Annotated in this window: 58 protein-coding genes and 2 pseudogenes (1 of these 60 running past the window's edge); 47 read left to right on the forward strand and 13 right to left on the reverse strand. The window is 72.2% G+C overall.

The features are described 5' to 3' along the window. Window positions 1-446: pseudogene (locus ACGWYJ_RS26795) on the forward strand (hypothetical protein); the annotation flags it as partial. On the opposite strand, the gene ACGWYJ_RS26800 reads toward ACGWYJ_RS26795, so the two are convergent. The 4 genes from ACGWYJ_RS26800 to ACGWYJ_RS26815 form a co-directional block, all read right to left on the reverse strand. Then, window positions 443-1,336: an A/G-specific adenine glycosylase gene (locus ACGWYJ_RS26800; protein ID WP_395109089.1), complete on the reverse strand. Its 894-nt coding sequence runs from the start codon at window positions 1,334-1,336 to the stop codon at window positions 443-445. The pseudogene ACGWYJ_RS26795 and the gene ACGWYJ_RS26800 overlap by 4 nt on opposite strands. Before the next feature lie 199 nt (window positions 1,337-1,535). Next, window positions 1,536-2,618 carry a DNA integrity scanning diadenylate cyclase DisA gene (gene disA / locus ACGWYJ_RS26805; RefSeq protein ID WP_395109090.1) on the reverse strand — a complete coding sequence of 361 codons (1,083 nt, stop codon included), beginning with the start codon at window positions 2,616-2,618 and terminating at the stop codon, window positions 1,536-1,538. A gap of 115 nt (window positions 2,619-2,733) precedes the next feature. Next, window positions 2,734-4,164, reverse strand: a complete 1,431-nt coding sequence (radA, locus tag ACGWYJ_RS26810) for a DNA repair protein RadA (RefSeq protein WP_395109091.1) — start codon at window positions 4,162-4,164, stop codon at window positions 2,734-2,736. 85 nt (window positions 4,165-4,249) lie between these two features. Beyond that, window positions 4,250-4,948: a class I SAM-dependent methyltransferase gene (locus ACGWYJ_RS26815; RefSeq protein ID WP_285697513.1), complete on the reverse strand. Its 699-nt coding sequence runs from the start codon at window positions 4,946-4,948 to the stop codon at window positions 4,250-4,252. A 189-nt stretch (window positions 4,949-5,137) separates the two neighbouring features. Here ACGWYJ_RS26815 and ACGWYJ_RS26820 point away from each other — a divergent pair, with 189 nt between their 5' ends. From ACGWYJ_RS26820 to ACGWYJ_RS26870, 11 genes are all read left to right on the forward strand, one after another. After that, complete coding sequence (locus tag ACGWYJ_RS26820; protein ID WP_395109151.1) at window positions 5,138-6,022, forward strand: sugar phosphate isomerase/epimerase family protein; 885 nt, start codon at window positions 5,138-5,140, stop codon at window positions 6,020-6,022. Between the two features lie 18 nt (window positions 6,023-6,040). After that, the gene (locus tag ACGWYJ_RS26825) at window positions 6,041-6,697 is read left to right on the forward strand and encodes a TetR family transcriptional regulator (protein ID WP_395109092.1); all 657 of its coding nucleotides are present in this window, start codon (window positions 6,041-6,043) and stop codon (window positions 6,695-6,697) included. A gap of 107 nt (window positions 6,698-6,804) precedes the next feature. Next, window positions 6,805-7,554 carry an ABC transporter ATP-binding protein gene (locus ACGWYJ_RS26830; protein ID WP_395109093.1) on the forward strand — a complete coding sequence of 250 codons (750 nt, stop codon included), beginning with the start codon at window positions 6,805-6,807 and terminating at the stop codon, window positions 7,552-7,554. Beyond that, complete coding sequence (locus tag ACGWYJ_RS26835; protein WP_395109094.1) at window positions 7,551-8,285, forward strand: ABC transporter permease; 735 nt, start codon at window positions 7,551-7,553, stop codon at window positions 8,283-8,285. The genes ACGWYJ_RS26830 and ACGWYJ_RS26835 overlap by 4 nt, the downstream gene beginning before the upstream one ends. An 87-nt stretch (window positions 8,286-8,372) precedes the next feature. Next, a complete protein-coding gene (locus ACGWYJ_RS26840; RefSeq protein WP_395109095.1) occupies window positions 8,373-9,572 on the forward strand; it encodes an LCP family protein in 1,200 nt (399 codons plus the stop codon). A gap of 87 nt (window positions 9,573-9,659) precedes the next feature. Continuing rightward, entirely contained in the window at window positions 9,660-10,580 is a 921-nt protein-coding gene (locus ACGWYJ_RS26845; protein ID WP_395109096.1) for a proline dehydrogenase family protein, read from the forward strand. A 109-nt stretch (window positions 10,581-10,689) separates the two neighbouring features. Next, window positions 10,690-11,484 carry a pyrroline-5-carboxylate reductase gene (gene proC / locus ACGWYJ_RS26850; protein WP_395109098.1) on the forward strand — a complete coding sequence of 265 codons (795 nt, stop codon included), beginning with the start codon at window positions 10,690-10,692 and terminating at the stop codon, window positions 11,482-11,484. A gap of 137 nt (window positions 11,485-11,621) precedes the next feature. Beyond that, window positions 11,622-12,053: a hypothetical protein gene (locus ACGWYJ_RS26855; protein ID WP_395109099.1), complete on the forward strand. Its 432-nt coding sequence runs from the start codon at window positions 11,622-11,624 to the stop codon at window positions 12,051-12,053. Between the two features lie 75 nt (window positions 12,054-12,128). Continuing rightward, window positions 12,129-13,499: an efflux RND transporter periplasmic adaptor subunit gene (locus ACGWYJ_RS26860; RefSeq protein ID WP_395109100.1), complete on the forward strand. Its 1,371-nt coding sequence runs from the start codon at window positions 12,129-12,131 to the stop codon at window positions 13,497-13,499. Continuing rightward, window positions 13,496-14,185, forward strand: a complete 690-nt coding sequence (locus ACGWYJ_RS26865) for an ABC transporter ATP-binding protein (protein ID WP_395109101.1) — start codon at window positions 13,496-13,498, stop codon at window positions 14,183-14,185. The genes ACGWYJ_RS26860 and ACGWYJ_RS26865 overlap by 4 nt, the downstream gene beginning before the upstream one ends. Further along, window positions 14,182-15,369, forward strand: coding sequence for an ABC transporter permease (locus ACGWYJ_RS26870; protein WP_395109102.1), 1,188 nt, complete (start codon window positions 14,182-14,184; stop codon window positions 15,367-15,369). Before ACGWYJ_RS26865 ends, ACGWYJ_RS26870 begins: the two co-directional genes overlap by 4 nt. Window positions 15,370-15,465: 96 nt before the next feature. Here ACGWYJ_RS26870 and ACGWYJ_RS26875 read toward each other — a convergent pair whose 3' ends face one another. Beyond that, window positions 15,466-16,467: an alpha/beta hydrolase gene (locus ACGWYJ_RS26875; RefSeq protein ID WP_395109103.1), complete on the reverse strand. Its 1,002-nt coding sequence runs from the start codon at window positions 16,465-16,467 to the stop codon at window positions 15,466-15,468. A gap of 152 nt (window positions 16,468-16,619) precedes the next feature. Here ACGWYJ_RS26875 and ACGWYJ_RS26880 point away from each other — a divergent pair, with 152 nt between their 5' ends. From ACGWYJ_RS26880 to ACGWYJ_RS26915, 8 genes and pseudogenes are all read left to right on the forward strand, one after another. Then, a complete protein-coding gene (locus ACGWYJ_RS26880) occupies window positions 16,620-17,837 on the forward strand; it encodes an acetoin utilization protein AcuC (protein ID WP_395109104.1) in 1,218 nt (405 codons plus the stop codon). Continuing rightward, entirely contained in the window at window positions 17,837-18,673 is an 837-nt protein-coding gene (locus tag ACGWYJ_RS26885; protein ID WP_395109105.1) for a phosphatase, read from the forward strand. Before ACGWYJ_RS26880 ends, ACGWYJ_RS26885 begins: the two co-directional genes overlap by 1 nt. Window positions 18,674-19,053: 380 nt before the next feature. Beyond that, a complete protein-coding gene (locus ACGWYJ_RS26890) occupies window positions 19,054-19,257 on the forward strand; it encodes a helix-turn-helix domain-containing protein (protein ID WP_197009276.1) in 204 nt (67 codons plus the stop codon). 381 nt (window positions 19,258-19,638) lie between these two features. Further along, entirely contained in the window at window positions 19,639-19,737 is a 99-nt protein-coding gene (locus tag ACGWYJ_RS26895; RefSeq protein WP_018654693.1) for a 30S ribosomal protein bS22, read from the forward strand. A 47-nt stretch (window positions 19,738-19,784) separates the two neighbouring features. After that, on the forward strand, window positions 19,785-20,801 hold the full coding sequence (locus tag ACGWYJ_RS26900) for an NAD-dependent epimerase/dehydratase family protein (protein ID WP_395109107.1): 1,017 nt from the start codon (window positions 19,785-19,787) through the stop codon (window positions 20,799-20,801). A 12-nt stretch (window positions 20,802-20,813) separates the two neighbouring features. Continuing rightward, on the forward strand, window positions 20,814-21,803 hold the full coding sequence (locus tag ACGWYJ_RS26905) for a lysophospholipid acyltransferase family protein (protein ID WP_395109108.1): 990 nt from the start codon (window positions 20,814-20,816) through the stop codon (window positions 21,801-21,803). Between the two features lie 101 nt (window positions 21,804-21,904). Then, a complete protein-coding gene (locus tag ACGWYJ_RS26910; protein ID WP_395109109.1) occupies window positions 21,905-22,093 on the forward strand; it encodes a hypothetical protein in 189 nt (62 codons plus the stop codon). Next, window positions 22,053-22,142 (forward strand): annotated as a pseudogene (locus ACGWYJ_RS26915) (SRPBCC domain-containing protein); the annotation flags it as partial. The gene ACGWYJ_RS26910 and the pseudogene ACGWYJ_RS26915, both read left to right, overlap by 41 nt. 192 nt (window positions 22,143-22,334) lie before the next feature. Here ACGWYJ_RS26915 and ACGWYJ_RS26920 read toward each other — a convergent pair. Continuing rightward, window positions 22,335-22,616 carry a DUF6295 family protein gene (locus ACGWYJ_RS26920; protein ID WP_395109110.1) on the reverse strand — a complete coding sequence of 94 codons (282 nt, stop codon included), beginning with the start codon at window positions 22,614-22,616 and terminating at the stop codon, window positions 22,335-22,337. Between the two features lie 10 nt (window positions 22,617-22,626). Beyond that, complete coding sequence (locus ACGWYJ_RS26925; RefSeq protein WP_395109111.1) at window positions 22,627-23,373, reverse strand: dienelactone hydrolase family protein; 747 nt, start codon at window positions 23,371-23,373, stop codon at window positions 22,627-22,629. 378 nt (window positions 23,374-23,751) lie between these two features. Between ACGWYJ_RS26925 and ACGWYJ_RS26930 the strand changes: the two genes are divergently transcribed. Beyond that, on the forward strand, window positions 23,752-25,065 hold the full coding sequence (locus ACGWYJ_RS26930) for an alpha/beta fold hydrolase (RefSeq protein WP_395109112.1): 1,314 nt from the start codon (window positions 23,752-23,754) through the stop codon (window positions 25,063-25,065). 49 nt (window positions 25,066-25,114) lie between these two features. On the opposite strand, the gene ACGWYJ_RS26935 is transcribed toward ACGWYJ_RS26930, so the two are convergent. From ACGWYJ_RS26935 to ACGWYJ_RS26945, 3 genes are all read right to left on the reverse strand, one after another. Then, the gene (locus tag ACGWYJ_RS26935; RefSeq protein WP_395109113.1) at window positions 25,115-25,987 is read right to left on the reverse strand and encodes an HAD family hydrolase; all 873 of its coding nucleotides are present in this window, start codon (window positions 25,985-25,987) and stop codon (window positions 25,115-25,117) included. A gap of 10 nt (window positions 25,988-25,997) precedes the next feature. Beyond that, complete coding sequence (locus tag ACGWYJ_RS26940) at window positions 25,998-26,201, reverse strand: hypothetical protein (protein WP_395109114.1); 204 nt, start codon at window positions 26,199-26,201, stop codon at window positions 25,998-26,000. Window positions 26,202-26,292: 91 nt separating this feature from the next. Then, window positions 26,293-26,967 carry a sigma-70 family RNA polymerase sigma factor gene (locus tag ACGWYJ_RS26945; protein ID WP_395109115.1) on the reverse strand — a complete coding sequence of 225 codons (675 nt, stop codon included), beginning with the start codon at window positions 26,965-26,967 and terminating at the stop codon, window positions 26,293-26,295. A 190-nt stretch (window positions 26,968-27,157) separates the two neighbouring features. Here ACGWYJ_RS26945 and ACGWYJ_RS26950 point away from each other — a divergent pair, with 190 nt between their 5' ends. The 8 genes from ACGWYJ_RS26950 (at window position 27,158) to ACGWYJ_RS26985 (ending at window position 35,577) form a co-directional block, all read left to right on the forward strand. Continuing rightward, the gene (locus ACGWYJ_RS26950) at window positions 27,158-28,465 is read left to right on the forward strand and encodes an antibiotic biosynthesis monooxygenase (protein ID WP_395109116.1); all 1,308 of its coding nucleotides are present in this window, start codon (window positions 27,158-27,160) and stop codon (window positions 28,463-28,465) included. Then, window positions 28,462-28,740, forward strand: coding sequence for a glutaredoxin family protein (locus tag ACGWYJ_RS26955; protein WP_395109117.1), 279 nt, complete (start codon window positions 28,462-28,464; stop codon window positions 28,738-28,740). Before ACGWYJ_RS26950 ends, ACGWYJ_RS26955 begins: the two co-directional genes overlap by 4 nt. A 298-nt stretch (window positions 28,741-29,038) precedes the next feature. Then, window positions 29,039-29,776, forward strand: coding sequence for a redox-sensing transcriptional repressor Rex (locus ACGWYJ_RS26960; protein WP_395109118.1), 738 nt, complete (start codon window positions 29,039-29,041; stop codon window positions 29,774-29,776). Between the two features lie 22 nt (window positions 29,777-29,798). Continuing rightward, a complete protein-coding gene (locus tag ACGWYJ_RS26965; protein WP_395109120.1) occupies window positions 29,799-31,166 on the forward strand; it encodes a glutamyl-tRNA reductase in 1,368 nt (455 codons plus the stop codon). Window positions 31,167-31,198: 32 nt separating this feature from the next. Beyond that, window positions 31,199-32,119: a hydroxymethylbilane synthase gene (gene hemC / locus ACGWYJ_RS26970; RefSeq protein ID WP_395109152.1), complete on the forward strand. Its 921-nt coding sequence runs from the start codon at window positions 31,199-31,201 to the stop codon at window positions 32,117-32,119. After that, the gene (locus tag ACGWYJ_RS26975; protein ID WP_395109121.1) at window positions 32,116-33,735 is read left to right on the forward strand and encodes a uroporphyrinogen-III synthase; all 1,620 of its coding nucleotides are present in this window, start codon (window positions 32,116-32,118) and stop codon (window positions 33,733-33,735) included. The genes hemC and ACGWYJ_RS26975 overlap by 4 nt, the downstream gene beginning before the upstream one ends. Window positions 33,736-33,783: 48 nt before the next feature. After that, a complete protein-coding gene (gene hemB, locus ACGWYJ_RS26980) occupies window positions 33,784-34,770 on the forward strand; it encodes a porphobilinogen synthase (RefSeq protein WP_395109122.1) in 987 nt (328 codons plus the stop codon). Window positions 34,771-34,917: 147 nt separating this feature from the next. Continuing rightward, entirely contained in the window at window positions 34,918-35,577 is a 660-nt protein-coding gene (locus tag ACGWYJ_RS26985; protein WP_395109123.1) for a bifunctional DNA primase/polymerase, read from the forward strand. A 15-nt stretch (window positions 35,578-35,592) separates the two neighbouring features. Here ACGWYJ_RS26985 and ACGWYJ_RS26990 read toward each other — a convergent pair whose 3' ends face one another. Then, window positions 35,593-37,449, reverse strand: a complete 1,857-nt coding sequence (locus ACGWYJ_RS26990; protein WP_395109124.1) for a serine/threonine-protein kinase — start codon at window positions 37,447-37,449, stop codon at window positions 35,593-35,595. 184 nt (window positions 37,450-37,633) lie between these two features. On the opposite strand from ACGWYJ_RS26990, the gene hemL reads away from it, so the two are divergent. The 7 genes from hemL to ccsB all read left to right on the forward strand — a co-directional run bounded on the left by hemL (window position 37,634) and on the right by ccsB (window position 44,894). Further along, a complete protein-coding gene (hemL, locus tag ACGWYJ_RS26995) occupies window positions 37,634-38,944 on the forward strand; it encodes a glutamate-1-semialdehyde 2,1-aminomutase (protein ID WP_395109125.1) in 1,311 nt (436 codons plus the stop codon). A gap of 65 nt (window positions 38,945-39,009) precedes the next feature. Beyond that, window positions 39,010-39,939 (forward strand): LysR substrate-binding domain-containing protein, encoded by a 930-nt coding sequence (locus tag ACGWYJ_RS27000; protein ID WP_395109126.1) that lies wholly within the window; start codon window positions 39,010-39,012, stop codon window positions 39,937-39,939. 60 nt (window positions 39,940-39,999) lie between these two features. Further along, window positions 40,000-40,638 carry a histidine phosphatase family protein gene (locus ACGWYJ_RS27005; RefSeq protein ID WP_395109127.1) on the forward strand — a complete coding sequence of 213 codons (639 nt, stop codon included), beginning with the start codon at window positions 40,000-40,002 and terminating at the stop codon, window positions 40,636-40,638. 46 nt (window positions 40,639-40,684) lie between these two features. Next, complete coding sequence (locus ACGWYJ_RS27010; protein ID WP_395109128.1) at window positions 40,685-41,287, forward strand: TlpA family protein disulfide reductase; 603 nt, start codon at window positions 40,685-40,687, stop codon at window positions 41,285-41,287. After that, complete coding sequence (locus ACGWYJ_RS27015; protein ID WP_395109129.1) at window positions 41,284-42,033, forward strand: cytochrome c biogenesis CcdA family protein; 750 nt, start codon at window positions 41,284-41,286, stop codon at window positions 42,031-42,033. The genes ACGWYJ_RS27010 and ACGWYJ_RS27015 overlap by 4 nt, the downstream gene beginning before the upstream one ends. After that, window positions 42,034-43,839 carry a cytochrome c biogenesis protein ResB gene (locus ACGWYJ_RS27020; RefSeq protein ID WP_395109130.1) on the forward strand — a complete coding sequence of 602 codons (1,806 nt, stop codon included), beginning with the start codon at window positions 42,034-42,036 and terminating at the stop codon, window positions 43,837-43,839. It begins immediately after the preceding gene. 5 nt (window positions 43,840-43,844) lie between these two features. Then, a complete protein-coding gene (gene ccsB, locus ACGWYJ_RS27025; RefSeq protein WP_395109131.1) occupies window positions 43,845-44,894 on the forward strand; it encodes a c-type cytochrome biogenesis protein CcsB in 1,050 nt (349 codons plus the stop codon). Between the two features lie 27 nt (window positions 44,895-44,921). Here ccsB and ACGWYJ_RS27030 read toward each other — a convergent pair whose 3' ends face one another. Beyond that, the gene (locus ACGWYJ_RS27030; RefSeq protein WP_395109132.1) at window positions 44,922-45,242 is read right to left on the reverse strand and encodes a PLDc N-terminal domain-containing protein; all 321 of its coding nucleotides are present in this window, start codon (window positions 45,240-45,242) and stop codon (window positions 44,922-44,924) included. 116 nt (window positions 45,243-45,358) lie between these two features. On the opposite strand from ACGWYJ_RS27030, the gene ACGWYJ_RS27035 reads away from it, so the two are divergent. Together ACGWYJ_RS27035 and ACGWYJ_RS27040 are read left to right on the forward strand one after the other, a co-directional pair. After that, a complete protein-coding gene (locus ACGWYJ_RS27035; protein ID WP_395109133.1) occupies window positions 45,359-46,327 on the forward strand; it encodes a hypothetical protein in 969 nt (322 codons plus the stop codon). Between the two features lie 59 nt (window positions 46,328-46,386). Further along, window positions 46,387-46,659: a hypothetical protein gene (locus ACGWYJ_RS27040; RefSeq protein ID WP_395109135.1), complete on the forward strand. Its 273-nt coding sequence runs from the start codon at window positions 46,387-46,389 to the stop codon at window positions 46,657-46,659. A gap of 108 nt (window positions 46,660-46,767) precedes the next feature. Here the strand turns inward: ACGWYJ_RS27040 and ACGWYJ_RS27045 are convergent, their stop codons facing one another. Then, entirely contained in the window at window positions 46,768-46,962 is a 195-nt protein-coding gene (locus tag ACGWYJ_RS27045; protein WP_285697579.1) for a BldC family transcriptional regulator, read from the reverse strand. A gap of 256 nt (window positions 46,963-47,218) precedes the next feature. Here ACGWYJ_RS27045 and ACGWYJ_RS27050 point away from each other — a divergent pair, with 256 nt between their 5' ends. From ACGWYJ_RS27050 to nuoE, 9 genes are all read left to right on the forward strand, one after another. After that, window positions 47,219-48,178 carry a threonine/serine dehydratase gene (locus ACGWYJ_RS27050; RefSeq protein ID WP_395109136.1) on the forward strand — a complete coding sequence of 320 codons (960 nt, stop codon included), beginning with the start codon at window positions 47,219-47,221 and terminating at the stop codon, window positions 48,176-48,178. 51 nt (window positions 48,179-48,229) lie between these two features. After that, window positions 48,230-48,478, forward strand: coding sequence for a DUF4229 domain-containing protein (locus tag ACGWYJ_RS27055; RefSeq protein WP_395109137.1), 249 nt, complete (start codon window positions 48,230-48,232; stop codon window positions 48,476-48,478). A gap of 9 nt (window positions 48,479-48,487) precedes the next feature. Then, window positions 48,488-49,207, forward strand: a complete 720-nt coding sequence (locus tag ACGWYJ_RS27060) for a demethylmenaquinone methyltransferase (protein ID WP_395109138.1) — start codon at window positions 48,488-48,490, stop codon at window positions 49,205-49,207. Window positions 49,208-49,336: 129 nt separating this feature from the next. After that, window positions 49,337-50,593, forward strand: a complete 1,257-nt coding sequence (locus ACGWYJ_RS27065; RefSeq protein WP_395109139.1) for a geranylgeranyl reductase family protein — start codon at window positions 49,337-49,339, stop codon at window positions 50,591-50,593. Between the two features lie 29 nt (window positions 50,594-50,622). After that, complete coding sequence (locus tag ACGWYJ_RS27070) at window positions 50,623-50,982, forward strand: NADH-quinone oxidoreductase subunit A (protein WP_395109140.1); 360 nt, start codon at window positions 50,623-50,625, stop codon at window positions 50,980-50,982. A gap of 99 nt (window positions 50,983-51,081) precedes the next feature. Then, window positions 51,082-51,636, forward strand: coding sequence for a NuoB/complex I 20 kDa subunit family protein (locus ACGWYJ_RS27075; protein WP_395109141.1), 555 nt, complete (start codon window positions 51,082-51,084; stop codon window positions 51,634-51,636). Then, entirely contained in the window at window positions 51,636-52,382 is a 747-nt protein-coding gene (locus tag ACGWYJ_RS27080) for an NADH-quinone oxidoreductase subunit C (protein WP_395109142.1), read from the forward strand. The genes ACGWYJ_RS27075 and ACGWYJ_RS27080 overlap by 1 nt, the downstream gene beginning before the upstream one ends. A 70-nt stretch (window positions 52,383-52,452) precedes the next feature. Next, a complete protein-coding gene (locus tag ACGWYJ_RS27085) occupies window positions 52,453-53,802 on the forward strand; it encodes an NADH-quinone oxidoreductase subunit D (RefSeq protein WP_395109144.1) in 1,350 nt (449 codons plus the stop codon). Further along, window positions 53,799-54,047: the 5' portion of an NADH-quinone oxidoreductase subunit NuoE gene (gene nuoE / locus ACGWYJ_RS27090; protein ID WP_395109145.1), read on the forward strand. It continues 552 nt past the right edge of the window; the window shows 249 of its 801 coding nt (coding positions 1-249); the start codon lies at window positions 53,799-53,801; the stop codon falls past the right edge of the window. The genes ACGWYJ_RS27085 and nuoE overlap by 4 nt, the downstream gene beginning before the upstream one ends.

Raw genomic sequence — 54,047 nt, forward strand, 5'->3', positions numbered from 1 at the left:
TGTGCCGAAGCCGTCCACGGTCCCCGACAGCCCGCCCCCGATCGAGGGCGCGGTCAACTTCAACAAGGACTGACCGGTTCGACAAGGACCGACCGGCTGAACAGGGCCCGTCCCCTCCGGGGGGCGGGCCCTTTCGCGTCCGGCCCACCGGCGGCTCCGGCACGGCGCTCACCCTGAACCACTCCGTCCCGCTGGAGTTCGCGGGCGGCACCGCCGGCGCGCTGTTCGCGGGGCTGGGCTGGGACGTGGCGTTCCTCGGCCTGGGGCTGTACCTGGCCGGAGAGGGCGTCGAGGACCCGGCGGCCTGGGAGGGCTCCCTGGACGTCCAGCGCTACTCCGCGAAGGTCATCGACGCCTGGGGCGAGGTGGTGTCGGGCTCGGCGGCCCCGGAGGAGATCGCGGCGGCGACGCAGGCCGCGCGGGCGCAGTTCACCCCGGATCTCTAGGCGGTGTGCCCCGGGAGGGCGTACCGGCCGTCGTCCAGGGGATCGACCAGACCGTCGGCGATCAGGGCGTCGAGGGCCCGTTCCCGCTGGACCGCCTCCGACCAGACGACATCGAGCGCGGCCTTCTCGACCGGGCCCTCCGCGTCCCGGAGGACGGCGAGGAGGCGGCCACGGCACTGGCGGTCCGTGCCCGCGTAGGTCTGGCCGCGGCGGGGCGGGCCGTCGTACGCGGGCCGTCCCGCCGCCTGCCATGCGCAGCGGGCGATGACCGGGCAGTCGACGCAGCGCGGGGAGCGGGCCGTGCAGACCAGGGCGCCCAGCTCCATGACGGCGACCGACCATCGGGCGGCGGTGGGCGGGTCCAGGGGCAGCAGCGACTCGGCCAGGCGGACCTCGTCCCTGCTCTGGGTCTTGGGCGGGTGCTCCGTACCCGAGCACAGGCGGGCCAGGACGCGCCGGACGTTGGTGTCCAGGACGGCGTGCCGCTGCCGGTAGGCGAAGCTGGCGACGGCGGCGGCGGTGTACGTCCCGATGCCCGGCAGGGCCAGCAGCTCGTCGTGGGAGGACGGGACCTCGCCCCCGTGCCGTTCGACGATCGCCGTGGCGGTCGCGTGGAGGCGCAGCGCGCGGCGGGGGTAGCCGAGCCGCCCCCACGCCCGTACCGCCTCACCGGACGGCTCGGCGGCGAGCGCCGCGGGCGTGGGCCAGCGCCGCATCCACTCGCCCCAGACCGGGAGGACGCGGGCGACGGGGGTCTGCTGGAGCATGATCTCGCTGACCAGGACGCCCCACGGGGTGGCCGACGCCGCCCGCCAGGGAAGGTCCCGGGCGTGCGTCTCGTACCAGTCGATGATCGGCTCTATGACCGGCTCGGTGTGCGAAGTGCTCATGATGCGCGGCCATTCTGGCACGGCCCGGAGGGCAGCCGCGCCACACCGGTCACACCCGTCGAAGGGTTTGTGTCAGGCGACACAGGTCACAACCTGACCGTTAGAGATGCGGGGCGGAGGGGTGCGGCGGTCCGTACCGGACCGTGATTTGGGCACGCGAGTAAAGGTCCGCCCGACGGGCGCTGGGGCGGGAACCCGCCTAGACGTAACGCTCCAAGATGGAGGACTCCGCGAGCCGGGACAGTCCCTCGCGGACGCTGCGGGCCCGCGCCTCGCCGACCCCGCCGACGGCCTGGAGGTCGTCGATGCTGGCGGCCAGCAGCTTCTGCAGCCCCCCGAAGTGCTCCACCAGCCGTTCCACCACCAGGCTCGGCAGCCGCGGGACCTTGGCCAGCAGCCGGTAGCCCTTGGGGCTGACCGGCAGGTCGAGCGCGTCCGGGCCGGTGAAGCCCATCACCTCGGCGACCGTGGACAGGTCCAGCAGCTCGTTGGCCGACAGCCCGTCCAGGTCCTCCAGGATGGCGTCGAAGCCGCGGTCACGGGCCTCCCGGGACGGGTAGTCGCGGACGATCAGCTCGCGGTCCACGTCCACGCCCGAGACCAGCTCGTCCAGTTGCAGGGACAGCAGCCGGCCGTCGGTGCCCAGCTCGACCACATAGCCCTCGATCTCGTCGGCGATCCGGCGCACCATCTCCAGGCGCTGCACGACGGCGCTGACGTCCCGGACGGTGACCAGGTCCTCGATCTCCAGGGCGGACAGCGTCCCGGACACCTCGTCGAGCCGCAGCTTGTAGCGTTCGAGCGTGGCCAGGGCCTGGTTGGCCTTGGACAGGATCGCCGCCGAGTCCTCCAGGACGTAGCGGATGCCGTCCAGGTAGAGCGCGATGATGTGCATCGACTGGCTGACCGAGATGACCGGGTAGCCGGTCTGCCTGGCCACCCGCTCGGCGGTGCGGTGCCGGGTGCCGGACTCCTCGGTGGGGATCGTCGAGTCGGGCACCAGGTGCACCGCGGCCCGCACGATCCGTGAGTGCGAGTCGTCGAGCACGATCGCGCCGTCCATCTTGGCCAGCTCGCGCAGCCGTGTCGCGGAGAACTCCACGTCGAGCTCGAAGCCGCCGGTGCACAGCTCCTCGACGAGCTTGTCGTACCCCAGCACGATCAGCCCGCCGGTGTGGCCCCGCAGGATTCGCTCCAGCCCGTCGCGGATGGGCGTGCCCGGCGCCACCGCGGCGAGTGTGGCGCGGCGTCGTTCGTCATGACCCTTGTCTGGTACTGGCACCTGGCCCCCGGGAGGTCGCTGGACGGCGTCAGTTTATCGAGGACACCTCGTCAGGGAGTCCTCACCTGGCCCTAAGCGTGAAGGGTGTGGCGCCTGTAGCCTGCCGTGACGCCTGTTAGGGCGCTGTAAAGGCGACCTGTAGCGCCTGCGTGAGGCTGTCCACTTCCATCACTTTCATCCCTTCATAGCTCATCAGTTGCGGGTCCGCGCGCTTGAGGGGGGACCCGTCCCCCAGTTCGAGCGATCCGCGCGGGACGACCGCGTGCTTGAACCCCAGCCGCGCCGCCTCGCCCAGCCGCCGCTGCACGCCGGGGACGACCCGGACCTCCCCGGCAAGGCCGACCTCGCCCACCGCGATCAGGCTGCCCGACAGCGACTGCTCCACCGTCGATCCGGCGACCGCCAGCGCCAGCGCCAGGTCGACGGAGGTCTCCGAGAGCCGCACGCCGCCGACCGTCGAGACGTACACGTCCTTCTCGTGCATGGAGATCTTGCACCGCTGCGCCAGCACGGCCAGCACCATCGCCACGCGCGAGGTGTCGAGGCCGGACGACGCGCGGCGCGGGGCGGGCAGGTGCGACTTGGCGACGAGGGCCTGCACCTCGGCGACCAGCGGGCGCCGCCCCTCCAGGGTCACGGTCACGCACGTCCCCGGCACGGGCTCCTCACGGCGGGTCAGGAACAGCCCGCTGGGGTCCGGGAGGCCGACGATGCCCACCTCCGACAGGTCGAAGCAGCCCAGTTCGTCGGTGGGGCCGTACCGGTTCTTCACCGCGCGGATCATCCGCAGCCTGCTGTGCCGGTCGCCCTCGAAGTACAGGACGACGTCCACCAGATGCTCCAGCAGGCGCGGCCCGGCGATCGCGCCCTCCTTGGTCACATGGCCGACCAGCACCACCGTGACGCCGCGCTCCTTGGCCACCCGGATGAGGTTGGCGGCGACCTCGCGGATCTGCGTCACCCCGCCAGGCGCGCCGTCCACCTCGGACGTGCCGATCGTCTGGATCGAGTCCACGACCACCAGCGAGGGCTCCACCGCGTCGATGTGCCCGAGGACCGCCGACAGCTCGGTCTCCGCGGCCAGGTACAGGTCGTCGGTGATCGCCCCGACCCGGTCGGCCCGCAGGCGGACCTGTTCCGCCGACTCCTCGCCCGTCACGTACAGGACGGGCGAACGCTCGGCGGCGTCCTGCCCGCCGGGGGCGGACGCCAGCGCCGCCACCTCAAGGAGCAGGGTGGACTTCCCGATGCCCGGCTCCCCGGCCAGCAGCAGCACGGCACCGGGCACCATGCCGCCGCCGAGGACCCGGTCCAGCTCGTCCAGGCCGGTGGCCCGCATGGTCGCCGACCGCACGTCCACCTGGCCGATCGGCCGCGCCGGAGCGCTGACCGGACCCGCCGTGACGACCCGCGCGGGCGTCGCCGTCCCGGCCTCGGCGACCGTCCCCCATGTCTGGCACTCCCCGCAACGCCCGACCCACTTGGACGTCTGCCATCCGCACTCCGTACAGCGGTAGGACGCCTTCGCGGTCTTCGCCCGGCTCATTTGGCTCGCTCCGTCCCCATGCGCGGAAGCGTAGAGCGCGGCTCCGTCATTTCGGGGGGCGTCGTTTCGAGGTCGTCTTTCAGGCTCAGGTGTAGCGCCACCAGAGGTTGACCGCGTAGTCCACCTCGTGGCCATCGTGCTCGCGCAGGGCGGCCTCGGCGACCTCCGGCGGGAAGTCGATGCGCAGGACGGCCTCCAGGTCGGCGCGGCTCTCGAAAGCCCAGCGGAAGGTCAGGGGCGAGCGCTGGTAGCCGCGCCGCGTCCAGAAGCGCTCCACGGCACGGGGGTCGTAGGACGGCAGCCAGCGCAGGAACCAGCGGCCGTAGGTCGAGCGGGTGGCGTCGGTGTCGATGATGAAGATCGCGCCGCCGCGCCGTGTCACCCGGTCGAGCTCGGCCAGGCCGGGCTCGCAGCCGGGACCGAAGAAGTACGCCCAGCGGGCGTGGACGACGTCCACGGAGGCGTCCGGGAGCGGCAGCGCCTGAGCGGCCCCCACCCGGACGGTGACGTTCGGCACATCGCGCACCCGGCGGCGGGCCGCGGCCGCCAGCCCGCCGTGCGGCTCCACCCCGATCACCTTGGCCGCCTCGCGGGCGAAGACGGGCAGGTGGAAGCCGGTTCCGCAGCCGACGTCCAGCACCGTGGCGCCGGTCCACGGACGGATCGCCCGCATCGCCGAGTCGAGCGTCCCGTCGGGGTCCACGGCGCGGTTGCCGATTTCGTACACTCGGGGCGAGTTCCAGATGTTCGGGCTCGGCACGGCCCCCGGTGCGATCTCGGCCATGGAAACCACCGTAGTCACTCCGGACGTTAAGAAATCAGGATCACCGCCCGCCGGGTGCCCGAAGGGCCACGCGGGCGCATAGGCTTTCGGTGCGTGCGCACCGCCGGGAGGCAGGGGGCCGACGGGCCCGACGGGCCCGGCGGGCACAGCATCAGGGAACTGCTCAGCGACCAGCCAGGCGAGGGAGCCTTGACCCCGCAGCACAATGGAGCCGCCACGCCGGCGATCCGGGTACCGGACGCGCCGATCACGCTCTCGACCGCGTCGGTCTATCCGGAGAAGGTGCCGAGCGCCTTCGAGATCGCCGCGCTGCTGGGCTATGACGGCGTCGAGGTCATGGTCTCGACGGATGCCTCCTCACAGGACCTCAACGTGCTGCGCCGGCTGTCGGACTACCACCAGGTGCCGATCAAGTCGATCCACTCGCCCTGCCTGCTGCTGACCCAGCGGGTGTGGGGACGGGAGCCCTGGGGGAAGTTAGTGCGATCCAAGGAGGTCGCGGAGGCGCTGGGGGCCGAGGTCGTCGTGGTGCATCCGCCGTTCCGCTGGCAGCGCGAGTACGCCCGCGAGTTCGTCGACGGGCTCGCCCGCATGCAGGAGGAGACCGACGTCCTGTTCGCCGTGGAGAACATGTTCCCGCTGAAGGCGCGCGGCGCCGAGGCGGGCATGTACCTGCCCGACTGGAACCCGGTCGATCAGGACTACCCCTACGTCACGCTGGACCTGTCGCACACCGCGGTGTCGGGGTCCGACGCGCTCGCCATGGCGGACGGGCTGGGGCGGCGCCTGCGTCACGTCCACCTGGCCGATGGCGTCGGCATCACCAACAAGGACGAGCACCTGGTGCCGGGACGGGGCAGCCAGCCGTGCGGCCCGATGCTGGAGCGGCTGGCCGAGGACGGCTACCGGGGCCACATCTGCCTGGAGGTCAACACGCGCCGCGCCGCGAGCCGCGCCCAGCGCATGGAGGACCTGGCCGAGGCGCTGGCGTTCGCCCGGCTCCACCTGGCCGCCGCCCACCGCACCTGGGAGGTCACGCCCGCCGGTGAGATCACCCAGCGGAGCCTGCGGTGACCACCGGGGGCAGCCGCGGTGCCTGAGCCGGCACGGCCGCCCCGGCGGCGCGAGCGACCGCAGAAGCCGGAACGGCAGGGGCCTGAACCGGGGCGCCGCTCGGGGCGCGGCCCGGGACGGCGCCCGGGGCCGACGGAGACCCGCGACGCGATCATCGCGGCCGCCCGCGACCTGTTCGCCGAGAAGGGGTACGACGGCGCGTCGCTGCGCGCCATCGCCCGTGCCGCCGGTGTGGATCCGGCCCTGGTGCACCACTTCTACGGCAACAAGGAGGGCGTGTTCGTCGAGGCCATGCGGTTCCCGATCGACCCGTCCCAGCTGGTGCCGAGGATTTTGGCGACGTCCAGGGACAAGCTTGGCGAGGCCATGGTCCGGGTGTTCCTGGAGGTGTGGCGCGACGAGGAGAAGCGCGCCCCGCTCGTCGCGATGCTGCGTTCGGCGATGACCAACGATCAGATCGCGGTGATGATGCGCCAGTTCGTCAGCTCTGCGCTGTTCGCCAAGGCGGCGGAGATCCACGGCATCCCGCTGCTGCGCCTCAACGCGGCGGTGGGTCAGATGATCGGCGTGGCGCTGCTGCGGTACGTGATCAAGGTGGAGCCGATCGCCTCGGCCACCGAGGACGAACTGATCGAGCTGCTGGCCCCGGCGCTCCAGCTCCACCTGGCTCCCTGACGTCTTCTTCCCTTGAGCGGCAGGTCAACGGGCCTGCCGCCGTTCGCCTGCCTTGTCATGTTCTGTGGCCCCTTGACCGGGCCCTGGTGCGGGCATAAATTCAACACATGATGAGTTCTAGTCCGAAGGCCGCCTCCGGGCCCGCGGTGATCGTGCGCGATCTGCGGGTGATCCGGGGCGGCAAGGAAGTCCTGCACGGGCTCACGTTCGACGTGCCGCGCGGCTCGGTCGTGGGGCTGCTCGGCCCGAGCGGCTGCGGCAAGACCACGCTGATGCGGGCGCTCGTGGGCGTGCAGATCGTCAAGGGCGGCGAGGTGACCGTGCTCGGCGAGCCCGCCGGGTCCAAGGGCCTGCGCCGCCGCGTCGGGTACTCGACCCAGACCCCCGCCGTCTACCTGGACCTGTCCGTACGCGAGAACCTGCGCTACTTCGCCGCCGTCCTGGGCGCCCCCCGCTCCGACGTCGACCGGGTCATCGACGAGGTCGGGCTCGGCGGCCAGCGCGACCAGGTCGCGGGGACGCTGTCGGGCGGCCAGCTCAGCCGCGCCAACCTGGCGGTCGCCCTGCTCGGCAGCCCCGAGCTGCTCGTCCTCGACGAGCCGACAGTGGGCCTCGACCCGGTGCTGCGCCAGGAGCTGTGGACGCTGTTCCGCGGCCTGGCCGACCGCGGCGTGACGCTGGTCGTCTCCAGCCACGTCATGGACGAGGCGGGGCGCACCGACCGGCTGCTGCTCATGCGCGAGGGGCACATCCTCGCCGACGGCACCCCCGACGGGCTGCGCACCCGCACCTCCACCGCCGACCTGGAGGCCGCGTTCCTGCACCTGATCGCCGAGCACGCGGGGAGCCACCGATGAGCATCACGATCACCCTGGCCACGATGCGCCGGATCCTGGGCCAGCTCCGCCATGACCACCGGACGATCGGCCTCATGGTCGGCGTCCCGTCGCTGCTGATGATCCTGCTGCGCTATGTCTTCGACACTCCCGGAGCCTTTGACCGGATCGGGCCAATGCTGCTGGGGCTGTTCCCGTTCGTGGTCATGTTCATCGTGACCAGCGTGGGAACGCTGCGCGAACGCACCGGCGGCACGCTGGAACGGCTGATGACGATGCCGACCGGCAGGCTCGACCTGCTGCTCGGCTACGCCCTGGCGTTCGGCCTGATCACGCTCGTGCAGGTCGGGGTGGTGCTGGGCATCTCGCTGACCTGGCTGGGCCTCGACCTGGCCGGCGCGGTGTGGTCGCTGGTGCTGGTGGCGGTGCTGAGCGCCCTGCTGGGGATGGCGCTGGGCCTGTTCGCCAGCGCGTTCGCCCGTACCGAATTCCAGGCGGTGCAGTTCATGCCCGCGTTCGTGCTGCCACAGACGCTGCTGTGCGGGTTGCTCGTCCCGCGCGAACGGATGGCGGGCTGGCTTGAGGCGATCTCGAACGTGCTGCCCCTGTCGTACGCGGTGGACGCGATGCAGCGGGTGACGCGGGAGCCCCACTTCTCGTCCGAACTGACCCGCGATGTGGTGGTCATCACCGTCTGCATGCTCCTGGCCCTGCTTTTGGGCGCCGCGACGCTGCGAAGGAGGACGGATTGACCGCGGTTTCCCCGAAGCGGAGCGGAGTTTTCCACAGCCTCCCCAAGATCTAAATGACCCTGGGAACTGCTGCTAATCTCGCGCTTCATGAATCCCGTTGAGCACCCGGGTTCCCGGCCGCGTTCGACCGGGGGCCCCGCCGTTCCCGGCTCCGGTGGCCCTGCCCCCTCGGGGCTCGGTTCCCTCCTGCCCGACGGCCCCGGCGGGCCGGGCGGGCCAGGTGGTTCCGGCGGTCCCGGCGGCCCCGGGCAGGACGGCCTGCCAGGGACGCCGCGCAAGCGCCGCTGGCCGCGGGTACTGGCCGCGGTCGGGGTGTTCATCCTGCTGATCGCTCTCGGCACCGGCGGCCTCATCTGGCAGCGCCAGTCGTCCTACAACGGCAACATCGACCGGCTCCCCGGCGTGATGCCGACCGGGAAGAAGCGTCCGGGCCCGAACGTCACCGGCACCGAGAACTGGCTGCTGGTCGGCTCCGACACCCGCGCCGAGGTGGGCACCACCGGCGAGGGCGGCGGCCGGCTCTGGAAGCCGGGCGCGCAGCGGTCGGACACGCTGATGCTGCTGCACCTGCCGGCCGACCGCAAGAAGGCGTACGTGATCTCGTTCCCGCGTGACTCCTGGGTGCAGATCCCCGGGTACGGCCCGCAGAAGATCAACGCGGCGTTCTCGTTCGGCGGTCCGCCGTTACTGATCGAGACGGTGGAGAACCTGACCGGGATCCGCATCGACCACTTCGGCGCGATCGACTTCAGCGGGTTCAAGGCGATGACCGACGCGCTCGGCGGCGTCGAGGTGACCATCGACCGCGGCAGCTACGACTCGGCCAACAAGGTGCGCTGGGAGGCGGGCAGGCAGCGGCTGGACGGGGAGCAGGCGCTGCTGTTCGTCCGGCAGCGGTACGGCCTGCCCAACGGCGACTTCGACCGGATCAAGCGGCAACAGGCGTTCCTGCGGGCGCTGGCGTCCAAGGCCGCGGAGGGCGGCACGATCACCAACCCGCTGAAGCTGGACCGGTTCCTGTCGGCGATGACCAAGTCGATCAGCGTGGACGACTCGGTGTCGGCGGGCAAGCTGCGCTCCCTGGCGCTCAGCCTGCGCGGCGTGGGTCCGGGCGACGTCACGTTCCTCACCGCGCCCTACACCGGCACCGGCCAGCGCGGCAGCCAGAGCGTGGTGCTGCTGGACAAGGCGAAGTCGCAGCTGCTGTTCCAGGCGGTGCGCCAGGCGGAGGTCGACAAGTACGTCCAGCAGTACGGTGGCGCGAACCGCGTCGGCACCGTCTCGTGAGGTCCGCCGCGATTCAGGCTCCTTCTCCAGGCTATTAACCTGAGGATGGCGGGACGGCCGCCGATCCGTCCGGAGAAGGGATGGACAGTGCTTCGTCAGGTCCTGCTGGCCGCGTCGCGCAGCGACCGCGTGCGCACGCTCGTGGAGACCTCGCCGATGACCCGTGACATGGTGCGCCGTTTCATCCCGGGCGAGACCATGGACCAGGCCTTGGACGTCGCCGGAGACCTGACCCGCGAGGGCCTGCTGGTCACGCTGGACGTGCTGGGCGAGTTCGCTTGCGACGCCGGGCAGGCCCGCGCGATGGTCGACCACTACGTGGAGCTGCTGGAACGGCTGGCCTCGACGGGCCTGGCCCAGCAGGCCGAGGTGTCGCTCAAGCTGACCGCGATCGGGCAGGCGTTCGACGAGGACGTCGCGCTGGAGAACGCCCGCCGCGTCTGCACCGCCGCCCGGTCCGCGGGGACCACGGTCACGCTCGACATGGAGGATTACGAGCACGTCGACTCGACCCTGCGGATCCTGATGGAGCTGCGGCGCGACTTCCCGGACACGGGCGGGGTCGTCCAGGCGTACCTGCGGCGCGCGGAGGAGCACTGCGCCGAGCTGGCCTACGAGGGCTCGCGGGTGCGGCTGTGCAAGGGGGCCTACGGGGCGCCTGACGATGTCGCGTTCACCGACAAGGCCGAGGTCGACAAGTCGTACGTGCGGTGCATGAAGGTGCTGATGGGCGGCAAGGGCTACCCGATGCTGGCCACGCACGACCCGAGGCTGGTGGACATCGCGGGCGCGCTGGCCGTCCTGTTCGACCGTGACCCGAGTTCCTTCGAGTACCAGATGCTCTACGGGATCCGCCCGCAGGAGCAGCGGCGGCTGGCGTCCCAGGGCGCGCAGGTGCGGGTGTACGTCGCGTACGGGGACCAGTGGTACGGCTACTTCATGCGCCGCCTGGCCGAGCGCCCGGCGAATTTGCGCTTCTTTCTCCGCTCCCTGATGTCGCGGTCCTGATGGCACGGTCCTGACGGGCCGGGCACCGCGGGCGTCCGCGGGCCGGTGGTGCTCCGTAGGGTCGCTAGGCTGGGAACGGTCAATGGAATTCCCGTGTCAAGGTGCGTCGATGATCGCGATTCTGGGTGCCGGCAAGATGGGCGAGGCGCTGCTGTCCGGGGTGCTCCGGGCGGGCCGCCGGCCGTCGGAGCTGATGGCCACGGTCCGCAGGGAGGAGCGCGGCGCGCTGCTGCGCGAGCGGTACGGCATCGAGATCGTCCGCAACGCGGAGGCCGCGTCCGCCGCCGACGTGCTGGTCCTGGCGGTCAAGCCGCAGGACATGGGGGTGCTCCTGGACGAGGTGGGCCCCATCGTGGAGCCGGGCCGGCTGGTGATCTCGATGGCGGCGGGCATCACGACCGGGTTCATCGAGGAGCGGCTGCCGGAGGGCGTACCGGTGGTGCGGGTGATGTCCAACACGCCGGTGCACGTGGACGAGGCGATGAGCGTGATCTCGGCCGGCTCGCACGCGGGCGAGGAGCACCTCAAGCTGGCCGAGGAGCTGCTGTCGCCGGTCGGCAAGGTGATGCGGCTGCCGGAAAGCCTCCAGGACGGCGCGACCGCCCTGTCGGGCAGCGGGCCCGCGTACTTCTACTACCTGGTCGAGGCGATGGTGGACGCGGGCATCCTGCTGGGGATGCCGCGGGCGGCGGCGCTGGAGATGGTGATCCAGTCGGCGGTGGGCGCGGCGGTGATGCTGCGCGACTCCGGCGAGCACCCGGTGATGCTGCGGGAGGCGGTGACCTCGCCGGGCGGCACGACGATCTCGGCGATCCGCGAGCTGGAACGGCACGGTGTCCGCGCGGCCGTCCTGGAGGCGATCGAGGCCGCGCGCAACCGCGGCCGGGAGCTGGCCGGCGGCTGACCGCACGCTGACCACGGCCGCCACGGCTGACCACGGCCGGCCGCGGCTGGCCGGGGGACCGGCTGCTGGTCCTTTTCGCGGGATATGTCACACATTGTTGTTTGACCCACCACGAAAGTGCTGTACGTGTAAGGGGCATGGGAATACTGCTGCGACTGCTGGTGGCCGCCGGTCTGGCCGTTGATGCCTATGTTCATTGGGATTTCGCCCCGGACATGGGCTTCGTCGAGGGCGGGAGCATCGGCGGCGACACTCTCTTCCGCGTGCAGGCGGTGGTGGCGGCGCTGGCGGCGCTGCTGATCCTGGCGCTGGCCCGGCGGTGGACCTACGCGGTGGCGTTCCTGGTCGCGGTGAGCGTGCTCGGCGCGATGTTCCTGTACTACTTCCTGGACGTGGGTTCGGTCGGCCCGTTCCCGGACATGTACGACCCGTCCTGGTACCAGGAGAAGACGATCGCGCTGATCGGGGAGGGCGTGGCGGCCGCCGCCGCGCTGATCGGCTTCCTGACCGGGGGGCGGCGTTCGCCCGGCCGCGCGCCGGGCGAGCCGAGCGAGACCGCGACCGTCTGAGCGACCCCCCCGGGACGGTCAGCCGATGCCGGATAAATACTGACGCGACAGTAAGGTCGCTCTTACGATGCCCTCGTGGCTTCCCGGCGGTCCCTTCCTCCCGCGTCTCTCCTCGTCCTCGCCCTCCTGCTGGCCGGGCAGCTCAGCGCCTGCTCGGGCGGGGACTCCGGCGAGGACCGCGTCCAGATCGGGCGGGCGTCGCGCGCCGACGTGACCGAGCTGGTCGAGGCGCCCGCGAAGGTGGCCGCCCGCGCGACCGCGACGCTGCGGGCACCGGCCGAGGGCACGATCAAACGGCTGTACGTGGCGGACGGCGACGAGGTCGAGAAGGGCGAGGTTCTCGCGACGATCGACTCGCCGTCCGCGCGGGAGCAGCTCGCGCGGGCCCGCGAGGCGGACGGCTCGGTCGCCGGAAGCGGTGCGGCCGTCCCGGCGGGCCTCGACCTGACCGCGTTCCAGCGCGGGACCGACCGTACGGCGCGGGACGGGTTCGCGGAGGCCAGGAAGGTGGCCGCGCAGATCCCCGACCCGGGGCGGCGGGCGAGCGTCCTCGCCGGGATCACCAAGGCGGAGGGCGAGTACCGGGCGGCGTCGCGGGCCGCCCGTGAGGCGGTGGCGCGGCTCAACGCCGGGCTCGGCAGCGTGGGGCAGGCGGTCTCGTCCATCACGGCGGCGCAGCGGGTGCAGACCCGCGCGGCGGTGCGGTCCGCCGAGCGGACCGTGCGGGCGCTGACGATCAAGGCGCCGTTCGACGGCGTGGTGGGCCTGGGCGGGCCCGCGTCGGGCGCGGGCGGGCTCGGCGGCATGCTGGACCAGCTCCCGCAGGGCCTTCCCGGCGGTGCCGCATCCCTCCCCGGAGGCGCGGCGCTCGGCGGCGGGGCTGCCAAGGACGCCGCCTCGATCGCAACGGGCGCGCCCATCTCGGCAGGGGACGCGGTGGTCACGGTCACCGACGTGTCGAGGCTGTCTCTCACGGCGGACGTGGACGAGACCGACGTGCTGCGGGTCACCGAGGGCGTGCGCGCGGACGTGGAGTTCGACGCGGTCCAGGGCGGCACGTACACGGCGGAGGTGACCGGGGTAGGGGCCACGCCCTCGGAGGCCACGGGCGGCGGCGTCAGCTACAAGGTCACGCTGTCCCTCGGCAACGGGACCCTGTCCGGCGGAGGGGCCGCGCCGCGTCCCAAGCCGGGCATGAGCGCGGTGGTGAACCTGCGCGTCCACGAGCGGCGCGGCGTGCTGTCCGTGCCGTCGTCGGCGATCGTCAGCAGCGGCCGGGAGTCGATCGTGTGGGTCGTCGCCGGGGGACGGGCACAGCGCCGCGTGGTCGGCCTGGGCGCGCAGGGGGACACCACGGTCGAGGTCGTCCGGGGCCTGCGCGAGGGGGAGCGGATCGTCGTGCGCGGCGCGGACTCCGTCCGGCAGGGCCAGGAACTGGCGCCGTGACCGAACCGGCCCTGGAGGCGGTGGACGTCACCCGCGCGTACACCATGGAGGGCGTCGAGGTGCAGGCGCTGCGCGGCGTGAGCCTGCGGATCGACGAGGGCGAGTTCGTGGCGATCGTGGGGCCGTCCGGGTCGGGCAAGTCCACGCTCATGCACCTGCTGGGCTGCCTGGACCGGCCCACCTCCGGCACGCTGCGGATCGGCGGCCGGGACGTGGCGCGGCTGTCGGGCAACGAGCTGGCGGAGCTGCGCAACTCCCTGATCGGGTTCGTGTTCCAGTCGTTCCACCTGCTGCCCAGGACGACCGCGCGGGAGAACGTGGCGCTGCCCCTGGTCTACCGGGGCGTGCCCCGGGCCGAGCGCAGGCGCCGGGCCGTCGACGCCCTCACCTCGGTCGGGCTGGGGCACCGCGTCGGGCACCGTCCCGGCCAGATGTCGGGCGGCGAGCAGCAGCGGGTGGCGATCGCGCGGGCGCTGGTCGGCGCCCCGCGGGTGGTGCTGGCGGACGAGCCCACGGGCAACCTCGACACCCGCACCGGGCACGAGGTCATGGACCTGCTCGAACGGCTCAACCGGGAGCGGGGCGTGGCCGTCGTCCTGGTCACGCACGAGCCGGACGTCGCGGAGCGGGCCCGCCGCCGCGTCCACATCCGCGACGGCCTCATCGAACGCGACGAGTCCGCATGAGGGTCGGCGAGTCGCTGCGGGTGGCGCTGGAGGCGCTGCGGGTCAACCGGCTGCGCAGCGCGCTGACCATGTTCGGCGTGGTGATCGGGGTCGCGGCCGTGGTGGTGCTGGTCGCGATCGGGTCCGGGGCGCGCGACCTGGTCGAGAGCGAGATCGAGGGGCTCGGCTCCAACATCATCTTCGTGGCGCCGGGGCAGATCGGTGTCGGCTCGCCGCCGTCCATCAGCCGGATGCGGCTGGACGACGTCGCCTACCTCGGCCGGGTCGTGGGGGACGAGAGCCGCGTGGCCGCGGCCGTCAGCTCCGGGGAGACGGTGCGGGCGGGCCGGGAGGAGACGTACGCCGGCATCATGGGCGCCAACCAGAACCTGCGGAACGTGTTCGACCGCCCGTTGCGCCGCGGACGGTACCTCAGCGAGACCGACGTCGACACGCGGCGCCGGGTGGTGGTGCTCGGATCCACGGTCGCGCGGCGGCTGTTCGGGGACGTGGACCCGATCGGGCGGCAGGTCACCATCGCGGGCGGCGCCCGGTTCCGGGTGGTCGGGGTGCTGGAGGAGGTCGGGCAGACCTTCGGGCAGGCCAGGGACGCGGAGGTGCACATCCCGGTGACCACGGCCCAGCGGCTGTTCGGCGTCACCAGGATCGACGTGCTGGCCGTCCGCGCCCCGTCCAGCGAGGCGATCCCGCGGTTGCAGCGCGAGATCGTGGACGCGCTCCAGACCCGCTACCAGGGCGAGCGCTTCACGGCGATCACCCAGACCCAGTTGCTCGGCACCATCGGCACCGTGCTGAGCGCGCTCACCGGGGTGCTGGCCGCCATCGCCGCGATCTCGCTGCTGGTGGGCGGGGTCGGGGTGTCCAACATCATGCTGGTGGGGGTGCGCGAGCGGACCCGCGAGATCGGGCTGCGCAAGGCCCTGGGCGCCCGCCAGCGGGACATCCTCGCCCAGTTCCTGGCGGAGGCGGTGATGCTGACGACGCTGGGCGGCCTGGCCGGGATCGCGCTCGGCGCGGGCGCGTCGGCGCTGATCTCGGCGCTGTCGCCGGTGCCGGCCACGATCACCTGGTGGTCTCCGGTGCTGGCGTTCGTGGTCTCCGCGGCGGTCGGGGTGTTCTTCGGCGTCATGCCGGCCCGCCGGGCGGGACGCCTGGACCCGGTGATCGCGCTCCGTGCCGAGTGACCGTCCCGTACCCGATGATCGTCCCTCGGCGCCTGGCGAGGGGCTTCCGCGGGGCCGCGGCCGTCCGCCCGGCGACCCCGCGGAAGCGCCTCAGGCTCAGGCCGCCTCGCTCTCCGCGTCCCGCGCGCCCCGGACGAGGGAGCGGACGAAGGCGGACGTCTCGTCCATCGCCGCGCTCGCCTCGGGCAGGACGCGGTGGAACATCTGGAAGACGTGCATCTGGCCCTTCCACACCTGGAGCCGGCAGTCGCAGCCCGCCGCGTCCAGCGCCTCGGCGAGGGCCTCCGCCTCGGACTTGAGCACCTCCGCCCCGCCCACCTGGATCAGGAACGGGGGCGTGTCCGTCCAGGAGCAGTTCAGCAGCGCCAGGCGGGGGTCGTCCGCGTCCGCCTGGCCGACGACGAGCCGGGCCACGCGCCGCGCCGAGTGGGGGCTGATGTACGGGTCCCGCGCGAGCCGCTGCGCTCGGCTGGCCAGTTCGCAGGTCAGATCGACCCAGGGGGAGTACAGGACCGTCCCGGCGGGGCGTGGCAGGCCCGTCCGGCAGATCTCGCCGGTCAGCGACGCGGCCAGGTGCCCGCCCGCGGAGTCGCCCGCGATGACGATGCCGTCCGCGGGGATGCCCTGGTCCATCAGCCAGTGGTACGCGGCCAGGGCGTCCTCCAGCGCGGCCGGGAAGGGGTGCTCGGGCGCCAGCCGGTAGCGCGGCGCGAAGACCGGGAGGCCGGTGCCCTGCGCCAGCCTGCACGTGATCGGCCGGTGCGTGCGGGGCGAGCAGACCACGTAGCCGCCGCCGTGCAGGTAGAGGACGGCTCCGGCGGGCGGCCTCCCGTTCTTCCCGGCGTGCCGGGCGATGATCCATTCGCCGTGGATCGCGGGCCGTCCGCCGGCCTCGGGCTCGTCCACCGAGCGGACCCGGACCCCCAGGGTCGGCGGCATCAGCCGGGCCGCCAGGTCCATGGTGGAACGGGCGGTGCGGATGCCGATCGCGTATCCGGGCACGTGGTGGACGAAGGGCCGCGCTCCGAACCGGATCGCCCCCGTCACCGCCAGGCTGCGGAGGCTCGGGGCGCGTTCGCAGGCGCTCTCCGGTTCCATATCGCCCCCATCCCCCCGTTTCCGGCGTGTTACCTCTATGCCCGTTTTTCGCTGATAGTTCACTCGGCAACGGCTTTGTGCGCCTGGGCGGTCGCATCACTGTGACCCAGGCCACGCGGCAGGTTTCGGGCAGGTGACGGTAGCGTGTGCCCATGAGCGGCACCCCGTCCCAGGAAACCCCGGCCGGTTGCGGGCTGGAGGTCCTGTGGGACGACCGGCTCATCACCTACGACTTCGGCTCCGGCCACCCCCTCAACCCCGTCCGGGTCGAGCTGACCATGGCGCTGGCCCGCGAGTTCGGCCTGCTCGACCGGCCGAACGTCCGGGTCGTCCCGTTCGAGACGGCCGACGACAAGCTGCTCGGGCTCGTCCACGACGAGGGCTACATCGCGGCCGTCAAGCGCTGCGGCGAGACCGGCCTGCCCGATCCGCGGCATGGCATCGGCAGCACCGACAACCCGGTGTTCCTGGGCATGCACGACGCGTCCGCGCTGGTCGCCGGGGCATCGGTCGCGGCCGCCCGCGCCGTGTGGACCGGCGGGTCCGAGCACGCCGCGAACATCGCCGGCGGCCTGCACCACGCCCTCGCCGACGCGGCCAGCGGGTTCTGCGTCTACAACGACCCGGCGATCGCGATCGCCTGGCTGCTGGACAACGGGGCCGAGCGGGTCGCGTACGTGGACGTCGACGTCCACCACGGCGACGGCGTCCAGGCGGCGTTCTACGACGATCCGCGGGTGCTGACGATCAGCCTGCACGAGTCGCCGCGGACGCTGTTCCCCGGCACGGGGTTCCCCGGCGAGGCCGGCGGGCCGGGAGCCGAGGGCACCGCGGTGAACGTCGCGCTCCCGCCCGGCACCGGCGACGGCCAGTGGCTGCGCGCGTTCGACGCGATCGTGCCGCCGCTGCTGGAGGCGTTCCGGCCGGAGATCCTGGTCACCCAGCACGGCTGCGACAGCCACTCCCTGGACCCGCTCGCCCACCTGACCCTCAGCGTGGACGGCCAGCGCACGGCGTACGCGAGGCTGCACCGGCTGGCGCACCGGCTGGCCGGCGGGCGGTGGCTGGTGACGGGCGGCGGCGGATACGAGCTGGTCCAGGTGGTGCCGAGGGCCTGGACGCACCTGCTCGCCGAGGCCGCGGGCGGTCCCATCGACCCGGAGACCGCCACGCCCGATCCCTGGCGCGAGTTCGTACGCGAACGCACCGAGGAGATCGCGCCGCGCCGGATGACCGACGGCACGGCCGAGGTGCCGGTGGCGGCCTGGGCGGACGGCATCGACCCCGCGAGCCCGCTCGACCAGGCGGTGCTGGCGACCCGGCGCGCGGTGTTCCCCGAGCACGGCCTCGACCCCATGACGGACGGCTGATGGCGTCCACCACACCGTCCAGCGCGCCGTCCAGCGCGCCGAGCCGGGCCGAGCTGCGCCGGCACCTGGTCCGCACGATGATCGCCGGTGACGTGGCGACGCCGCGCCAGAACAACCTGCTGCACTACCGGCGGATGGCGGCGCGCAACCCCTACTACATGTTCGGGCTCGACCTCAAGCCCACCTGGACGGAACGGGACGTCCTGGAGGTCATGGTGGAGCGCTGCGGCGTCAACCCCGACCCCAGGCACGTCTACGGCGACGACACCATCGACCCCGACCTGACCATCGACGCCCTGGAGGCCATGGGCGAGCGGATCGGGGAGGCCGCGCGGCGGTGCGAGACCGTGGTCCTGGCGACCGGGCACCCGGCCACCCTGAGCCCGGTCTACGAGGCGGTCGCCCATGCCCTGCGGGAGGCGGGCTGCCGCATCCCCACGCCCGCCGCCGGCTGGTCGTACGAGGCCGAGACCGCCTACGGGATCGCCAAGACCCGGCGGATCGTCTACTCGCCCGGCGGCGTGGCGATGCTGGAGGGACGGTCGGGGCGCACCCATCACACCCACGACCCGTTCCCGATGGAGGCGATGCTGGCCGAGCTCGCAGCCGAATCAGGCGATTGGCCGGATCTGGCCATCGCGGACCATGGCTGGGCCGGCGCCGCCGGGGAGGCGGGCATCGACACCGTGGGGTTCGCTGACTGTAACGATCCCGCGCTGTTCGTCGGCGCCGCCGAAGGCAAGATCGATGTGGTGGTCCCGTTGGACGACGGCGTGGCGCCGCCCCACTACGCGCCTCTGACCGCCTACATCCTGGACCGCGCCGGTCTGGCCTGACCGTCCCGGGCCGCTCCGCCCGCCGCCCGTGACCCCGCCGTGGCGTTCCGCCACCCCTGGCCCGGCGCCGTCCGGTCACTCAATGTGACGCAAGAGTCATCGCGGGACTGCGGGGTGCGCCGGAACGCCCATCAACGCTTGAGTCGCAGGTCATCGGGTGGTTTCGGGTGATGGTCAGGCACCACGCCACGCTGTGTGCCACCGCGCCCACGTTGCGTTCGCAATAACACTGTGGCGGCAGGGAAAGGGTGAGGGTACGTAAATGGGTGGAACCCCCCTCTTGCGACTACCGATACACGATTTACGCTGGGGGAAGAACACGTGCGTGATCAAAGTCACCCAAAGGGCCGGTGCGCGGCACGTGTGGAAGAGGGCGTCCGATGAGCTCAGGCGAGCGACCTCTGAGCGAGGTCAGGTTCCTGACCGTGGCCGAAGTGGCCTCGGTGATGCGGGTGTCCAAGATGACCGTCTACCGTCTCGTCCACTCGGGCGAGCTTCCCGCCATCCGCGTGGGGCGCTCGTTCCGGGTTCCCGAGCAGGCCGTCCACGACTATCTGCGCGAAGCCTTCATCGAAGCCGGATAGCGGGGTAAGGCGAGGCCATGACCCATGACCTCGCCGGCAGCCAGGAACCGAGGGACGACGACCGGTCGGCGGCCATCAGGCAGCCGGGTCCGGTGTCCGGGGAGCCGGGGCATCGCCGATGCCGTAGGCGACCTGGGCACCGGAAAGGGGGCCTGCGCGCCGCAGGCCGGACCCGGACGGTCCAGGTGCGGACGGACCTGTGCCGGTGCTTCAGCCCGAGCGGACCTCGGGCGTCGTCGCGATCGCGCTCCCCGATAGGTGAGGAGCGCTGCTCGCGCGTGCAAACTTGGGCGGTACGCTTGGGCCTCGGCCCGTGCGTAGTGGTGCGTGACCCCTCGCCGGGCGAATCCCGTCGTCACCCGATTCACCTAGCGAGGTCTAGTGGGCTCTGTCATCAAGAAGCGCCGCAAGCGGATGGCCAAGAAGAAGCACCGCAAGCTTCTGAAGAAGACGCGCATCCAGCGCCGCAACAAGAAGTAAACGTCCTGGCCACTCACCCGTAAGGGGTGGAGCGCACAGTGTCGTCCATGCCCTCGACCGCGGCCCGTGTCGTGCTCGTCACGGGCGTGTCCCGGCTCATCGGGGCCCGGGTCGCGACCGCCCTCCAGGCGGACCCGGGCATCGAGCGCGTCATCGGCGTGGACACCGTCCCGCCCACGGCGCCGCTCGGACGCACCGAGTTCGTGCGCGTGGACATCCGCAGGCCGAGCATCGCCAAGGTGATCGCTTCGGCCCGGGTGGACACCGTGATCCACCTGAACCTGGTGACCTCGCCCTCCGCGCCGCGGTCCAAGGTGAAGGAAGTCAACGTCATCGGGACCATGCAGCTACTGGCGGCCTGCCAGCGCTCCCCGGACGTGCGCAAGCTCGTCGTGCGGTCCTCGGCCGCCGTGTACGGGTCGTCCCCCATGGACCCGGCGGTGTTCACGGAGGAGGACGAGCCGGTGGAGCCGCCCACGTCCGGGTACGCCAAGGACGCGGTCGAGGTCGAGGGGTACGTGCGCGGGTTGCAGCGGCGTCGTTCCGACCTGGTGGTCTCGGTGCTGCGCTTCGCGAACCTGCTCGGCCCCGGTGTGGACTCGCCGCTGACGCGCTACCTGCGCATGCCCGTCGTCCCGACCGTGCTGGGCTTCGATCCCCGGCTGCAGTTCCTGCACGAGGACGACGGGACCGAGGTGCTGCGCAGGATGACGGTGGAGGACCACCCCGGCTGCTACAACGTCGCCGGCGACGGCGTGATGCTGCTGTCGCAGGTGCTGCGGCGGGCCGGGCGGTCGCAGCTGCCGCTGCCGTCCCGGTCCATGTCGGTGGTCGGGGACCTGGGGCGCCGCTTCGCCGGGATGTCGGGCTTCTCTCCCGAGCTGCTGCGCTGGCTGACCTACGGCCGGGTGGTGGACACCGGGCGGCTGGTGTCGGAACTGTCCTGGCGTCCCAAGTACGGAACCGAGGCGGCCCTGGCCGACTTCGTCTCGTCCCAGGGACTCGGCCCCGGGAGGCCGCTCCAGCTCATCGACCGGCTCACCGACGCACTGCACCGCGGCTGACGGAGGCACCTGATGAACGCCCACAACGAAGATCGCTTCGACGCGGGCGCCAAGGTGATCCCGCTCAAGCGAGAGCGCGACGAGAAGGCGCGCGATGAGAAGACGTGCCACGAGAAGGCGCGCGACGAGCGGGAGCGCGACCAACGGGAGCCGGGGCGCTCGCCGCTGGAACCCCTGGAACGCGGGCTCGCCTCGGGCCTGGCCTTTCTGCGCCGCCGGCTGGCGGGCGAGTACGAGGTGGACGAGTTCGGCTTCGACCCCGAGTTCAACCGCACGTTCCTGCTCCCGGCGGCCCGCGCGCTGTACGAGCGCTGGTTCCGCGTGGAGCTGTCCGGCCTGGAGAACCTGCCCGCGGAGGGCGGGGCGCTGATCGTCGCCAACCACTCCGGGACGGTCCCCATGGACGGGATCATGCTGTCGGTCGCCGTCCACGACCATCTGCACCGCGACCTGCGGCTGCTCGGCGCCGACCTGATCTACCAGGTGCCGCTGCTCGGCCACCTGTCCCGCAAGGCCGGGCACACCCTGGCCTGCCAGGCGGACGCGAGGCGCCTGCTGAGCAAGGGCGAGCTGGTGGGGGTCTTCCCGGAGGGCTTCAAGGGCGTGGGGAAGCCGTTCAGCGAGCGCTACCGCCTTCAGCGCTTCGGCCGTGGCGGCTTCGTCGGGACGGCGCTGCGCGCGGACGTCCCCATCATCCCGTGCGCGATCGTCGGAGCCGAGGAGATCTATCCCAAGATCGCCGACCTGCGCCCGCTGGCCCGGCTGCTCGGCCTGCCCTACTTCCCGATCACGCCGACGTTCCCGCTGCTCGGCCCGGCCGGGCTGATCCCGCTGCCGTCGAAGTGGATGATCCGGTTCGGTGAGCCGATGCCGCTGGAGGACCACGACGCGAGCGCCGCCGACGACCCGATGACGGTCTTCGAGATCACCGACCATGTGCGCGAGGTCGTCCAGCAGATGCTCTACGACACGCTGCTGCGCCGGGGCCCCGCCTTCTTCTGACCCTCTGTACGGCTCGGGCACTCGCCGGGCGCGGTCCCTCGGACGGTTGACAGGGGCGTCGTCGCGATCTCGCGGCGCCGACGACGCTCACGCTGCCCGCCGTGCTCAAGCACGTCCGCGTGCTCGAAGAGACGGGCCTGGTGACGACCGTCAAACGCGGCCGGGTGCGCGAGTGCCGGCTGCGGGACGACGCCCTCGTCGCCGACCGCCACTTCGCTCCTGTCGTTCGACCTCGACCGCACCTAGCCCGTGCCGCCCGAGCGCGTCTGGTCCGCCTGGACATACGCTGATCTGCTGCGGCGCTGGGCCTGCCCCGACACCGACTGGCTCGTGGGGGCCTGTGAGGTCGGCGCCCGCGAGGGCGGCGGCTACCGGCTGCGGTTCGGCCCGCCCGGCCGGCGACGCCTACAGCGAGACGGCCACCTTCACGGTCTTCGAGCCTGTGGAACGGCTCGTGCTCGACGTGCTGACCGAGGGGGAGGGCATGTCCGAGCGCGCCGTAGCGGGCGGCCTCGGCACGCGGCGCACCGGTCAGGCGGACGTCCCGGTGGCGGAGGCGAGGCCGGGGGGCGCCGCCGCGAGGGCCTGCTGGATCGCCTCTATCAGGGCCAGCGCGGATTCCTCGGTGAGCTCGACCGCGGTCCGTGCCGACGGGCCCTCGGACGGGTTGGTGAAGTCGATGTTCACCGTGTGCTCGTGGCAGGCGTGGAAGGGATGGTCGACATAGACCGCCCCGGCCGTCACCGTGAACCAGCCCGCCGCCCCCTTGGCGGCGCCGTCGAGCTCCACTCGCTGGGTCTGGTAAGTGCACATGGCGCCCTCCTCAGGCGGCGGTCAGGTGCCGGCCGAAGAAGTCGAAGATCTTCTTCCAGCCGTCCACGGCGGCCTTGGGCCGGTACGACGGCCGGTCGGTGGCGAAGAACGCGTGCCCGGCGTCCGGGTAGCTGTGGAACTCGTGCTCCTTGCCCAGCCGGTTCAGCTCGGCGTCCAGTGCCGCGACCTCGTCCGGCGACGGGAACCGGTCCTCGTCCCCGAACAGGCCGAGCACCGGGCACGACAGGTCCGGCATCTTCGGCACCAGCGAGAGCCCCTTGACCGGCGAGTCCGGCGGTGACTCGTTGTAGACGAAGGCGCCGTAGCAGTCCACGGCGGCGTCGATCCGCAGCGAGCACGCGATCAGGAAGCTCTGCCGCCCGCCCGAGCAGTACCCGATCGTGCCGATCCTCCCGTTGGCGTGGTCGAGCGAGTTGAGGTACTCGGCGGCGCCGGCCACGTCCGCGACCACCTGCTCGTCCGGGACCCCGCCCCTCGCGCGGACCGCGGCGGCCTGGTCGTCCGGGCTCACGTCGGCGCCCTCGCGCGAGTACAGGTTCGGGCAGACCGCCGCGTACCCGTGCGCGGCGAACCTGCGGGTGATCTCCTTGGTCGCGGCGTCGTACCCGGGCAGGTGGTGGATCACCACGACCCCGCCGCGCGGAGCGTCGCCGAGGGGCCGCGCCAGGTACGCCTCCAGCTCGGCGCCGCCGCCCCCGGTGATGCCGACCGTCCCGGCCCACATCGCATCGTTCATCTGCGCACCTCCGTCTCGGTGTGCCGATCATGCCAGCCCACCGAAGCCTCGTGGAGGCCCCGCCCTGACCACGGCGACCGTTATGTCGCCGTGAAGCGGCTGGTCCTGGGGCTGCTAACCTCCATGGCCGGGACAGCCTTGCTGGTGATGGTGCCCACTCCCCGCCGCCGTGATGGCCGGTCGTGCCCGGCATTGGGCCGGCCTCACCGTGAACACCGGCATGGTCCTGATGCTCGACCGTGTCCCACGGGGGAGTCCGGGACGGTCGGCGCGCCATGGAACCTGGCCCATGCCCTCACCGCGGCCTCGGTCCCGCGCGCCCTGACCTTCTCGCCGCCGTTCGGTCTCCGGCGGGACACGCAGGAAAGGGAAGGACACATGAGGAAGATCATCGTCTCGGAGTTCATGACCCTGGACGGCGTCATGGAGGGGCCCGGCGATTGGGGCTGGGCGTTCCGGTTCGACCGCGGCGACGAGGGCCACGCGGTCAAGTCCGAGGAGGTCACGTCGGCGGGCGCGCTGCTGCTGGGCCGCACGACCTACGAGGGCTTCGCCGACGCCTGGCCGTCGCGGACCGGGGAGTTCGCCGACGCGATGAACGCGATGCCCAAGTACGTCGTGTCCGGCACGCTGAAGGACCCGAAGTGGAACAACACGACCGTGATCTCGCTGGACGACGTGGCCGAGCTGAAGCGGCGGCCCGGCGGGGACATCCTGGTCAACGGCAGCGCCAGGCTGGTGCGGGCGCTGGCCCGGCGTGGCCTGGTGGACGAGTACCGGCTGATGGTCTACCCGATCCTGCTCGGGAGGGGGCGGCGGCTGTTCGAGGAGGGCGCCCCGGAGACGGCGCTGCGGCTGGTGGAGGCCCGGCCGGTCGGTGACGACGGGGTCATGGTGCTCACCTACCGCCCCCGTTACCACACGGTGACGTCGGCGGACGGCACGTCCATCGCCTACGAGCGCATCGGCGCGGGACCCGCGGTCATCGTCGTCCAGGGCGCGTTCTCCACCCGCCAGGACCCCATCATGACCGGCATCGTCGAAGCGCTCGCCACCGACCACACCGTCTACAACTACGACCGGCGCGGCCGTGGCGACAGCGGCGACACCGCGCCCTACGCCGTCCAGCGGGAGATCGAGGACCTGGCGGCCCTGGTGGAGGCCGCCGGCGGCGAGGCGATGGTGTTCGGCGGCTCCTCCGGCGGCGCGCTGGCGCTGGAGGCGGCGGCCGCGGGCGTCCCGATCACCAAGCTGGCCGTGTTCGAGCCCCCGTACGTCACCGACCCCGGCCGCTCGCTCCCTTCCGCCGAGGAACTGGGCGCGCTGGTCGAGCAGGGACGGCGCGGCGACGCGGTGGAGCTGTTCCTCACCAAGGGCGCCGAGATGCCGCCGGAGGCGGTGGCGGGCATGAAGGGCCAGCCGTTCTGGCCACAGATGGAGGCCGTCGCGCACACCCTCGCCTATGAGGCCGCCGTGGTAGGCGGCGGCCCGGTTCCGGAGCGGCTGTCCACGGTGGCCGTCCCGACGCTGGTGCTGGCGGGCTCGGCCAGCACCGAGCGGATGCGCACCGCCGCCCAGGCGGTCGCCGACCGGCTTCCCGACGCCCGCCTCCAATGGTTGGAAGGCCAGGCGCACGGCCAGGCCGACCCGGCCTCCATGGGGAAGGCGGCGAGCGAGTACTTCTCCGGGTGAGGAGTGAACGTGTGGCGCACCTCCTGTCGGGGGGTGCGCCGCTGTCGTCCTAGGTGCGGTAGTGCTTGCGGAGCGCCACGCCCGCGGCGACGCCGCCCGCCAGGGCGCCGGCGCCGGCGGCGACGGGAAGCGCCACCATGGTGACCTTGCGCCCGGTGCGGAAGTCGTGGATGGGCCAGCCGTGCTCCTTGGCGTGGTCGCGCAGGGCCGAGTCCGGATTGACGGCGTGGGGGTGGCCGACGGCGGTCAGCATCGGCAGGTCGTTGGCCGAGTCGCTGTACGCCGAGCAGCGGCTCAGATCCAGGCCCTCGCGCTGTGCCAGCGCCCGTACCGCCTCGGCCTTGGCGGGGCCGTGCAGCAGGTTGCCGACCAGGCGTCCGGTGTAGACGCCGTCGCGGGCCTCGGCGACCGTGCCGAGGGCGCCGGTGAGGCCGAGACGGCGGGCGATGGTGCGGGCGACCTCCACCGGGGTGGCGGTGACCAGCCACACCTGCTGGCCCGCCTCCAGGTGCTGGAGCGCGAGCGACCGGGTGCCGTGCCAGATCCGGTCGGCCATCACGTCGTCGTAGATCTCCTCGCTCAGCCGGACGAGGTCGTCCACCCGCTGCCCGGCGACGAACGCGAGCGCGGCCTCGCGGGCGCTGTGGATGTGCTCGGCGTTCTCTTCGCCGCGCACCCGGAACGCGGCCTGGCCCCAGGCGAACATGGCCAGGTCGCGCATGGTGAACAGCTTGCGGGCGGCGAGGCCGCGGGCGAAGTAGTAGATCGAGGCGCCGCGCATCATCGTGTTGTCCACGTCGAAGAACGCGGCGGCCGTGGGGTCGGGCTCCGGCATCGGGACGGGTTCCGCCGCCGCCGCGGCGGCGGCCTCACCCGCGCTCTTGTGATCCTCGTCCTTGTCCCGCTGCCAGAAACGCCGCATGCCCCGCAGCCTAGTCGGCGGGTGACCAGTCGACCGGGTCGGCGGTTCCCCGCGCCCGTCCCGGCTCGTGCGCCCCCACCCGGTTCGCCACGGCCGCCGCCAGCAGCCGTTCGCGCAGATCGGCGCGGAAGCCGGGATCGGGCCCGGCGCCGCGCACCCGGAGCCGCTCCAGCGTGCTCACGCCCCCGGCGACCTTGCTCCGCTTCATCCTCATGGCAGCCCCCCACTAGGAATGCGGTTGCCCCCCAAAACGACGGTGGGCACGCGGGGTTACGGCCGAAGCCGTGTCGGATTTCTTGAGATTCTCACACACTCATGAGGTCGGGTGGCAACATCCGGCCAAGCGAGCGCACCGCCCGGTACTGCAGCGCCTTGATGGCACCCGCCTTCTTGCCCATGATCAGCGCGGTCTCGGCGACCGACAGGCCGTGCAGGAACCGCAGGACCACGCACTCCTGCTGCTCGGACCCCAGGCGCCGGACGGCCTCCAGCAGGGCGCGGTGGGTCATCGCGTCGAGCACCACCCGCTCGGGCCCCTCCTCCGCCCGGCCGCCCTCCAGCAGCTCGTCCGTGCAGATCTCCAGCCGGTACCGGCCGGACTTGAAGTGGTCGGCGACCAGGTTGCGGGCGATCGTCACCAGCCACGCGCCGAAGTCCTTGCCCTGCCAGCTGAACGAGGGCATGCGGCGCAGCGCGCGCAGGAACGTCTCACTGGTCAGGTCCTCGGTGAGCGGATGGGAGCCGACGCGGTAGTAGACGTACCGGTAGACGAGGTCCACGTAGTGGTCGTAGAGGCCGCCGAACGCCTCGGCGTCGCCGTCACGGGCGCGCAGCACCAGTTCCCTCAGCGCGTCCTCGTGCGCGTCGGCGCGGCGGCGCCCGAGGCCCAGGCCCAGGTTCCTGGGGAGCGCGCGTTGCAAGGGCTGCGGAAGCGCCGGGGAGGGCACCGCCACTTGGGCGTCGAGGGCCAGGCTGCTCATGCAGTCCTCCTCGGAACGGCGCGACCTCCGGCGTGCGTTGCCACTGTAAATACTCGCGGGTACGCCGGGCAATGGTCGCTTTCCCAGCGCGGGGCCGCGGGCGATCGGGAAGCCCCCGGCGAACGCGGCTCGCGCACGCGTGAACACGGTTACCGGGATGGGCGGTGGATCGGGCACCATGGGGGGCGCCATGGTCTCAGCTCTTCTCGCGCTGATCGCGACCCTCGGCTGCGTGGCGGCCACCGGGTTGCTGCTGAAGCGCGCTTCCAAGGAGCGGCTGCTCTACCTGATCGCGTGGTCGGTGACCCAGGTGGGCCTGTCGCTGGCGCTGATCTCGATGGCGCTGGGCTTCCTTCTCGGCTTCAATGGCCTGTTCTTCCGGGTCATGGAGATGGGCGCGGCGCTGCTCGGGCCGATGTGGCTGGCGCTCGGCATGATCGAGCTGATCGCCCGCCCCGTCCAGGTGCGGTTCGGCGCCTGGCTCTACGCCGTCTCCTACAGTGTGGTGGCGGTGGTGATCCTCCTGGTGGACCCGACCAGGGGCACGTTCACCAAGTCGCTGCCCAAGCCGGGCAAGACCTATGACGCGCTGCCGCTGCTGCTGATCGACGGCGCCCATGTGGTCGCCGTGATCGCGCTGGTGGCCTGCCTGGCGGTGACCGCGCTGCTGGCGGGACGGCGCGACCGGGAGGCCGGCGAGCTGCTGATCCCGATCGCGCTGGTGGCGCTGGCCGGGGTGCTGGTGGTGAGCGGCACCCGCGGGTTCCTGCCGGGCCCGCTCGCGGTGATCGCGCTGGGCGGCGCCGCCGGGCTGGTCTGGTACGGGGCGATGCGCACGATCCCGGTGTACGACGAGGACGCCGGTTACGACGAGGATCGCTACGACGACGGCCGCTATGGCGACGCGCCCGCGACGGGGTACGAGGAGCAGCCCTACGCCGACCAGGGCCGGCAGTCCTACGCGGCGCCACCGCCGGCCCAGGGGAGGAGAAGGAGCAGGCGAGGGGAGCTGCGTTTCCCCGATCCGGACGAGGAGCCGCTGCCGCCCCTCGCCGAGCCCGCGGCGGCGACCGTCAACGACGACCTCAGGGCCATGATCCCCGAGCCTTCGCCGCCGGGCGCCGTGCCCGGCGTGCCGGGCGTTCCGGGAGGGGCCGACCTGTCCTCCGCGTGCGGCCAGATCACCGTCTACACCCTGCTGGACGGGCGCGAGGAGGCGTTCGACCGGCAGGCCGAGGAGCTGGTGCAGGCCGCCCGCACCAGCGAGCCGGACACGCTGATCTTCACCTGCCACGAGGTGGTGAACGCGCCCACCCAGCGGATCTTCTACCAGCTGTTCCGCGACCAGGCCGCGTTCGCCGCGCACCAGCGCCAGCCGTACCTGCGCCGGTTCCTGGCCGAGTCGCGGACGCACGTGCTGGCCACCAACGTCATCGAGCTCAAGCTGGGATCGGCCAAGCTGCCCCCGGCGGTCAACCCCGTGAGCCCGGGACGATGAGCCGGACGCTGAGCCCGGACGAGGTGCTGATCACCCTGTACGGCAAGCCGGGCTGCCACCTGTGCGAGGACGCCCGCGCGGTGATCGAGCGGGTCACGGCGGACCTGGGTGTGCGCTGGGAGGAGCGGGACATCACCCGGTCCGAGGAGGACACCCGGCGCTACTGGGAGCAGATCCCCGTCACGCTGATCAACGGGGTGCAGCACGACTTCTGGCGGGTGGACGAGTCCAGGCTGCGGGCGGCGATCGGGGAATTGCTCGGCCGCGTCCGGTAATTCCGCGGGTATTCGCCATGTCTTGTCCGTCACATCGGCGCGCCCGCCGAGCCGCTCTCCATGCCTTGTCAAACGCCACGAAGCCCCAGGTCAGCGGGGTTTCGTCCGATCGGGCCCGAGCGGCGCCCAATCCGTTCATGGGGGGCCGACTTTGTGCGTCTATTCACAAAGGCTAATCTGAGAGGCAGCCCTGGAGGCCACGACCGAGGCCGGACGACCCCGATCGCGCGCGACCGGGGCGAGGGGTTCCCGGGCCCCGCCCCGAAGTGCCCAGCGTCGAGCCCCCGAAGAGCAGGCCGTGACACCTCGACAGAACCGCAACCGCGATCGCGCCGACCGTGGCATCCCCGAGGCCACCGTCGCGCGGCTGCCGGTCTACCTGCGCGCCCTGCACAGCCTGCAGGAGCGTGGGGTGGCCACCGTCTCCTCCGAGGAACTGGCGTCGGCCGCCGGGGTCAACTCCGCCAAGCTCCGCAAGGACCTGTCCCATCTCGGCTCGTACGGCACCCGCGGGGTCGGCTACGAGGTCGAGTACCTCGTGTACCAGATATCCCGTGAGCTGGGACTCACCCAAGATTGGGTAGTCGCCATCATCGGGGTAGGTAACCTGGGCCGGGCACTGGCAGGCTATGGGGGGTTCGCCTCCCGCGGCTTCCGCGTGGCGGGCCTGCTGGACGCCGACGACGCGATCGTCGGCCAGGAGATCTCCGGGATGACGGTGGAGCACATCGACCGGCTGGAGGACCTGATCGCCGAGCGGGGCGTGTCGATCGCCGTGATCGCCACGCCCGCCGCGGCGGCGCAGGGGGTCTGTGACCGGGTGGTCGCGGCGGGGGTCACCAGCGTGCTCAACTTCGCGCCGGTGGTCCTGTCGGTGCCCGACGGCGTGGACGTGCGCAAGGTCGATCTGTCCATCGAGCTGCAGATCCTGGCGTTCCACGAGCAGCGCAAGGCCGGTGGACCCGGCGACTACGACCCGCGGTCCGGGGAAGGCCCGCCGGGGACGACGCAGTACGTGGAGGCTGTGCAGAGGTGAGTGGCGGCGGCGGGAGCGGATCATGAGCGTGTTGGTCGTGGGACTGAGCCATCGCAGCGCCCCGGTGGCGATGCTGGAGCGCGCGGCGGTCACCGGGGACGACCTGGTCAAGCTGCTGCACGAGGTGCACGACGGGGTCCATGTGGGCGAGGCCGCGATCGTCTCGACCTGCAACCGGGTCGAGGTGTACGCGGTCGTCGACAAGTTCCACGGCGGTGTGTCGGCCATCTCCGACCTGCTGTCGCGGCATTCGGGCATCCCGCTCGACGACCTCGCCCGCCATCTCTACGTCCACTACGAGGACCGCGCCGTCCAGCACGCGTTCTCGGTGGCGTGCGGGCTGGAGTCGATGGTCGTCGGGGAGGGGCAGATCCTCGGGCAGCTCCGGCAGGCGTTCCGGCTGGCGCAGGAGCGCGGCACGCTCGGCCGCGAGCTGCACGACGTCCTGCAGCACGCCCTGCGGGTCGGCAAGCGCGCCCACCACGAGACCGGCATCGACAAGGCGGGGGCCTCGCTGGTCTCCGTCGGCCTGGACGTGGCCGCCGCGCATCTGGGGCCGCTCGACCGGGTCCGCGCGCTGGTCGTCGGGGCCGGGTCGATGAGCGGGCTGGCCGTGGCGACGTTGTCCCGGGCCGGTGCCCGCGAGATCGTCGTGGCCAACCGCACCTATGACCGCGCCGTCCGGCTGGCCGAGTCGGCGTCCGTGCCCGCCCGCGCCGTGGAGCTGTGGACGGTGGACGCCGAGCTGGCCGACGCCGACCTGATCGTCTCCTGCACCGGGGCGAGCGGGCTCGTGCTGACCGCCGAGCAGCTCGCGGCCCGGGGCGTGGGCGAGGACGGGCGGCGCCGCTTCTTCCTCGACCTCGCGCTGCCGCACGACATCGACCCGACCGTCCGCACCCTTCCCGGTGTCGAGCTGGCGGGCCTGGACGACCTGCGCACCGCGCAGGAGGCGGCGGACGCGATCGGGCCGGAGGCGGTCGAGGCCGTCCGCCGGATCGTCATGGACGAGGTGGCGGCGTTCCTGGACGCGGCCCGCGCCGCGTCGGTCGCCCCGACCGTGGTGGCGCTGCGCAGCAAGGCCGCCGAGGTCGTGGACGCCGAGCTGGCCCGGTTGAGCGGGCGGCTGCCGGAGCTGGACGAGCGGGCGCGCAAGGAGATCGCCCAGACCGTGCGGCGCGTCGTCGACAAGCTGCTGCACGCGCCGACCGTCCGGGTCAAGGAGCTGGCCTCCGCCCCGGGCGGCGACACCTACGCCGAGGCCCTCCGCGAGCTCTTCGACCTCGACCCGAAGGCCCCCGAGGCCGTCCAGCGCGCCGACATCCACAGCGAAGCCGCCGGGCCGTCGTCCCGGAAGGGGACGGCCGACGTGAACAGGGAGGCGCGGTGACCGCGCTCAAGCTGGGGACGCGCAAGAGCCTCATGGCGACCACGCAGTCGCAGGGCGTCGCCGACGCCCTGACCCGCCTCACCGGACGGGCCGTCGAGCTGGTCGGGATCACGACCGAGGGCGACGTCTCCAAGGCGCACCTCGCCCAGATGGGCGGCACCGGCGTGTTCGTCAGCGCGCTGCGCGACCGTCTGCTCTCCGGCGACATCGACTTCGCGGTCCATTCGCTCAAGGACCTCCCCACCGGACCGGCCGAGGGCATCACGCTGGTCGCGACGCCGCGCCGCGACGACCCGCGCGACGCGCTGTGCTCCGCGCCCTTGCCGTCGCCCCACAACCCCCCGGGCGGTCTCCCGAAGCTGGCCGACCTGCCGCGCGCCGCCCGGGTCGGCACCGGCTCGCCGCGCCGCGTGGCGCAGCTGAAGGCGTTGCGCTCCGATTTGGAGGTGGTGCCGATCCGCGGCAACGCCGACACCCGGCTGCGCAAGGTCAGCAGTGGTGAGCTCGACGCGGTGGTGCTCGCGTACGCGGGCCTGTGCCGGATCGGCCGGATGGACGACGTCGCCGAGATCTTCGAGCCCGACCAGATGCTGCCCGCGCCCGGCCAGGGATCGCTGGCCCTGGAGTGCCGCAGCGACCGGGCCGACCTCCGCGAGCTGCTGGCCACGGTGGACGACCCCGCCACCAGGGCGGCCGTCACCGCGGAGCGCACCGTACTCGCCGTGCTGGAGGCGGGCTGCTCGGCGCCCGTGGGCGCCTACGCCGCCGTCCAGGACCACGGCCGGGAAGAACAGCAGCTGCACCTGACGGCCGCCGTCGTCGCTCACGACGGCGCCCGGCAGATCAGGCTGTCCGCAAGCGGCCACCCCGGCGACGCGGAGCGGATCGGGCGGGGGCTCGCCGCCGACCTGCTCGCCCTGGGTGCCGATCAGTTGATGGGGGAGCGAGATTGAGCCCCGCTAAGCAGAGCTCCGCTAAGCACGCCGCGCCCAAGCCGCTGCCGGCCAAGCCGGTGTCACGGGAGTTCCCGGGCGTCGCGCTGGTCGGCATGGGCCCGGGGGACCCCGGGCTGCTGACGTTGCGCGCCGCCGAGGCGCTGCGGAAGGCCGACCTGGTCATCGTCGAGCGGGCCGGGTGCCCGCAGGAGATCCTGGCGCACTGCCGCGAGGACGCGGAGATCGTCGACACCGCCGAGGGCGGGCACCTCGAACGCGCCGTGCGGGCGGCGAAGGCCGGCCGGTACGTCGTCCGGCTGTTCCGCGGCGACCCCGGGCTGGCCTGCGACCTCGCGGGCGAGGGCGGTGAGCTGGAGAAGGCCGGCGTCCCGTTCCAGGTGATCCCGGGCGTGTCCGCGGTGACCGGGGTGCCCGGGTACGCGGGCATCCCGCTGACCGACGCCGACCACCGCGAGGTCCGGATCGTGGACGCCGGGGAGGGCGGCGTCGACTGGGACCGGTTCTCCTCGCCGGACGCCACCCTGGTCGTCCTGGGCGCGGAGAACAGCGTCGCCGAGGTCGCCAAGGGCCTGATCGCGGCGGGCCGTCCCGACACCACGCCCGCCGCGATGACCACCCTGGGCACCACCACCGAGCAGGAGACGGTGGTCTCCACGCTGCATCGGCTCGCCGCGGACACCAAGGGCATGGAGGCCCCGGCGCTGATCATCGTCGGGGACGTGGTGACCTGGCGGGACCGGCTGGCCTGGTTCGAGACCAAGCCGCTGTTCGGCTGGCGGGTGCTGGTGCCGCGCACCAAGGAGCAGGCCGCGTCGCTGTCGGAGCAGCTGCGCGAGTACGGCGCCGTGCCCGAGGAGGTCCCTACCATCTCGGTGGAGCCGCCGCGCACCCCGCAGCAGATGGAACGTGCCGTGAAGGGCCTGGTCACCGGACGGTACGAGTGGGTGGTCTTCACCTCCACCAACGCCGTGCGGGCGGTCCGGGAGAAGTTCTCCGACTACGGCCTGGACGCCCGCGCGTTCGCCGGGCTCAAGGTCGCGGCCGTGGGCGAGCAGACGTCCCGGGCGCTGGTGGAGTTCGGCGTGCAGCCCGACCTGGTGCCGACCGGGCAGCAGTCCAGTGAGGGCCTGCTGGAGGTCTGGCCGCCCTACGACGAGGACCTGGACCCGATCAACCGGATCCTGCTGCCGCGCGCCGACATCGCCACCGACACCCTCATCGCCGGGCTGACCGACCTCGGCTGGGAGTGCGAGGACGTGACCGCGTACCGGACGGTGCGGGCCGCGCCGCCGCCCGCGCCGATCCGCGAGGCGATCAAGGGCGGCGGGTTCGACGCGGTGCTGTTCACCTCGTCCTCCACGGTCAAGAACCTGATCGGGATCGCCGGCAAGCCGCACAACGTCACGGTGATCGCCTGCATCGGCCCGCAGACCGCGAAGACGGCCGAGGAATACGGGCTGCGGGTCGATGTGCTGTCGGAGAAACCGTCGGTGTCGGCGCTCGCCGAGGCGCTGGCGGAGTACGGTGCCAGGCGGAGGGCCACGCAGATCGAGAACGGCGACCCGCTGCGCAAGCCGAGCCAGATGCGCCGGGGCGCCCGCCGCCGCAGGTGATCCGCCCTGGCGGGTGAGCCACGGCGGCCCAGCAACGAGAGAGGACGCATGACTGCCCGGTTTCCCGTGGCGCGGCCCCGCCGGCTGCGCCGCACACCCGCGCTGCGGCGCCTGGTCGCCGAGACCCGGCTCGCTCCCGCCGACCTGATCCTCCCGATGTTCGTCAAGGAGGGCGTCGCCGAGCCCCAGCCGATCGCGTCCATGCCCGGCGTGTACCAGCACACCCGGGAGAGCCTGCGCAAGGCGGCGCACGACGCGGCCGAGGCGGGCGTCGGTGGGATCATCCTGTTCGGCATCCCCGCGGCCAAGGACGGCGTCGGCTCGGCGGCCGACGACCCGGCCGGGATCGTCCAGGCGGCGGTCCGCGACCTGGTGTCCGACCTGGGCGACAGCACCGTGATCATGACGGATCTGTGCCTGGACGAGTTCACCGACCACGGGCACTGCGGGATCCTCACCCCGTCCGGCGAGATCGACAACGACGCGACGCTGGAGCGGTACGCCTCGATCGCGGTCGCGCAGGCCGAGGCGGGCGTGGCCGTGGTCGCGCCGAGCGGGATGATGGACGGCCAGGTCGGCGCGATCCGCACCGCGCTGGACGAGGCCGGCCACCCGGACGTGGCGATCATGGCGTACTCCGCCAAGTACGCCTCCGCCTTCTACGGCCCGTTCCGGGACGCGGCCGAGTGCGCGCCCCGGTTCGGCGACCGCTCGTCCCACCAGCAGGACCCGGCCAACGCGGACGAGGCGCTGCGCGAGGTGCTGCTCGACCTCGACGAGGGCGCGGACGTGGTCATGGTCAAGCCCGCCGGGCCCTACCTGGACGTCGTGCGGAGGGTCCGTGACACCGTCCAGGTGCCGGTGGCGGCGTACCAGGTCAGCGGCGAGTACTCGATGATCGAAGCGGCGGCGGCCAACGGCTGGCTGGACCGGGAGCGGACGGTCATGGAGTCGCTGACCGCGATCCGGCGGGCGGGCGCCGACATCATCTTGACGTACTACGCGGCCGAGGTGGCGCGCGTCCTGCGGGGCTGAGGCCCGGACGGCCCGCGGTCCGGTGTGATCGGTTGCCGGTGATCACCCCGGTCTAGTCACTTAGGACCGTTTCCTCGGGGTCGCCGTGTCCCACCTCGCGGCCCAGCGGCATCATCGATACCAAGGAACCACGCATGAGGGGGCGCGATGCTGGTGGTCTCGGGGGGTAGACGGCAGCGGACGGGACGTGGCCGGATGGCGGCCGCGGCGCGCGCGTACGCCGAGCTGGGCTGGCCCGTGATCCCCGGAGCGCATCCGCCCGCGGCGGGCGACCGCACGTGTTCCTGTGACCGGCTCGGCTGTCCCGACCCGGCCGCGCACCCGCTGTCGGGCGCGTGGGCGCTGGAGGCCACCGTCGACACGGCCACGCTGGACCGCTGGTGGAGCAAACGTCCCGACGCCAACATCGTCCTGCCGACCGGCCGGGTCTTCGACGTGTTCGACGTCCCCGCGCCGGCCGGGGAGCTCGCGCTGGAGCGGATCGGCCGTGAGGGCCTGCCGGTCGGGCCGGTCGCGTCCGTGGCCGGTGAGCGCTCCCTGTTCTTCGTCGCGACCAGGGGCGCGCCCGTGGACGAGGACGAATGGTGGTCGTGCCATCTGGACTGCTCGCCGGAGACGATCGCCGACACCCCGGGCATGCGGTGGCACTGCCGCGACAGCTACGTGCTCGCCCCGCCGTCCGCCCTTCCCTATGGCCGCCAGGTCACCTGGCTGCGCGAGCCCGGGGGCGGGCCGCTGCCCGACCCGCTGCGGCTCCTCGAAGTGCTGTCCGACAGCTGCGAGGCCGCCGAGCACACCGCCCACTGAGGTCCCCGCACGGCGTCACTGACCGGCGATACGGGGAGCGGCGATGACCTTCGCACGGCCCCACTTCGCGTAGTTGGCCGAGATCGTCTGCGTCCGGGTCTTCTCCGTACCGGCGGCCCTGAACCACAGCTGCGCCGGGCGTCCGGCGCGGTCCAGCCTGAGGGCGAACGAGACCTGCTGCGCCCCTGAGACGCTGACCAGTTGCGTGTAGAGCGGGCCGATCTCGGGGAGCCGGGTGAGCCGGTCCATCGGGGCCGTGCCCTTGTAGATCTGCCCTTCCCGCTTGAACGTCGTGCTGGAGTTCAGCAGGGCGACGATGTTGCTCACCGCGCTGGCCGACCGGGCCTGCGCGGCCAGGGCCGGGTAACCCGAGGACTGGCCGCCGGCCGGGATCGTACGCCAGGTCCTGCCGACCATGATGTACGAGACGTCGCCCACCAGGACGGCGCGGGTGGCGCGCCGCGTCTCACCCGTTCCCGCGACGTTCATGCTGTAGGACGGGGACGAGCCGTTCACCAGGTTGAACGTCCCCTTGGCCGCGGCCTTGCCGCCGCAGCACCCGGCGCGCTTGTAGGTGAACGAGGCGCCGGACGCCTGCGAGGTCGCCTGCTGGACGCGGGTCGCCAGCGCCGCCGCGGCCGGGTCGGCGGGGCCGGGCGGCGCCGCGGGCCGCGTGCTCTCGCTGGTCGCCGGGCCGGTCGGGCCGACGGAATCGTTGTCGTCGCCGCCCAGGAACAGCGCCGCGCCGACCGTGCTGCCGGCGATCACCACGACCGCGAGCGCGGCGGCGATGACCCAGGGACGGCCGCGCTGTCCCCCGCCCTCGGGGGCGCTGGGAGGCGGGAACGTGGAGAGGTCCGGGCGCGCCGACGTCGTCTTCGGGGCGGTGGCGGTCGTCCCCGGAGGGTCGGGCCATGCCGATGGGACGGCCGCGGGCTGTGCCATGCGGGCGGCGGGCGCCTTGGGCGCCTTCGCGGGCTTCGGCTTGGGCGCCTTCGGTGCCTTCCCCGGCGCGGGCTCGGGCTGCCTGGCGGCCTGCTCGGCCAGCTCGGTGAGGCGGCTGCGTCCCTGGGCGAGCCACGCGGGCCCGTAGGCGTCGACCGCCGCGTCCTCCACCGCGCCCAGGAAATCGGCGGCCGACTCGGGACGCGAGTTCGGGTCCTTGGCCAGGCCCAGGGCGATCAGCTCGCGCAGCGGCCCGGGGACCATCTCCACCGGGATCGCGGCCTCGCGGTGCTGCTTGGCGATCGCCGCCTGGGTGCGCCCGCCGTAGGGCGGATGCCCGGTCAGGCACTCGAAGAAGACGGCGCTGACCGCGTACAGGTCGGACGCGACCGAGGCGGGCCCGCCGTCCCACAGCTCGGGCGCGGCGTACGCGGGGATGGTCTGCGCCTCGGTGCCGGAGCGGGCCAGGGCGAAGTCGGTCAGCCGGCAGTTGCCCTCGCCGTCGATCAGGATTTCCGCCGGGCGCAGCGTGCCGTGCGCGATCGCCTTGGCGTGCGCGGCGGCCAGCCCGAGCAGCGAGCCGCTGACCATGGCCAGCGCCGCCAGCGGCCCGGTGGGGCCCTGGGAGGCCAGCAGCCGGCGCAGCCCCAGGCCCTCCACCCGTTCCATCACGATCGCGGTTCCCTCGGGGGATTCCACGAATTCATAGAAGTCCACGACGTTCGGGTCCTCAAGCTGCGACAGGCGGCGCGCCACCGCGCGAAAGCGCGAGAGGAACGCCTCGTCACCGTCCAGCCGCCGGTCGAGATACTTGATCGCGACCTTGGTCTGGGTGACCTCGTCGAGGGCGAGCATGACCCGGCCGGTGACACCCGCGCCCAGCTCCTGGACGTGGGAGAAGCCAGGGACCATCCAGCCGTCAGCCACGTGCGAGCCATCCCTTTCGAATACGGCCGGTTCCGGGTGCGCTAGAGGCTCCCGTTATGCCTTGTGACCGGTTGCCTTGAGACTGAGCTGTGGGCGCAATGGTATCTGTGTATCCGGTGGAATATCGGCCGCTTAGCGTACAGGTCACGAGCAGATGCCGAACTGCAACTGAGAGACTGGGCCGGTGACCGAATTCGAAGTCTCCCAGCAAGTCTCCCAGCGGCTGTTCGACAGGGCGACCCGGGTGGTGCCCGGCGGGGTCAACTCCCCGGTGCGGGCCTTCCGCGCGGTGGGCGGCACGCCGCCGTTCATGACGGGCGGGCGAGGGCCCTACCTCACCGACGCCGACGGCAACGAGTACGTCGACCTCGTCTGCTCGTGGGGGCCGCTGATCCTCGGGCACGCCCACCCGGCCGTGGTCGAGGCGGTGCGGGCGGCGGCCGGGCGCGGCACGTCCTACGGGGCGCCCACGCCGGGCGAGGTGGAGCTGGCCGAGGAGATCACCTCCCGCGCGCCGGTGGACATGGTGCGGCTGGTCAACTCCGGCACCGAGGCGACCATGTCGGCGATCCGGCTGGCGCGCGGCTTCACCGGCCGGACGAAGGTCGTGAAGTTCGCGGGGTGCTACCACGGCCATGTGGACGCGCTGCTCGCCGCCGCCGGGTCGGGCGTGGCCACGCTGGCGCTCCCGGACACCCCCGGCGTCACCGGCGCCACCACCGCCGACACCCTCGTCCTGCCGTACAACGACGTGGCCGCGATCGAGACGGCCTTCGACGAGCACGGCACCGACATCGCCTGCGTGATCACCGAGGCGGTGCCGTGCAACATGGGCGTGGTGCCGCCGCTGCCCGACTTCAACCGGCTGCTGAAGGCGTTGTGCGAGCGGTACGGCGCGCTGCTGGTGGTGGACGAGGTGCTCACCGGGTTCCGGGCGTCGCCGTCCGGCTGGTACGGGATCGAGGGCGTGGCCGGTGACCTGATGACCTTCGGCAAGGTGATGGGCGGCGGGCTGCCCGCGGCGGCCTTCGGCGGCCGTGCGGAGATCATGGAGCGGCTCGCGCCGGCCGGTCCCGTCTACCAGGCGGGCACGCTGTCGGGGAACCCGCTGGCCACCGCCGCCGGGCTGGCGACGCTGCGCAACGCCACGCCCGAGGTGTACGAGGCGATCGACCGTTCGGCCGCGCTCGTGGCGAACGCCGCGTCGGAGGCCCTGGAGAAGGAGGGCGTCCCGCACCGGGTGCAGGCGGCGGGCAACCTGTTCTCGGTGTTCTTCACGGGGGAGGCGGTCGGGGACTTCGCCGCCGCGCAGCGCCAGGACGGCGCGGCCTACGCCGCCTTCTTCCACGCCGCCCTCGAACGCGGCGTGTACCTGCCGCCTTCGGCGTACGAGGTGTGGTTCCTGTCGGCGGCGCACGACGAGACGGCCTTGGAGCGGGTCGTCGACGCGCTCCCGCACGCCGCTCGCGCCGCCGCGGCGGTCCGGTCCGGCTGAGGCACGCCCGGCGATCATTTAGGGCGATCTGGCATCAGTCCTGATCTCCTTTTAGTATCGCTTACATGCTGGATCTGGAACGGCTGCGGGCCCTGCACTCCGTGGCGGCCTACGGCTCGGTCAGCGCCGCCGCCGACGTCCTCCACGTCACCACGTCGGCGGTATCGCAGCAGTTGGCCAAGCTGGAACGCGAGACCGGGCAGAAGCTGCTGGAGCGCAACGGGCGCGGCGTCCGCCTCACCGACGCGGCGCTGCTGCTCGTCGAGCACGCCGACCGCATCCTGTCGCTGGTCGAGCAGGCCCAGGCCGATCTGGAGGCCCAGCGCGGCGCCGTGGTGGGCCGGCTCACGCTGGCCGCGTTCCCCACCGCCATCCGCGGGCTGATGCCGGCCGCGCTGGGGCGCCTGCGCGCCGACCACCCCGGGCTCTCGGTGCTGCTCCGCGAGGACGACCCGTTGCGGAGCATGCCGCTGGTGGCGCGCGGCGACCTCGACATGGCCATCACCCAGGACTGGAACAACGAGCCGATGGCGATACAGGAGGGCCTGCAGAAGGGCGTGATCTGCGACGACGTCGTCGATGTCGCGCTGCCCGCCGGCCACCCCCTGGCCGGTCGGGACGAGATCGAGCTCAAGGAACTGGCCGGCGACCCGTGGATCAGCTCGTCCTCGGACAGCATCTGCTGCGACTGGCTGATGCGCACCCTGCGCGCGATCGACTCCGAACCCCGCATCGACCACATGGCCTACGAGTTCGCCACCCAGCTCTCCCTGGTCGCCGCCGGGCTCGGCAACGCCGTCCTGCCGCGGATGGGCCGCTGCGACATCCCGGACGGCGTGGCGGTCGTCCCGTTGTCCTCCCCGCTGATCCGCCGGGTGTACGCGGTGTGGCGGGAGGAGGCCGCCCGCCGTCCCGCCATCCGCGCCGTCCTGGACGCCATCCGCGCCTCCGTCCCGCCCGAGCTCACCCCCGTGGAGGCCGCCGCGGCGCGCTGACCCGCCGGGTGGAGGTCGCCGGTCGGGAGGCGGGCGGAGCGCGGGTAATCTGGCCACGCCATGACTGACAAGACGATCGTTCACCTGCTGCGGCACGGTGAGGTGCATAATCCCGACGGCGTCCTGTACGGGCGGCTGCCCGGTTACCGCCTGAGCGAGGACGGGGTCCTCATGGCGAAGGCGGCGGCGCGGTGGTTCGCGGAGCGGGACGTCACCGCGATCTTCTCCTCGCCGATGCAGCGCGCCGTGGAGACGGCCGCGCCCATCGCCGAGGCGTTCGGCCTGACGGTGACGGTGGACGACGGCCTGCTGGAGGCCGACAACCACTTCGAGGGCATGACCTTCGGGGTGGGCAAGGGGTCGCTGCGCCGCCCCGAGCACTGGCGGTACCTGATCAACCCGTTCCGGCCGTCCTGGGGCGAGCCGTACAAGCAGATCGCCGCGCGGATGCGGGCGGCGGTGATCAGGGCCCGCGAGGCGGCGCGCGGCCACGAGGCGGTCTGCGTCAGTCACCAGTTGCCGATCTGGATCCTGCGCCTGCACGCCGAGCATCGGCGGCTCTGGCACCATCCGGTCAAGCGCGAATGCGGCCTGGCCAGCGTGACCAGCCTGTCGTTCGAGGGGACGCGGCTGGTGGAGGTGACCTACCGGGAGCCCGCCGCCGGCATCGCGAAGGGACCCAGTGTCGCGGGCGCCTGAGACGCCCGTTAGATTGTGTACTACGTCTTGTAGTAGGAGGGTCCCGTTGAGCCCCCGAGCGATCACCGTGCGCGCCGTGTCCGCCCTGCCGGCCGGCCTCGCGGCCTGCGCTCTGCTCGCCGGCTGCGCGGGCACCGGCGCGTCCGGGGACGGCACGGGCGGCGGCAACCGGTTCGTCGCGGGCGACGGCTCCGTCCAGGTGATCAAGGCGGCCGACCGCAAGGCCCCGGTGCGGGCCTCGGGCACCACCCTGGAGGGCGAGCGCTTCGCGCTGCCCGACGGCGATGACAAGGTCACCGTCGTCAACTTCTGGGCGTCGTGGTGCGCGCCGTGCCGCGGCGAGGCGCCCTCGCTGAAGCAGGTCCACGACGAGACGGTGAGCGAGGGGGAGGACGTCCGGTTCGTCGGGGTGGCGTTCAAGGACGCCAAGGCCAACGCGCTGGCCTTCGAGCGCACCTTCAAGATCACCTATCCGAGCCTGTTCGACGCCGACGGCGCCGTGACCCTCGCCTTCCGCGAGGTCCCGCCGAACGCGATCCCCACCACCCTCGTCCTCGACCGCCAGGGCCGGGTCGCGGCCCGTGTCATCGGCGCCACCACCTACTCCAAGCTGCGTCCCCTCGTCACGCAGATCCTCGAAGAACGATGACCGCCCTGGACACCACCGAGCTGGTGGCGGGCGGGTCGCTGCTGGTGGCGGGGCCGCTGGCGGCGCTGGCGGGCGTGGTGTCGTTCGTGTCGCCGTGCGTGCTGCCGCTGGTGCCCGGCTACCTGTCGTACGTGACCGGGATGAGCGGCGCCGACCTGGCCGAGCAGCGGCGGGGGCGGCTGCTGGCGGGGGCGGCGCTGTTCATCGCCGGGTTCACCGCCGTGTTCGTGACGGCCGGGGTGGCGTTCGGCGGGCTGGGACGGTGGTTGCTGGAGTACCAGGACCCCATCACCCGGGTGCTCGGCGCGGCCACCATCGTGTTCGGGCTGGCGTTCATGGGATTGGTCCCGGGCCTGCAACGGACGCTCAAGCCGGGACGGCTGCCGGCGGCCGGGATGGCGGGCGCGCCGCTGCTGGGCGTCCTGTTCGGGCTCGGCTGGACGCCCTGTATCGGGCCCACGCTGGCCGCGGTGCAGGCCCTGGCGTTCAGCGAGGCGAGCGCGGGCCGCGGGGCGCTATTGTCGCTGGCGTACTGCGCGGGCCTGGGCCTGCCGTTCGTGCTGACGGCGCTGGCGTACCGGCGGGCGCTCGGCGCGTTCGGCGCGGTGAAGCGGCGTTACGCGGTGGTGATGCGGGTCGGCGGGGGCATGCTCGTCGCGCTCGGCGTGCTGCTGGTGACCGGGCTGTGGGGCGATCTGACCATCGAGCTGAAGTCGTGGATCGGCGGCTTCGAGACGGTGATGTGAGTGGCGAAGACGACCACGCCTGACACCAGGGCCGAGACCGAGGCCGCCATCAAGGCCGGCACTGAGGCCGCCATGCAGGCCGACACGCAGGCCGGCACGGACTCCGACACGGAGGCCGCCGCGACGGGCGCGCCCGCCGAACGGCGCGCGCCCGGTGAGGCACCCGAGGCGACCAGGCCGCGCGGGTTCGGTCCCGCCGGGTGGCTGCGCTGGGGCTGGCGCCAGCTCACCACGATGCGGACGGCGCTGATCCTGCTGTTCCTGGTGGCGCTGGGCGCCGTCCCCGGTTCGGTGCTGCCGCAGCGCGGGCAGGCGCCGGAGAGGGTCGCCGAGTACTTCGAGAAGCACGCCACGCTGGCGCCCTGGTTCGACCGGCTGTCGCTGTTCGACGTGTTCGCCGCGCCCTGGTTCGCGGCGATCTACATCCTGCTGTTCGTGTCGCTGGCCGGCTGCGTGATCCCGCGGGCGTTCCAGCACTACAAGGCGATGCGCGCCCGTCCGCCCGCGGCGCCGCGCAACCTGCTGCGGCTGCCGCAGTCCGCGTCGTTCGAGACCGACGCCGAACCGGAGGCGGTGCTGGCGGAGGCGCGGAAGGTGCTGCGCAAGCGCCGGTTCCGGGTGGACGTGAGCGCGACCGCCCGAGCGCCCGGAGGGCGGTCACGCGACTCTTCCGGGGGGTCCGGGGGGTCGTCCCCCCGGATCGACAGCGGCGCGGTGTCCGCGGAGAAGGGGTACTTGGGCGAGACCGGCAACCTGGTCTTCCACCTGGCCCTGCTCGCGCTGCTGTTCGCGCTGGGAATGGGCAACGTGTTCGGCTACCGCGGCAACGTGGTGGTCACCGAGGGGAAGTCGTTCGCCAACGCCCTGTCGTACTACGACCAGTTCACGCCCGGACGGCGGTTCGACACCGACAGGCTGCCGCCGTTCTCCCTGACACTGGACGACTTCAAGGCCACGTACCAGACCCAGGGCGCGCAGCGCGGGCAGGCGACCGACTACCAGGCGAGGCTGCGGTTCCGGGAGACGCCCTCGTCCCCGGAGAAACCGTACAACCTGCGCGTCAACCATCCGCTCTCGGTGGGCGGTGCGAAGGTCTACCTGCTCAACCACGGGTACGCGCCCGTCTTCACCGTGCGGGACGCCAAGGGGAACATCGCCTTCCAGGACTCGGTGCCCTTCCTGCCGATGGAGCAGCGCAACTACACCTCCGAAGGTGTGGTGAAGGCCCCCGACGCCGAACCCGAGCAACTGGCCTTCTACGCCATCCTGTGGCCGACCGCCGTGGCCGACCAGAACGGCAAGCAGATCGTCTCAGGCTTCCCCGCGCCGCTACGCCCCGTGGTGACGATCTCCTCGTTCAAGGGCGACATCGGGCTGGACACGGGCAATCCCCAGTCGGTCTACAAGCTGGAGGGCATCGGCAGGACGCTGCACCCGGTGAAGGGCGGGCAGAAGCTGCTGGAACCCGGGGAGACCTTCACGCTCCCCGGCAACGCCGGATCGATCACCTTCGACGGGATGCGCGAGTGGGCCAGCCTGTCGGTCAACCACGACCCCGGGCGGGTGCCCGCGCTGGTCGCGGCCGTGCTGGCGATCGCGGCGATCGTGGCGTCGTTCATGGTGCGGCGCCGCCGGGTGTGGATCCGGGCACGGGCCGGTGAGGGCGGGCGTACCGTGGTCGAGGCCGGGGGGCTCACGCTCGGTAACCCGACTCCGGAGTTCGACGAGATCGTGGCCGCGCTGCGCGGCACCGTGGTCCGGGACGAGCGTCCCGAGCCGGACCCGGCGACCGAGACGAAGGAGTGACGAGGGTGGGTACTGCCGACCTGGCGAACCTGAGCGACAAGCTCATGCTGACGACCGTGGTGCTGTACATCGTCGCCATGGCCTCCTACGCCGCCGATCTGGGCTTCGGCCGTCGCCGTACGAAGGCGGAGGCGGCCTCGCCGGTCATGGAGGAGAAGGCCGAGGAGAAGGCCGAGGAGAAGGCCAAGGTCCTCGTCGGCGCGGGCACGTCCGGTACGGACGCCCCGGTCGCGGCCGTGAAGGCGGACGACGACGCGGCCTCCGCCTCGGATTCCGGCTCGAATTCCGGCTCCGCCGAGCTTGAGCGCACCCAGGTCGACTGGGCGCGGCTGGCGGTCGTCCTGAACGTGCTCGGGTGGGCCGCGCACCTCGGCACGATCGCGACCCGCGGGCTGGCCGCCGAGCGCTGGCCGTGGGGCAACATGTACGAGTTCCTCACCGCCATCGCGTTCGCGGCGGTGACGGCGTTCCTCGTCGTCCTGTGGCGTTTCCAGGCCCGGTTCCTCGGCGCGTTCGTCACCCTGGCCGCGGTCGTCGCGCTCGGGATCGCCAACATCTGGCTCTACAACTCGGTCGGCCCGCTCGTCCCGGCGCTCAACTCGTACTGGATCGCGATCCATGTGACGGCGGCCATCATCGCGACCGGGGCGTTCACGGTCGGCGGCGCGACGACGATCCTCTACCTGCTCAAGGCGCGCCAGGAAGCGCGGGCCGCGGCGGGCGGCGGGACGTTCCTGGACCGGCTGCCGGGCGCCGACGCGCTGGACCGGCTGTCCCTGCGGGTCACGATGTTCGCCTTCCCGATCTGGACGGCCGCCATCATCATGGGCGCCGTCTGGGCGGACGACGCGTGGGGCCGGTACTGGGGCTGGGACCCCAAGGAGATCTGGTCGTTCGTCACCTGGGTGGCGTACGCGGCGTACCTGCACGCCCGCGCCACGGCCGGGTGGAAGGGACGCCGGGCCGCGGTCCTGTCGCTGATCGCCTTCGCCGCGCTGCTGTTCAACTTCTTCGGCGTGAACTACATGTTCTCCGGGCTGCACTCCTACGCGTAGCTCCGGGCGCCCGAGCCCCGTGCCGGGTCACTCTTCGCCGCGCAGCCTTCGTTCGAGGTCGCGCAGGAACGCCGGATCGTCCTCCGGGCCCCTGGGCGGCTCGGCGGCGCTCTCCGGCACCCCCGCGGGCAGGCTCGCCGACCCGCTCGGCCGCCCCGGCGGCACAGGCACCTTCGCCCGGCCGACGGCCAGCCACAGCACCGCGCCCGGGAGCAGCCCGAGCAGCACGATGAGCAGCCAGCCGACCTTGGGCAGGTGCAGTACCTCGGACTCGTCCGTGGTGAGCACGTCGAAGAGTCCGAAGAGCCACACTCCGATCAGGATCAGCGAGAGCAGCACATACACCATGCAATGAGCGTAGACCGTGACTGAGGGGGATGACGCCGAGTCGGGTCTGCCCTTACCCTGCCTCGGGGGCCCTGACGCTGTTGTTGAGTCCGGGGGCCCGCTTGCAGAGGAGCCCGATGCGCTTCAAAGGCATCCACCGTAGGCACCGGGAGACGAGGGACGTGTCGTACGCCCCCTCGTCCCCCGACTCACGGCAGCGTGTGCGGTGGCGCCCCGAACGGTTCCGGCTGCGGCCTCGCGGCGACCATCCACGCGACCGACTGGGGCGTTTCCGCCGGGTGCGGCGCGACGAGGCACGCGGTCCGGGTCCCGACGCGGCGCCGTACGGGATGGCGGACGTCGTCCCGGACGTGGCGCGCGACCGTCCCGGGCACTGGACGGGAGGCGCGGGTCCGGACGGCCCGCCGCGTTACTCCTGGAAGGACTTCGAGCTCGACGACGCACCGCCGCCGCGCGCCGAGCCGCGCCCGCCGGGCTCGCCGTACGTGGCGGACGGCCGCCGGCACTGTGGCGTCCTGGAGAGCATTCTGTACCGCCAGTGGGACGCCCGGACGGGCCCGCCGCCGCCCGAGGTGGTGCGGGCCGTCGACAGCCTCGCCGCGCTGCCCGACACCCTGAAGGTGAAGCTCGCCGGCGGGCTGGAGGGCATCTATGTCGGGCCGGGCGGCGTCCCGCAGCTCGACGACATGGCGCACCTGCGCGACCGGCCGCTGCCCTCGGGACGGGGGACCTGGGACATCTGCGCCGGCGCCTACGGCGACGGGAAGATCATCGTGGGGGACCGGCCGTCGCCCACGCCGGACGTGATGATGCACGAGGTCGGGCACGCGCTCGACGACATCGACGGCGGGGACGGCTGGCGGTCCGACAGCGAGGAGTTCCGGCGGCTGTACGAGCGGTGCCTGCCCCATCTGGCGGCCGAGTTCCACCGGCAGCCCGACGCGCTGGGCCGCCGCGAGTTCTTCGCCGACGCGTTCGCCGCGATCTCCGCCCGGCAGCGGCCCGCCCTGGTCGATATGCTCGCGGGCAACATCCGGATGGCCCTGGATGTCATGCTGTTCTTCAACCGCAGGTACGGAATCTGATGCGCGTCCCCCGCACCTCCGCGCCGTCCGGCGACGACCAGCACCGAAGGTGATCGACGATGTATGTGATCCGGCTACCCGACGGAACGCTCCGGGTGCCCCACAGCGTCCTCACCGGCTCCGCGAAGGGGACGCGGGAGCCGGGCGAGGGTCCCGGGGTCATCGCGCAGGGCTACGTCGAGATCGGCCCCGGCGATCCGGACTACGACCGGCTGCTGCCCGAGTCCATCACCGAGCAGGAGATGGAGGACAGGCGCCGCGCCTGGCGGGACGGCGACGCCGACCTGCTCCGAGCGTTCGAGGAGTACAAGGCCGACATCGAAGGCGGCTGAGGGCGGCGACCCGAGTGCGGTACCTGGAGGCGGTCGCGGTGGTCGGCGGCGCGAGGGTTCGGGGGTACTCCCGTCGCGCGCCCGGGGACGGCCTGCCGTCCGGTCGCCTCAGCGAACCTCGACGGGCTCGTCGCCGCGCAGGAGCGCGTGCACCTCGGACTCGCGGAAGCGGCGGTGGCCTCCGGGCGTGCGGATGCTGCTGATCCGGCCCGCCGCTGCCCAGCGCGTGACCGTTTTCGGATCGACCCGGAAGAGGGCGGCGACCTCTCCGGGGGTCAGCAGGCGCTCGCTGGTGCTCTCCACGTTTTCTCTCCCCCTTTGTCCCGCTCTCGGTGCGGGTGGACTGTTTCATAGTGTGGCGGCTCTAGACCGATTTCTCCCTTGTTTTCGGAAAACATCACGCTGAGTAATTCGCTGAGCAGGCGAGATCACGGGAAGTACATGCTTCATCGCTCACAACCGTCCCGTGGAGCGCAGCAGGCCCGTGCCGTCCCTCCCGGCGGGGGCCTTCGCGGGACCGTTTGACCAGGGCGGTCACCGTCGGCATAGGCTCCCGGTCATGTCCGATCTTGTCTCCCTGGCGGAGATCGAAGAGGCGGCCGGACGGCTGCCGGGAGTGGTGGTCCGCACCCCGCTCGTGCCGTTCCCGTTGTCGGATCCGGCGCTGCTGGTCAAGGCGGAGTCGCTGCAGCCGATCGGCGCGTTCAAGGTGCGCGGCGCCTACGCGACGATCGCCGGGTTGCCGGAGGACGTGCGAAAGCGCGGCGTGGTGACGCATTCCAGCGGCAACCACGCTCAGGCGGTGGCGTTCACGGCGCGCGCCCTCGGCATCCGGGCGGTTCTGGTCGTCCCGAACACCGCTCCGCAGGTGAAGGTCGACGCGTGCGTCGCGCTGGGCGCCGAGGTCCTGTACGTGGAGCCGACGATGGAGGCGCGGGAGACCACGGCCGCGCGGCTGGCCGAGGCGCACGGGCTCACGCTCGTCCCGCCGTACGACGACCGGCGGATCGTCGCGGGCCAGGGAACGGCCGGCCTGGAGATCGTGCAGGACCGCCCGGACGTGGACGTGGTGCTCGTGCCGATCGGCGGGGGCGGGCTGATCTCCGGTGTCGCGGCGGCGGTGAAGCGGCTGCGTCCCGAGGCCAAGGTCATCGGGGTGGAGCCCCAGCTGGCGGCCGACGCGCGGGCGTCGCTGCTGGCCGGGCGCCCGGTGTCCTGGACGGCCGCGCAGACGGCCCGGACCAGCGCGGACGCCCTGCGCGCCCAGCGGGTGGGCGACATCCCGTTCGCGCACATCCGGGCCTTCGTGGACGACATCGTCACGGTGAGCGAGGAGGAGATCCGGCTGACGGTGAGGAGGCTGGCCCGCGAGGCGCGCCTGATCGCCGAGCCCGGGGGCGCGGTCGCCACGGCCGCCTATCTCTACCGCGGGGACGAGCTGCCCTCGGCCCGCACCTATGTCTCCGTTCTGTCCGGTGGCAACGTCGACCCCGCCTACCTCGCCGAAGCCATCGCGTAGGACCGCACCCGGATCCGGGCTCCGCACATCGCGGGATAGCCTGGAAGCGTCATGCGTTCGGTACTCCTTTACACTGCCGCCCGGTTCGCGATCTTCCTGGCCGCGGCGGCCGTTCTGGCGTTGCTGGGGGCCCGCGGCCTCTTGCTGCTGGCGCTGGCGGTGTTGGTCAGTGGCATCGTGAGCTACGTCCTGCTGTCGGAGCAGCGCGACGCGATGTCCTCCGCGCTGGTGCGCGGAGTGAAGGAGCAGCGCCGCAGACTGGAGAGGGCGCGCGCCAAAGAGGATGGCGGGACGCCCTAGGCTGACCTCATGACCCGGGCCTCTCTCGACAAGCGACCGGCCGATGTGGCGGCGATGTTCGACCGCACCGCCGAACGCTACGACCTGCTCAACACCCTGATGACGGGTGGGAGGGACCGGAGCTGGCGGCGGGCCGTCGTGCGCGCCGTGGACGCGCGTCCGGGCGAGCGGATCCTGGACCTGGCCGCCGGTACGGGGACCTCCTCGGTGCCCTTCGCCGAGGCGGGCGCGCTCACCGTGGCCTGTGACTTCTCGCTCGGCATGCTGCGCGTCGGGGTGAAGCGGAACGGGGGCGTCGACGGGCTCGGCTTCGTGGCCGGGGACGCGCTGCGCCTGCCGTTCGCGGACGGCGCGTTCGACGCGGTGACGATCTCCTTCGGGCTCCGGAACGTGGCCGACACCGAGGCGGCGCTGCGGGAGCTGCGGCGGGTCACCCGTCCCGGCGGGCGGCTGCTGGTGTGTGAGGTGAGTCACCCGCCCAACGCGGTGCTGCGTTTCGGTCACCGCCTGCACCTGAGATTCGGTCTGCCCGCACTGGCCCGGGTCAGCTCGAATCCCGACTCGTACCACTATCTTGCCGAGTCGACGCTGGCCTGGCCCGACCAGGCCGCGTTGTCCCGGCTCATCCAGGCCGCGGGCTGGGACGCGGTGCGGTGGCGCGACCTCACCTTCGGGGTCGCCGCCCTGCACCACGCCACCAATCCGGGCCCCGGCGCCACCGGTCCGTAGCCAGAGTCCTTTTCGGACCGGTCCAAAATCGAGGTGGTCCAGAGGTATCCAGGAACCGCCCCAAAGGAATAGACTCCCCCCGGATCCTTGTGAAGTGCTTCACAAGCGAACGAGCGAAGAAGGACCGTTGTGACCGACTCCACCCGGCAGGCAGACGCGATCGTCGTGGGGGCCGGACCCGCCGGGGCGTCCACCGCCTACTGGCTGGCCCAGTCAGGGCTGGATGTCGCGCTGCTGGAGAAGGCCACCTTCCCGCGCGACAAGATCTGCGGTGACGGGCTGACCCCCCGCGCCGTCCGCGCGCTGATCGGCATGGGCGTCGATCTGGACGCCCCCGGCTGGACCCGTAACAAGGGTCTGCGCATCTACGGCGCCGGTGTCAAGATCGAGCTGCCCTGGCCCGAGCTGGCGAGCTTCCCCGACTTCGGCCTGGTCCGTACCAGGACCAGCCTCGACCAGCTCCTCGCCGAGCACGCGGCGAAGGCGGGCGCCCGGCTGATCCAGGGCTGCAACGTCACCGGCCCGGTCCTGGACGAGCGCACCGACCGCATCATCGGCGTCAAGGCCGTCCACGAGGGCGAGGAGGTGGAGTTCCGCGCGCCGCTCGTGGTGGCCGCCGACGGCAACTCCACCCGCCTGTCCCTGGCCATGGGCCTGCGCCGGCGTGAGGACCGCCCCATGGGCGTGGCCGTCCGCCGCTACTACCGCACCCCGCGCCACGACGACGAGTACATGGAGGCGTGGCTCGAACTGTGGGACGGGCGGCGCCTGCTCCCCGGGTACGGCTGGATCTTCCCGGTCGGCGACGGCACGTCCAACGTCGGGGTCGGCCTGCTGAACACCAGCAAGGCGTTCCAGAACATCAACTACCGGAACATGCTCAGGGACTGGACCGCCCAGATGCCCGAGGAGTGGCGGATGGACGAGGACCACGCCACCGGGCCGATCCGCGGCGCGGGGCTGCCCATGGGCTTCAACCGCCAGCCGCACTACACCCGGGGCATGCTCCTGGCCGGTGACGCCGGCGGCATGATCAACCCGTTCAACGGCGAGGGCATCGACTACGCGCTGGAGTCCGGGCGGCTGGCCGCCGAGATCATGGTGCAGGCCCTGGCCCGCAGCACCCCCGCGCAGCGGGAGCGGACGCTGTACGAGTACCCGCGCATCCTCAAGGAGGAGCACGGCGGCTACTTCACGCTCGCCCGGCTGTTCGTGCAGGCCATCGGCGACCCGCGGGTGATGAAGTTCCTGACCGCGCACGGCCTGCCGCATCCCACGCTGATGCGCTTCACGCTCAAGCTGCTGGCCAACCTCACCGACCGGCGCGGCGGGGACGCGATGGACCGTGTCATCAACGCGATGCAGAAGGTGGCGCCGGCGGCATGACGGTGGTTTGCGAGGAGGGGCGGTAGAGCGTGGATCTCTACGTACCGATCATTGTGCTGGGGGCGCTGGCGTTCGCCTTCGCGGCCTTCTCCGTGGCGATGGCCGCGCTCACCGGGCCCAAACGGTGGAACCGGGCGCGGCTCGACGCCTACGAGTGCGGCATCGAGCCGACCCCGCAGCCGGTGGGCGGCGGGCGCTTCCCGATCAAGTACTACCTGACGGCGATGCTGTTCATCGTCTTCGACATCGAGATCATCTTCCTGTACCCCTGGGCGGTCGCGTTCAACCGGATGGGGATCTTCGCCCTGGTGGAGATGATCTTGTTCATCGTCGCCGTGCTGGTGGCGTACGCCTACATCTGGCGGCGCGGCGGTCTGGAGTGGGATTGATGAGCGAGGTGCGGACGCGCGGCGCGTGCCCGTCCGAGAAGCCCGCCACGAGGCGAGCGCGCGCCGGACGGCGCGCCGGAGCGGAACGGGGGTAGAGCGATGGGTCTTGAGGAGAAGCTCCCGAGCGGCTTCCTGCTGACGACGGTCGAGCAGCTCGCGGGCTGGGCGCGCAAGAGCTCGGTCTGGCCCGCCACCTTCGGGCTGGCCTGCTGCGCGATCGAGATGATGGCGACCGGCGACCCGCGGCACGACTTCTCCCGATGGGGGATGGAACGCGCCTCGGCCACGCCCCGGCAGGCCGACCTGATGATCGTCGCCGGCCGGGTGAGCCAGAAGATGGCGCCGGTGCTGCGGCAGATCTACGACCAGATGACCGAGCCCAAGTGGGTCATCGCGATGGGCGTGTGCGCGTCGTCCGGCGGCATGTTCAACAACTACGCGATCGTGCAGGGCGTGGACCACATCGTCCCGGTCGACATCTACCTGCCGGGCTGCCCGCCGCGGCCCGAGATGCTGCTGGACGCGATCCTGAAGCTGCACGACAAGATCCAGAACACCAAGCTCGGCGCGCAGCGCAAGCGGCAGATCGAGGAGCTGGAAGAGGCCAAGCGCCGCAGGCTCCCGCTGCTGGGCCAGCCGATGGGGGGTGTGTGATGAGCTCGCGGCATCCCGAGCAGCGGGCGGAGCAGGCGGCGGACCAGCTGCCCGCGCACTCCCAGGAGGAGCGCCAGGAGCAGCCGATCGCCCGCATGGGCATGTTCGGAGCGAAGACGACCGGCGACACCTCCGGGTACGGGCGCCTGGTCGTCCGGCAGACCCCCAAGGTGTCCACGCCCCGCCCGTACGGCGGGCCCGGGGGCGCCGCGGAGCCGGGCGAGTTCGACGCGGTCGCCGACCGGCTGGAGCAGGCGCTGCCCGAGTTCGGGGACGCGATCGAGCGGGTCGTGGTCGACCGCGGTGAGATGACCTTCTACGTGCGGCGCGAGCACCTGAAGGCGGTCGCGCGCACGATGCGGGACGACCCCGAGCTGCGGTTCGAGCTGTGCAGCGGCGTGTCGGGCGTCCACTTCCCCTCGGACACGGGCGCCGAGCTGCACGCGGTCTACCACCTGCTGTCGATCACCCATAACCGGCGCGTGCGGCTGGAGGTCACCTGCCCCGACGCCGACCCGCACATCCCGTCGATCGTGGACGTGTACCCGACCGGCGACTGGCACGAGCGCGAGACCTACGACTTCTTCGGGATCGTGTTCGACGGGCATCCGGCGCTGACCCGCATCGAGATGCCCGACGACTGGGTCGGCCACCCGCAGCGCAAGGACTACCCCCTCGGCGGCATCCCCGTCGAGTACCGAGGAGCGGAGATCCCGCCACCGGACGAACGGCGGTCGTACGTATGAGCGAGCTGGACCAGAGGGACATGGGAAGGCGGCGCCCCGGTGCGCCTTGGAGGCGAGCGGGGTACGCGGTATGAGTCCCTCGACGAAGTACACCGAATATGACGCCTACGCCGCCGGGGAGGCGGCCGAGGGCAAGGTCTTCGACGTCTCCGGGCAGGACTGGGACCAGGTCGTGGCCGGCGCCGGGGACCTCGGCGACGAGCGGCTGGTCGTCAACATGGGGCCGCAGCACCCGTCCACGCACGGCGTGCTGCGGCTCATCCTGACGCTGGACGGCGAGACGGTGACCGAGGCGCGGGTCGTCATCGGCTACCTGCACACCGGCATCGAGAAGAACATGGAGTACCGGACCTGGACCCAGGGCACCACGTTCTGCACCCGGATGGACTACCTGGCGCCGATCTTCAACGAGACGGCGTACTGCCTGGGCGTGGAGCGGCTGCTGGGCATCGAGGACCGGGTGCCGGAACGGGCCCAGATCATCCGGGTGATGATGATGGAGCTCAACCGGATCTCCTCGCACCTGGTCGCGATCGCCACGTTCGGCCTCGAACTCGGCGCCACCACGGTCATGCTCAACGGGTTCATCGAGCGCGAGTACACCCTCGACCTGTTCGAGGAGATCACCGGGCTACGGATGAACATGGCCTACGTCCGTCCCGGCGGAGTGGCGCAGGACCTGCCGAGCGGGGCGCTCAGCAAGATCCGCGACTATCTGGACCGGATGCCCAAGCGCATCCAGGCGCTGCGCAAGCTGATGGACGCCAACCCCGTCTACCTGGCGCGGACGAAGGACATCGCCTACCTCGACCTGACCGGCTGCATGTCGCTGGGCGTCACCGGCCCGGTGCTGCGCGCGACCGGGCTGCCGTGGGACCTGCGCAAGTCCCAGCCGTACTGCGGCTACGAGACCTACGACTTCGAGATCGCCACCGAGAGGACCTGCGACGTCTACGGGCGCTACCTGGTCCGGATGAAGGAGATGGAGGAGTCCCTGAAGATCGTCGAGCAGTGCGTGGAGCGGCTGCAGTCGGTCAAGGGGCCGGTGATGATCGAGGACAAGAAGATCGGCTGGCCGGCGCAGCTGGCGATCGGCGCGGACGGCATGGGCAACTCGCCCAAGCACATCGCGCACATCATGGGCACCTCGATGGAGGCCCTGATCCACCACTTCAAGCTGGTGACCGAGGGTTTCCGGGTGCCGGCCGGGCAGGCGTACGTGCCGATCGAGTCGCCCCGCGGCGAGCTGGGCGCGCACGTGGTCAGCGAGGGCGGCACGCGGCCGTACCGGGTGCACTTCCGCGACCCGTCGTTCACCAACCTGCAGGCCGTCCCGGCGATGTGCGAGGGCGGCATGGTGGCCGACGTGATCGCGGCGGTGGCCAGCATCGATCCGGTGATGGGGGGTGTGGACCGATGACGGAGGCCGCGGCGGAGTCCTACGACCCGGAGGTGCGGGAGCGGCTCGAACGGGACGCCAAGGAGATCATCGCCCGCTATCCCCGGCCGCGCTCGGCGCTGCTGCCGCTGCTGCACCTCGTCCAGTCCGAGGACGGGTACGTGACGCAGCGCGGCATCGAGTTCTGCGCCGAACAGCTCGGCATCACGGCCGCGCAGGTGACCGGTGTCGCCACCTTCTACACGATGTACAAGCGGGCGCCGGTC

The organism is Actinomadura sp. SCN-SB (assembly GCF_043906805.1).
In the GTDB taxonomy this organism is placed as follows: Bacteria; Actinomycetota; Actinomycetes; order Streptosporangiales; family Streptosporangiaceae; genus Spirillospora.

Excerpts from the sequence above, each read along its gene's own strand:
- ACGWYJ_RS26905 (WP_395109108.1), top strand. The coding sequence starts at position 20,814 with ATGAACGCCCACAACGAAGATCGCTTCGACGCGGGCGCCAAGGTGATC.
- ACGWYJ_RS26840 (WP_395109095.1), top strand. The coding sequence starts at position 8,373 with ATGAATCCCGTTGAGCACCCGGGTTCCCGGCCGCGTTCGACCGGGGGC.
- ACGWYJ_RS26855 (WP_395109099.1), top strand. The coding sequence starts at position 11,622 with ATGGGAATACTGCTGCGACTGCTGGTGGCCGCCGGTCTGGCCGTTGAT.
- ACGWYJ_RS26940 (WP_395109114.1), bottom strand. The coding sequence starts at position 26,201 with ATGAGGATGAAGCGGAGCAAGGTCGCCGGGGGCGTGAGCACGCTGGAG.
- ACGWYJ_RS27040 (WP_395109135.1), top strand. The coding sequence starts at position 46,387 with ATGTATGTGATCCGGCTACCCGACGGAACGCTCCGGGTGCCCCACAGC.
- ACGWYJ_RS26835 (WP_395109094.1), top strand. The coding sequence starts at position 7,551 with ATGAGCATCACGATCACCCTGGCCACGATGCGCCGGATCCTGGGCCAG.
- ACGWYJ_RS26800 (WP_395109089.1), bottom strand. The coding sequence starts at position 1,336 with ATGAGCACTTCGCACACCGAGCCGGTCATAGAGCCGATCATCGACTGG.
- ACGWYJ_RS26930 (WP_395109112.1), top strand. The coding sequence starts at position 23,752 with ATGAGGAAGATCATCGTCTCGGAGTTCATGACCCTGGACGGCGTCATG.
- ACGWYJ_RS26830 (WP_395109093.1), top strand. The coding sequence starts at position 6,805 with ATGATGAGTTCTAGTCCGAAGGCCGCCTCCGGGCCCGCGGTGATCGTG.
- ACGWYJ_RS27055 (WP_395109137.1), top strand. The coding sequence starts at position 48,230 with ATGCGTTCGGTACTCCTTTACACTGCCGCCCGGTTCGCGATCTTCCTG.
- ACGWYJ_RS26985 (WP_395109123.1), top strand. The coding sequence starts at position 34,918 with ATGCTGGTGGTCTCGGGGGGTAGACGGCAGCGGACGGGACGTGGCCGG.
- ACGWYJ_RS27060 (WP_395109138.1), top strand. The coding sequence starts at position 48,488 with ATGACCCGGGCCTCTCTCGACAAGCGACCGGCCGATGTGGCGGCGATG.
- ACGWYJ_RS26925 (WP_395109111.1), bottom strand. The coding sequence starts at position 23,373 with ATGAACGATGCGATGTGGGCCGGGACGGTCGGCATCACCGGGGGCGGC.
- ACGWYJ_RS27080 (WP_395109142.1), top strand. The coding sequence starts at position 51,636 with ATGAGCTCGCGGCATCCCGAGCAGCGGGCGGAGCAGGCGGCGGACCAG.
- ACGWYJ_RS26815 (WP_285697513.1), bottom strand. The coding sequence starts at position 4,948 with ATGGCCGAGATCGCACCGGGGGCCGTGCCGAGCCCGAACATCTGGAAC.
- ACGWYJ_RS26945 (WP_395109115.1), bottom strand. The coding sequence starts at position 26,967 with ATGAGCAGCCTGGCCCTCGACGCCCAAGTGGCGGTGCCCTCCCCGGCG.
- ACGWYJ_RS26885 (WP_395109105.1), top strand. The coding sequence starts at position 17,837 with ATGGCGTCCACCACACCGTCCAGCGCGCCGTCCAGCGCGCCGAGCCGG.
- ACGWYJ_RS26920 (WP_395109110.1), bottom strand. The coding sequence starts at position 22,616 with ATGTGCACTTACCAGACCCAGCGAGTGGAGCTCGACGGCGCCGCCAAG.
- ACGWYJ_RS27030 (WP_395109132.1), bottom strand. The coding sequence starts at position 45,242 with ATGGTGTATGTGCTGCTCTCGCTGATCCTGATCGGAGTGTGGCTCTTC.
- ACGWYJ_RS26870 (WP_395109102.1), top strand. The coding sequence starts at position 14,182 with ATGAGGGTCGGCGAGTCGCTGCGGGTGGCGCTGGAGGCGCTGCGGGTC.
- ACGWYJ_RS26900 (WP_395109107.1), top strand. The coding sequence starts at position 19,785 with ATGCCCTCGACCGCGGCCCGTGTCGTGCTCGTCACGGGCGTGTCCCGG.
- ACGWYJ_RS26875 (WP_395109103.1), bottom strand. The coding sequence starts at position 16,467 with ATGGAACCGGAGAGCGCCTGCGAACGCGCCCCGAGCCTCCGCAGCCTG.
- ACGWYJ_RS26950 (WP_395109116.1), top strand. The coding sequence starts at position 27,158 with ATGGTCTCAGCTCTTCTCGCGCTGATCGCGACCCTCGGCTGCGTGGCG.
- ACGWYJ_RS27050 (WP_395109136.1), top strand. The coding sequence starts at position 47,219 with ATGTCCGATCTTGTCTCCCTGGCGGAGATCGAAGAGGCGGCCGGACGG.
- ACGWYJ_RS27085 (WP_395109144.1), top strand. The coding sequence starts at position 52,453 with ATGAGTCCCTCGACGAAGTACACCGAATATGACGCCTACGCCGCCGGG.
- ACGWYJ_RS27005 (WP_395109127.1), top strand. The coding sequence starts at position 40,000 with ATGACTGACAAGACGATCGTTCACCTGCTGCGGCACGGTGAGGTGCAT.
- ACGWYJ_RS27035 (WP_395109133.1), top strand. The coding sequence starts at position 45,359 with ATGCGCTTCAAAGGCATCCACCGTAGGCACCGGGAGACGAGGGACGTG.
- ACGWYJ_RS27015 (WP_395109129.1), top strand. The coding sequence starts at position 41,284 with ATGACCGCCCTGGACACCACCGAGCTGGTGGCGGGCGGGTCGCTGCTG.
- ACGWYJ_RS27000 (WP_395109126.1), top strand. The coding sequence starts at position 39,010 with ATGCTGGATCTGGAACGGCTGCGGGCCCTGCACTCCGTGGCGGCCTAC.
- hemC (WP_395109152.1), top strand. The coding sequence starts at position 31,199 with ATGGCGACCACGCAGTCGCAGGGCGTCGCCGACGCCCTGACCCGCCTC.
- ACGWYJ_RS26935 (WP_395109113.1), bottom strand. The coding sequence starts at position 25,987 with ATGCGGCGTTTCTGGCAGCGGGACAAGGACGAGGATCACAAGAGCGCG.
- ACGWYJ_RS26965 (WP_395109120.1), top strand. The coding sequence starts at position 29,799 with ATGAGCGTGTTGGTCGTGGGACTGAGCCATCGCAGCGCCCCGGTGGCG.
- ACGWYJ_RS26955 (WP_395109117.1), top strand. The coding sequence starts at position 28,462 with ATGAGCCGGACGCTGAGCCCGGACGAGGTGCTGATCACCCTGTACGGC.
- hemB (WP_395109122.1), top strand. The coding sequence starts at position 33,784 with ATGACTGCCCGGTTTCCCGTGGCGCGGCCCCGCCGGCTGCGCCGCACA.
- proC (WP_395109098.1), top strand. The coding sequence starts at position 10,690 with ATGATCGCGATTCTGGGTGCCGGCAAGATGGGCGAGGCGCTGCTGTCC.
- ACGWYJ_RS27075 (WP_395109141.1), top strand. The coding sequence starts at position 51,082 with ATGGGTCTTGAGGAGAAGCTCCCGAGCGGCTTCCTGCTGACGACGGTC.
- ACGWYJ_RS26880 (WP_395109104.1), top strand. The coding sequence starts at position 16,620 with ATGAGCGGCACCCCGTCCCAGGAAACCCCGGCCGGTTGCGGGCTGGAG.
- ACGWYJ_RS26890 (WP_197009276.1), top strand. The coding sequence starts at position 19,054 with ATGAGCTCAGGCGAGCGACCTCTGAGCGAGGTCAGGTTCCTGACCGTG.
- radA (WP_395109091.1), bottom strand. The coding sequence starts at position 4,164 with ATGAGCCGGGCGAAGACCGCGAAGGCGTCCTACCGCTGTACGGAGTGC.